Raw genomic sequence first — 57,671 nt, forward strand, 5'->3', positions numbered from 1 at the left:
ACTTGACCCGTCAGGCCTGCAAGTCGGCTTCGTGATTCGAAACCATCCGGTAGCCCAGAGTGAGCACCGGATTAAATGAATGTCCCCTATAGTACTAGTTGTTATTTCAAAAAGATCAAACATATTATTAATCAAAAACAGCGGCTTCCAATACGGCACCAGTCCAATAATCATGGCAACCCAAACAATAAATGACCGTCAAAATAGCACCGCTGCGCTGCTGATTATCGCCGTTACCCCGAATGAATACCGATTAACAGGCTTTTTCAAATCAATGATTGATCTGGCTGTTTGATTGGTCTGATCGATGCTCCTAGAATTTTAATATTTGCACGATCCTACGATTTGATAGAACTGACACGAAGGGAAGACGACGATGAGATTGATGAACTTTTTTGGATTTGGCCACGATCATCAAGATGCTATCCATGCCAGGGAAGCAGCCAAGAGAGCCAGTGTATCGCTGGATATTGATGTATCCATTGCTGCGCACGAAAACTGGCTGACCCGGCTGGAAACCTATATCTCCGGTCACAGTCACGAAACACTGGATCCAACCCATGCTGCTTGTGACGACGAGTGCGAACTGGGCAAATGGATTTATTCCGATGGCGAAAAGTACCTCGGCCAATACGCAGCGTTTAATGACCTGAAAGCAACCCATAAAATGTTTCACTACAAGGCATCATCCATCATCAGCCTGGTACAGGCCGACAATCATTCTGATGCGGAGAAAGAACTGGCCGGAGATATCCACAAGCTGACCCTGAAAATTCGTCAACGTCTGCAAGACCTGAAATACATCGACTAGCCCATTGCCGGCTCAGACCCACAGGCACTGACGACAGCAGCCAGCAGTGCCTGATTATTACCCCTCCCGATTGGCCTTCCCCTGTTCACAACACGTCCCCAAACACACCACGGCCCAAAACAGCCAGTAACCCGCTGACACTCCCGTCATCACGACCCACAAACCAGCAACGGTTGGTTCTGTACTTGGACATACAACACCGTCATGATCAGGACTGACGACCATTGCCCATCAGACACGTTATGAACTATTGGCTATTTAAAACAGAACCGACAGCGTTCAGCATCCAGGATCTGGCATCGCGACCGAAACAGACAGAGCCCTGGGACGGGGTACGTAATTATCAAGCCCGCAACTTTCTACGTGATGAGATACAGCCGGGTGATCAAGTCTTTATTTACCATTCCAGCTGCAAGGAAATTGGCATCGCCGGGCTGGCGGAAGTGGTGCGGGCTGGCTATGTCGATCCCAGCCAGTTTGATCCCGAATCCAGATACTACGACCCGAAAGCCACGCAGGAAAAGCCGCGCTGGTATCAGGTCGACATCCAGCTGGCGCAGGTTTTTCCACGGGTGTTGCCGTTGCAAGACATCAAGGCCATGCCGGAGATCACCGAGTTGGGGCTGATAAAAACCGGCAACCGTTTGTCCGTTATGCCTGTCAGCCCCCGTGAGTTTGATATTTTGCGACAGCGAGCCAGCTGACAACAGCCAGCCCTCCGAACAGATCCAAACAACACAGACAATCAGGAGTACTGATGAAAATCTACGGCGATAGCCAGTCCGGTAACTGCTACAAAATCCAGCTGGTATGTGCGCTGCTGAATATCCCGCATCAATGGGTCCGGATGGATATCCTGGCCGGTGATACCCACTCCCAGGCCTTTTTACGCAAAAACCCCAATGGCAAGATTCCGGTCCTGGAGCTGGATGATGGTCGCACCCTGAGTGAATCCAACGCGATCATCAACTACCTGGCAGCCGGTTCCAGCCTGTTACCAACGGATACCTTTACCCTGGCCAAGATGCAGCAGTGGCAATGTTTTGAGCAATACAGCCATGAGCCCTATATTGCCGTTGCCCGCTTTATTGCCAAATATCAGGGAATGCCCGCCGAACGACAGGACGAATATAGCGCCAAACAATCGGGAGGTTACCGGGCCCTGGATATCATGGAACAGCAACTGGCCGTCACCCCCTGGCTCTGTGGCGACCAAATCACTAATGCCGATATCAGCCTCTATGCCTATACTCATGTGGCACATGAAGGCGGCTTTGAGCTTGACCGCTATCCCGCCATTCAGGCCTGGTTGCAGCGTCTGGCCGCAACACCCGACTGGATTGCCATGGCATGATATGAACCAATAACCGCTGCCAATATCCCAGACAGACCATTCAGGAGATTTCCATGTCAGGCTATCCAGATACTTCGTCTTCCAAGCCCCCTCGCCCCCCCTTGTCACCACTGGACGATGATGCCAAAACCCAGGCACTGATTGCTTATTGCCTGTTAGGTGCCGGCTATTTTACCGGCGTGTTCTGGGTGATTGGTGGCGTCTGGGCCATGGCCAAAATCAGTGATTTTCAAGGCTCTCTGTTTGAAGACCACTTTGCCAATATCATCAAGGTATTCTGGTGGGGGCTGGGCATGATGGTGATAGGGATTGTGACCTCTTTTATTATTATTGGCTGGCTGATTATTATGGGGACTTTTATCTGGACGGTATTCAGGATTGTCAAAGGGTTATCCCAACTGACCTCAAACCGGTCCTACTCAGGGCGTGACTGACCGGAGTACCCCGTCTGTCAAAGCGCCAGATACACCGTAGACAGCAGCCAAACACAGCCGCTGTATCAAGCCGGTATCGTTCTGCAGTTGACAGCCCACTTGGGCACCCTATGATGACGGAATCATAATAGTCAAAGGACGCAGTCTTGAACGAAGTTCCCTTAAGTGTGCTGTTTGGCATACTCGCGGTACTGATCATTTTTTCAGGATTCTTCTCCAGTTCAGAAACCGGCATGATGTCGCTTAACCGCTACCGGTTGCGGCATATGGTGAAAAACAATCACAAGGGCGCCAAATTGGCCGCCAGATTACTCGAAAAGCCCGATCGTCTGATTGGCACCATCCTCACAGGCAACAACCTGGTCAACTTTGCCGCAGCGGCACTGGCGACTATTATCAGCCAACGACTATGGCCCGATAACCCCGATCTTGCGGTATTCGTCAATACCATCCTGTTTACTCTGGTGGTACTGATTTTTGCCGAACTGACACCCAAAACCCTTGCGGCGATTGCGCCGGAAAAAATTGCCTTTCCTGCGTCTCCCATCCTGCTGGGACTGCAGTGGCTTCTGCACCCCTTTGTCTGGTTTGTCAATGCCATTGCCAACAGTCTGCTGAAGCTGATTCGTATCGACGTCCACAATACCCATTCCGATCATTTGAGTACCGAGGAGCTGCGCACCGTGGTGCGGGAAGCCGGGTCAATGATTCCCAAGCGTCACCAGCACATGCTGTTAAGCATTCTCGATCTCGAAAAGATGACCGTGAATGACATCATGGTGCCTCGCAACGAAATTTTTGGTATCGATCTCGATGACGATATGGATATCCTTATCGAGCAACTGCGTACCACCCAGCATACCCGAGTACCCATCTACCGGGGCGATATCAATAACATCATTGGTATTCTTCATGCCCGCTCCCTAGCACGGGTAATGAGTCAGGGCGAATTCACCCGCGAAGACATCGAAACAGCAGCGCGCGAGCCGTACTTTATTCCGGAAAGCACCCCACTTCACACCCAATTGTTCAACTTTCAGAGCCACCAGCGCCGTATTGCTTTGGTCGTTGATGAATACGGTGATGTACAAGGCATTTGCACACTGGAAGACATTCTTGAAGAAATCGTCGGTGAATTCACCACCGATGTGCTGTCGACCAGCTCCCCCGATGTACATCCCCAGGAAGACGGGAGTTTTATTGTCAATGGCACGGCCTTTATTCGTGATGTGAACAAGACCATGCACTGGGACTTGCCGATCAATGGTCCAAAAACCATTAACGGTCTGATCGTCGAAATTCTGGAAAACATCCCGGAATCTCCGGTCTGCCTGCGTATTGGCCGCTATCGTTTTGAGATCCTGCAGCTCAAGGACAATATGGTCAAGGCCGTCAGAGTCACTCTGGACAGCCCGCGTAAAGAACCCGTCACGTCATAACAAACGTCTCCCGGTGGCACTCTGCCACCGGTCGGGTGCAGCAACAGCTACCAGCTATCAACTGACCTTTTGCTGCAGTTCGGAACCATCGTCCCGGATCACCCAGCCAATAAATCCAAACACCGGAATATTCATCAGCAAACCATACATCAGCGGTACAATGGCCAACTCGGGTTGATGCAATATCGTTAACGCCACCATCATCGCCGTTCCTGCATTCTGCACGCCGACTTCCATCGTAATCGCACGACTGTCTGATGCATTCAGAGATAACTGCCGGGTAATCACCCAGGCCAGCAGTAACGCAGACACACTTAACGTCATGACCGCGACGCCCGTCAATGACACCATTTTTTCAACAACGCCCCAGTTGTCCACCAGTAACAACCCAATCACCAGTAACATCAGGAAGGTCGCCACCAACTTGACCTGTCGCTCGGCCTGCATCGCCAGCCGCGTCCAGAAATGGCGCAAGGTCATCCCCAGAACAACCGGTACCAGTGTCACAACCATCAACTGAACAATCATTAGACCAACAGGCAAACCAAACTGGTTGATCTCCGCACCGGCGAATTGCATATACACAGCAAATAACACCGGCAAGGTAAACGGCACCAGCAGGCTCGTCATCGCCGTCAAAGAAATACTCAGCGCCACATTACCGCGCGCCAGGAAAGTCAGCATGTTGGACGTGGCACCACCAGGGCAAAGCGCCACCAGAAACAGGCCGGCACCGGCCATCAAGGGTAATTTGAACAACACAATAATGATCAGGGCAATGACAGGTAACAAGACTATCTGCAAGAACAAGCCTATCAGGCACACTGTTGGCTGACGCCACACCGCGACAAAATGCTGACGGGTCAACCCCAACCCCATGGTAAACATAATCAAGGCAAGGACGATGGGAAGGATGACAGGGGCGACCAGCTGCTGCATATTGATTCTCTTTGTTATTCACGATCAGATTGATATAAGTGCCACTCTAGCCTTCATTCAATTAATCCAGAAGCCACCTGACTCAAGGTTTTGTTATAAGCTCTGCATTTCTGCGGCCTGATAACTCCGCGCAACCATACTCCGATAACAGCCCCATATTCTGAGGAATCCCGCGTGTCGTACTGGTGGCTAGCCATTCGCCCGAAAACCATCCCTGCTTCCATTGGCCCGATTCTATTGGGCACTGCACTGGCATCGACCGAGACCCAGCTCAACGGTCTGCTGTTTGGCCTGGCCATACTCTGTGCCGTTGCCCTGCAAATTGCCGTCAATCTCGCCAACGATCTGTTTGATGGCCTCAGCGGTGTCGATACCGAAGCCCGCCTCGGCCCGGCCCGAATGGTGCAATCCGGCTTTATTACTCCGGCGGCCATGGCGGTTGCACTGGCCATTTTTACCCTGCTGGCCACCTTGTTCGGTCTGACACTGGCTGCCCTGACCAGCTGGAATTTACTGTTTATCGGCATCGCCTGCTTACTCGCCGTCTTTGCCTACAGTGCCGGGCCAGCGCCACTGGCCTCCATGGGCCTGGGGGAGGTTACGGTTCTGGTATTTTTTGGCTGGATTGCGGTAATGGGCAGCTACTGGCTGCAAACCGGTGAGTTGACCGTCACCGCCTGGTTGTATGGCACCAGCGCCGGACTGTTCAGTGTCGCCATATTACTGGTCAACAACCTGCGTGATATTCCCACCGACCTGGCCAGTGGCAAACTCACCCTGCCAGCCCGACTGGGAGAAACACGCACCCGGCGGCTGTTTGTTGGCGTTATGATAGCGGCCTTGCTTGTACACCTGGTCGCCGCCTGGCCCTGCCCCTGGCTGATGCTGCTTCCAGCAGGACTGTGTCTGAAACCGGTGCTGAATCTGATTCGCCGTATCGACAGCCTCCGCGGTCGGGCATTAAACAGCCTGCTGGCCCAGACCGCGCAAGCGGGGCTGATTTATTGTGGCGCCAGTGCCACCCTGCTGATACTCCTGGCATCACCATAAATCGCACCGCCAACGGATTACCCTCACCATCGAGGGTGAACCTCCTCTCTGTACCCGCTACAATGTCGCCCTTTGATTTCCACCCGTTTTTCCACCGGTAGCCCTTTCCATGACAAACAGCACTCGCAAAATTCTGGTCACCAGCGCCCTGCCCTACGCCAACGGCTCCATTCACCTCGGCCATCTGCTGGAATACATCCAGACCGACATCTGGGTTCGCTTCCAGAAGTCCCGTGGTCACCAGTGCACCTATGTTTGTGCTGACGACGCCCATGGCACCGCGATCATGCTACGCGCCGAAAAGGAAGGCCGCTCACCGGAAGACCAGATTGCTGCCGTCAAGGCGGAACACGAAGCCGACTTTGCCGCTTTCCAGATCGGTTTTGACAACTTTCACAGCACCCACAGTGAAGAAAACCGTGAGTTGTCCTGTCAGATATACACCCGTCTGCGCGACAAGGGTCACATTGCCGTACGCTCGATCAAGCAGGCATTCGACCCGGAAAAAGAAATCTTCCTTGCCGACCGCTACATCAAGGGTGACTGTCCCAAGTGTTCAACGCCAGACCAATACGGTGACAACTGCGAAGCGTGCGGCGCAACCTATACACCCGCAGAGCTCAAAAACCCGTACTCCACCATCTCGGGCGCCACACCGATTGAAAAAGAGTCCGAGCATTATTTCTTCAAGCTGCAAGATTTTGATGCCTTTCTGAAGGACTGGACACGCTCCGGCACCCTGCAACCGGAAATTGCCAACAAGCTGGCTGAATGGCTGGACTCCGGTTTGCAAGAGTGGGATATCTCCCGTGACGCTCCTTACTTCGGCTTTGAAATTCCTGATGCTCCAGGCAAGTACTTCTACGTCTGGCTGGATGCACCGATTGGCTACATGGCCTCGTTCAGAAACCTTTGCAACTCCGACGCCGGTCAGGCCCGTGGCCTGAACTTCGACGACTACTGGAAAGTTGGTTCCGACGCTGAGGTGTACCACTTTATCGGCAAGGATATCGTCAACTTCCATGCCCTGTTCTGGCCAGCCATGCTCAGTGCAGCAGACTACCGCACTCCAACGGCAGTCAACGCCCATGGTTTTGTCACCGTCAACGGTGCCAAAATGTCGAAGTCGCGAGGCACCTTTATCAAGGCCCGCACCTATCTCAACCATCTGAACCCGACTTACCTGCGTTACTACTTTGCTGCCAAACTGGGCTCCAGCGTTGATGACTTCGATCTCAATCTCGAAGACTTCGTCCAGCGCGCCAACACCGACCTGGTCAACAAACTGGTCAACATCGCCAGCCGTACCGCCAACTTTGTCTTCAAAGCCGGAGGCAAGCTCAGCGACAGCTGTGCTGAGCCAGCCATGGTGCAGGAATTTATCGACGCCGGAACCCCGATTGCCGCCCACTACGAAGCACGCGATTTCGGCAAAGCCATGAAAGACATCATGGCTCTGGCCGATCGTGCCAACGAATACATTCAGGAAAAAGCCCCCTGGGCCATGAACAAGGAAGAAGGCCGTCAGCAAGAAGTTATCGACGTCTGCTCCGTTGCCCTCAACCTGTTCCGCCAGCTGATGACCTACCTGACTCCGGTATTACCTGAGCTGGCAGAAAAAACCTGCCAGTTCATGAACCTCGACTCCCTCGACTGGGAAGCCCGCAGCAATATCCTGCTGGGCCACGAGATCAACAAGTTCAAACCCATGCTGGCCCGGGCCGAGATGGACAAGGTCACTGCGATTCTGGAAGAAACCAAGGCCGAACTGGCGATCGAAAACGGTGAACAACCAACGCCGGAAACCAGCACGGCCCCGGCCAAAACAAGTAAACAAGAGAAGAAGAAAAAATCCAAAGGGCCTGAACTCAGGGAAGATGGCAACGAAGTGATTGCCGACACCATCGAATTCCCCGACTTCGCCAAGGTCGACCTGCGCGTTGCCCGCATCGTCAAGGCTGACCACGTTGAAGGTGCCGACAAACTGCTGCAACTGACGCTGGATATTGGTAACGGCGAGACCCGCAACGTTTTCTCTGGTATTAAGGCGGCCTACCAGCCAGAAGACCTTGAAGGCAAACTCACCATTATGGTTGCCAACCTGGCACCCCGGAAAATGAAGTTTGGCCTGTCTGAAGGTATGGTGTTGGCCGCCGGGCCAGGTGGCTCCGAGATCTACCTGTTGGAACCCAATGAAGGTTCACAGCCAGGCATGCGAGTGATGTAAATCTGGCAATCGTTCAGCGCCACGCTTCATGTCCCGGCCCAAGGCTGGGGCAGAGTCGTGGCCTGTTCAGCGCAGTCCCATGGGTACCGGACAGGTATCCAGGTATTGCCTCCTGACCTCTGCGTTATAACCAGCGTAACTTGCGAAACCAGACCAACAGCCCCACGGCCAGAGTCGCCATCACTCCCAGCAAAATAAAATAGCCGTTTGCGACTTTCAGCTCGGGGATATAATCGAAGTTCATGCCGTACAAACCGGCCAGAAACCCAAGCGGAATAAATATCGCGGTAATCACGGTGAGCACCCGCATGGTGTTGTTAAGCTGGTGTGATGCAACAGCAAGATAACCATCAATCAGATCACCACAGATGTCATAAAACATCGCTACCAGGCTGGCCAGCCGCTCAAAGCGGTCATGCAAGTCGTTCAGTGTGTGGTCCAGCTCCAGATCTGGTTGTGTAAACAACGCCAGATCACTGGTTTTTAATTCATCGGTGATGCTTTGGTGATAATTAAACACCCGCCGCAATTTCACCAACCGGGAACGATACCCCATTAACTGACGCATCAAGGCGTCAGTGCCCTGCTCGTACAAGGCATCTTCCAGATCACTGAGCTGGTCTTCAAAAGCCAGCACATGCTCCAGGTACATACCGGCGGAGGTATGCATGATGCGTAACGCCAGTTGGGCCGGGCAGCGTTGTAAATGAATGCCGCCATGACCTGTCATCAGCAGATTAATACTTTCGGTCGGCAACGGATGGTAACTGATCAGCAAGCGCTCACTGATAAAAAATGCCACGGACTGGGGCTGGTAGTGCAGCTCACTGTCGAAATGGGCAATACCGCGATACAGAATAAAGACGTGATCTTCAAAGGCTTCGTATTTGGGCGGGTGGCGATCGCGCTGGGCGTCTTCGATAGCCAGGGCATGACACCCCAGGCCCAGTAACAACTGCCGTTCCTGATGATATTTTTCAGCCCCCTCCGACGTCAGGTCCAGCCAGAGTCGGCTGTTATTGTCGCCACACCAATCGTGTATCAGCTCTTCACCGCCACTGAACGACTGGCCGCTGCTGTTGATCATCAGGGTGCGAATCATGCTCTGTCCTGCGACGAGAAAACATTCAACCAAAAGTGGCGTTCAGGTCAGGCGCGTTACATCAACCGCAACACGTAATACCGGATTACTGCCGCCACCATAAATAACGCCACACAGCGGCGTCACATCATAAAAGTCGCGGCCCCAGGCTGTGACAATATGCTGTTCATGGGCCATGCAGTTATTGGTTGGATCGTATTCAAACCAGCCTTCTCCGGGAGCGTATACCGCCAGCCAGGCGTGGGTAGCATCGGCACCCACCATTTTTTCCTGCCCCGGTGGCGGCAGGGTTTCCAGATAGCCAGAAACGTAACGGGCTGCAAAACCTAACGATCGTAAGATGGCAATTTGCAGATGCGCAAAATCCTGGCAAACGCCACGACGGCTTTCAAGAACTTCCTGCAAGGGAGTGGCGATGGTGGTGGACGCCGGAGAGTATTCAAACTCCTGATAGATCTTGCTGGTCAGGTTCATAACGGCAGTCAGTAACGGCGTATTGTCGTCAAACAGACTATCGGCATATTCTTTCAGGGTCTGTGATGCCTTGAGCATCGGCGAGTCCAGCAAAAACTCCCGCGCCAACAAGACTTCCGGTGCCCGGGATGAACTCATCGCCTCCCGCGCATCACGACAGCTGATACCCAGCTCCAGCTCTGGAGCGGCTTTTTGCAGACTGGTACGCACTTCGCTGGTCGAGGTGATCACCAGTTTTTTGTGCGGTTTCTGTATTTCAAAGTGATAGGCATTATTGCCAAAATAATCACACCGGTTCGAGGTAAAAGCCGCACCGGGCAAGACGTCAACACGGGTCGACAGACACTGCTGACGCAGGGTGTCCCGTGGCGTCACGTGGGCCATGTTGTAACAGTGGGAAACCCGACTGTGGTACACATATTCTGTGGTATGACGAATGCGATATAACACTAGATGCTTTCCCAGGTACTGTTAACCAGTTGCTGTGACGCTTCCCGGTGATCAAAGTATTTGTCTGTAATCATTTCACTCAGGCCGCTTAACTGGTCGGCTATTTTGGTCATTTGCTCACCCAGATGGCTGCGTTGGAAGCCGTCAGCCTTGCTGAGCTCTGCCAGTGATGACAGCTTGAGCAAGGTTTCACATTCAAGGATACGACGTTCATCCGCAGACAACTCGTGCATCTGGGTCGGTGTTTTTGGCAACGCCCCGATATGTTGTCGTAATTGCTCAACCTGATACATCAACGAACGTGGATTGGTCGGGTCCATCATCACCAGATCGAGACTGGTCTGAATACCGACACGGGCACGATAACGGCGACGATAGCTGATCAGGGCTTCCAGCGATAACAGCAGTGCCTCACAGAGCTTGCTCTGATCCGACTCCGACAACACCGGAACAATCAGACTGTCGATGGCAATGGCGATCTGATAACCCCGTTCGAGACGCCGTCCCATATCCATAAAGCGCCAGCCAAAGCCTCGGATCATGCTTTCCTGGGTCAGGCCAGACAAGGCCATCAAGGCGGTTACCAAGGGATCGAGGGCTTCTTCCGGTGCCGATGCCAGGCTGCCCGAGAAACTGACCCCCAGCATATTCAGGGCATCACGAATGTCGTTGATGACACGATAGGTATCCGATGACAACAGCTCTTTGGTCTCTTCTGCGCAATAAAGCATGGCATTAAGGTTGCCGGAAATACTGCGTAATACTGAGCCGTTTTCGATAATGCCGCGCAAGGCTTCTTCTGCGGTTTGTTCATCAGTGGAGCGTGACGGTGTGGCAGTAATCATCGATACCGCATGCAGCAACTGATGCTGGGTTATATCACTGATTCGCTCTTCGCCGTTCAACATCATAAAGGCGGTACGCAGGATTCGCAGCGCGGCTTCGGCACGCTCGGCATAACGCCCCATCCAGAACAGGTTTTCCACCACCCGACTGGGCAAGCTGATCAGGTCGGCTTCGCGACTGACCGGCTCATCGACCTGCTCATCATGCACCATACGCTCCGGCTCAGAAGCGATCACCCAGGTGTCCTTGCTCTTGGCACCGGTCTGGTTGGAAATCATGAATGAACGTTCGTCCTGACCGATACGGGTCAGGCCACCGGGCATCACGGTATACGAGGTATCCGTTGCGACGGCAAAGCTGCGCAAAATTACCGGACGTGGTTTCAGCACACCGTCAACAAACGACGGGACGTGGGCGGCTTCCATGACCGGCTGAGCCACATACTGGGTCGGGTCCGCCTCAATCCGGGCTTTCAGCGAGCGGGCTTCTTCTGCGCTCAGCTCCGGGCCGTACAAACTGCGGTTATCAAGATTACGATACACCGGCTTGACCACCAGCTCATGCAAGTGATCCAGCACATACGCCCGATCGTCCTCACGGCCACACCAGTGGGTTTCGACCGATGGCAAACGCAGTTCACGGCCAAGAAAATGTTTGGCAATACCAGGCAGATAACGCAAAAAAACCGGATTTTCGAGAATACCGGAGCCCAGTGGATTAGCCACCACCACATTACCGGCACGCACTACTTCCAGCAGGTTGGCCACCCCGAGACGGGAATCACCCCGTAATTCGACCGGATCACAAAACCAGTCGTCTACCCGGCGCAGCAAGACATCGACCCGGCTCAGGCCATCCAGAGATTTCATCCATAAAAAGCCATTACGGACGACCAGGTCATCACTCTGAACCAGATGAAAACCCAGGTAGTTGGCCAGGTAGGCATGTTCAAAATAGGTTTCGTTATGGGCACCTGGCGTCATCACAGCCACACGCGGTGCGCTGTTGGGTGACAAGGAATTCAGCTTGGTACGTAAACGCTGAAAAAAGGCCGCCAGCCGATGTACATGGCTATCGCGAAACAGGCTAGGAAAAACCCGTGACATCACGTTGCGGTTTTCCAACGAGTACCCGGCCCCACTCGGGCTTTGGGCGCGATCACCCATGGCCATCATCTGGCCATCGGCACCACGCACCAGATCAACCGAGTGCAAAATCAGATCGTGCTCACCGGGTAATTTGATACCGTTACAGGCTCGTAAAAAACCACGGTGGCAAAACAAGGCATCCGGCGGAATCACACCAGAACGAATCAGCTCCCGATTACCGTACAGGTCGCGCAGCAGCAGATTGAACAACTCCGCCCGCTCCAGCAAGCCTGCCTCGATCCGGCCCCACTCTTCACTGCCAATCACATACGGAACCAGATCCATATTCCAGGTGTGAGATGGCGTGCTGGAGTCGCTGTAGATGTTATAGGTCGCCCCATCGTCCCGTAGAATACGCAACGCTTTTGACTGTCGTTCATCAAATAACGCTGGCCCCAGCTCTTTCAGGCTGTCGAGAAGATAGGACCAGTGCGGGCGCAGCTCTCCATTGGCATCGACAGCTTCATCCTGAAGCGCCGGATTATGACGATAGATCAGATCATCGCTGTCTGGCCCGGAGGCCTGTGACATAGTCTGCGACATGCTTGTTCTCGCTGCGGATTTCAATAAATGCTCGTTAAAAATTCAGACCAAAAAAATGGCCGCTTATTAGCGACCATTATGTCAGATTGGGGAAATTGTCTCAGCTTTGTTTGCTCCCCTCAGCAGCGAGGGGAGCCAGCCTGATTTATTTCCGCCGCAAGTCCAGCGTACAAGGATAGTCGTTCGGAGACTCTTCCGGTGGCGGAGCCATTGGACGTGGCTCGCTATGAGGGAAAAACTCCCGAATAGCATCCACATCCGGACGGGGTGAATACTCACCGTGGCTATGATCCAGTGTCGAGAAACGATTGACCCGACGTGATTCCGCTTCAAAGGAGTTCACCGGGAAGGTGTCGTAACTGCGGCCACCCGGATGCGATACGTGGTAGCTACAGCCACCCACGGAGCGACCGTTCCAGGTATCAATCAGATCAAACACCAATGGTGATTGCACGCCAATGGTTGGATGCAACGCCGACGGTGGCGCCCATGCCTTGTAACGCACCCCGGCAACCATTTCGCCATGGCGACCGGTGCTGGTCAGTGGTACACGACGACCATTACACGCCAGTACATAGCGCTTGTTGGTCATGCCATAGACCTTGACCTGCAAACGTTCCACGGAAGAATCCACATAACGGGATGTACCGAAGCTGGAGACTTCTTCACCCAATACATGCCATGGCTCGATGGCCCAGCGTAATTCGATCTTGATATCACCGAGTTCAACCCGACCGTAGTGCGGGAAGCGGAACTCTTCAAACGGCAACAGCCATTCGGCGCGGAAATCGAGACCATGTTCCTGCAGGTCCTGGGCGACTTCCTTGACGTCTTCCCAGACGTAGTGCGGCAACATGAACTTGTCGTGTAACTGGGTATTCCAGCGCACCAGATCATGCTTGTATGGATCTTTCCAGAAACGGATCAGCAAGGCCCGGATCAGCAACGCCTGCACCAGACCCATGCGGCTGTGCGGTGGCATTTCAAAGCCACGGAATTCCAGAATCCCCAAACGGCCTGACGGGCTACCCGGTGCAAACAGTTTATCGATACAGAATTCAGCCCGGTGGGTATTACCGGTCACATCGATCAGCAGGTTACGCATGATACGATCGACCAGCCATGGCAAGGCGGACTCACCTTCCGGCATTTGCTGGAAAGCGATTTCCAGCTCATACAAGCCTTCATCACGGCCTTCGTCCACACGAGGTGCCTGACTGGTCGGGCCGATAAAAGCACCCGAAAACAGGTAGGACAAGCTCGGGTGATGCTGCCAATAGGTCACGAAGCTGCGGAGCAGATCGGGACGACGGAGCATCGGGCTGTCTGCCGGTGTTTTACCACCCAAAGTGATGTGGTTACCACCGCCGGTACCGGAGTGACGGCCATCCAACATGAATTTCTCTGTTCCCAGGCGCGACTCACGAGCCGCCTGATACAGTTCGTTCATGGTATGCATCATATCGCGCCAGTTGTCGGCCGGGTGAATATTCACCTCGATAACACCAGGGTCCGGTGTAACCAGCAATTTCTGCATCCGCCAGTCACGTGGAGGCTCATAGCCTTCGATAATGATCGGCATCTCCAGCTCAGCAGCGGTTTCCTCGATCATGGTGAGCAAGGCAACGTAGCTTTCCAGATACGGCAGTGGTGGCAGGAAAATATGAATCTTGCCACCACGGGCCTCGATACACATTGCCGTCCGTACCAGATTACGCCAGTAGGTTTCGGACTGGTCGTCATCGTCAGTGCGTTGTTGCTGTGACTGTTCGTCCGAGACAACCTGTTCCGCAATCGGCTCCGCAACTGTTGCCGTAAAGTTGCTGATAATGTCTTCGCGACTTTGCAGCGCTTCTGTGGTGCGGAACGGGTCGGCTTCCTGTGGCAGCGGTACTTCTTCTGACCATGGCAGCCCTTGCAATGGCAAACGCAGACCCATGGGTGAATCACCCGGTATCAGCGTAATGCGGCCACGGCGTAATTCCCACACGCTGGAGCGCCAGCTCTGGCCATAAAAGTCCCACTCGACCGGCACAACAAAACCGGTAGGGGTATTCAGCCCCTGATCCAGCACACGAGCCAGACGGCGACGGGCCAGCTCATCCTTGGCTTCTGCAATTTCAGAATCCAGGTTGACCGGCAGGTTCTGTTCTTCAAGCAGGTAATGCAAGCCGTCTTCATACGCCGCTTGCACATATTCGTCAGACAGACCCAGTTTTTCCGACAACAGGGTAGCAAACCGGCCTGCGTCTTTTTCGGTGTGGCCGTAGTCTTTATCGACCCGGGCCAACAGCTCGGGGCGTGTCCACATCGGTTCGTTATCGGTCCGCCAGAACACACCCAGTGCCCAACGGGGAACTTCTTCGCCGGGATACCACTTGCCCTGGCCGTAATGCAGCATGCCTTGCGGAGCAAAACGGTCACGCAATTTCAACAGCAGGGTTTTGGCCAGACTCAGCTTGTGGGCACCCAGGGCTTCGGTGTTCCACTGGGCCGATTCCATATCATCAATCGATACGAAAGTTGGCTCACCCCCCATGGTCAGCCGGACATCGTTTTCTTCCAGCAAGGCGTCGACCTTGTCGCCCAGTGACAGCACATCGGCCCATTCGGCATCGGTGTACGGCTTGGTGACACGAGGGTCTTCATGGAAGCGGGTCACGTCGTTCTTGAAGTCAAACTCCACTTCGCACTTGTCGGTGAAACCATTGATCGGGGCTGCCGATACCGGGTGTGGTGTACAGGCCAGAGGAATATGGCCCTCACCGGCAAACAGCCCGGAAGTAGGATCCAGACCAACCCAGCCTGCTCCTGGCAGATAAACTTCGCACCAGGCGTGCAGGTCGGTAAAGTCTTCTTCCGGGCCGGAAGGGCCGTCGAGTGACTTTTCGTCTGAAGTCAACTGCACCAGATAACCGGAAGCAAACCGCGCCGCCATACCCAGATGACGCACGGCTTGCACCATCAGCCAGGCACTGTCACGACAGGAGCCGAGGTGTTTTTCCAGCGTCTCTTCCGGTGTCTGGACGCCTGGCTCCATACGAATGGTGTAGTCAATCAGCTGTTCCAGCTGGGAATTGACGTCGACCAGAAAGTCGATGGTGCGGCGTTTTTCTGTCGAGATACCAGCCAGAAACTTTTCGAAAGCCGGTCCTTGTGGCTCCAGCTCCAGATAAGGCTGCAGTTCTTTTTTGGTTTGCTTGTCGTATTCGAATGGAAACTCTTCCGCATCTTCTTCCAGGAAAAAGTCAAACGGATTCACAACCGTCATATCGGCAATGACTTCAACCTCTACCGAGAACTTGCGGGTCTTCTCGGGAAATACCAATCGAGCCAGGTAGTTGCCATAAGCATCCTGTTGCCAGTTGATAAAATGCTCTTCTGGCTGAACCTTGAGGCTATACGCTTCAATAGGTGTACGACAATGAGGCGCTGGACGCAGTCGAACCACATGGGGTGACAGTGAAACAGGCCGGTCGAAGTCGTAGTATGTGTTGTGCTGAATCGCAACACGGATAGTCATAACTGCTCCCGAAATAGGAAATCTCTGAATATCATTATAAATGCTGGCCGGCATCGCCAGACCAGCATTTCATTTTCATCCCTGATGCCGGTTGGGACTTCGCTATTGATCCGACAGGAACCAGGTTTTTTGTATCAGGTCATGAACATCTGCCAGTGACAATTGCAGTTCATTCAGATCTTCACGGAAAGCGACATTAAATTCTTCAGCTTCCAGGTCCGCCGCCACTTCGTCACAAATCAGTCGGGTGCGAGCAATCACACCCTCACCTTTAGGCAAACAATCCGAGCTTGCCACGATTTTTTTCAAACAAAATGCAATGGACCGGGGAAACTGCTCATCGCCCAACAGAAACGTGACCACCGGCGTTCCCTTGATGGCTGAGCGCATGGTACGGCGGAACGGCTGGTCGGCATTTAATGAGCGCAGCACATTACCCCAGATAATCTGACGACTGTTAACGGCGTATTCATCATCAGCCACCTGATGGATCGCAGCAATAGCAGCATCCAGGTTACGGGAAGTCATGTCTGCCCGTTCCAGGTTTTGCCCCATCAACAACATGTCCCAGCCTTCGTCCCGGGTCATATTGACGTACAGCAAGCCAACAATTTGCTGGCAGGACTTGATGATGCTCTCCAGGAACTCGTGACGCATACTGCGGTTAATGCCAAGAGACAGATTCTCTTGCACAAACATGCTCAGCTCGTTGACCAGTTCCCAGGCTTCCGCTGGAATCACATCCCGTGTCGTACGGATATTCTCACGAATCGCTCGCAAAGAATTCACTATCGAACAAGGGTTGGTGTCATCACCCAGCAGGAACTTCACCACATTACGCTCATCACGAACGGAATACCGACTATTGTAGTCGTCTTCCAGGCTGTTGATCACAATAAGATTGTACCAGCCCAGATTGACCCGCCGAGGCATGTCAAACAACAGCTTGTCATAAATGCTCAGCAGTCGCGCTGTGCTTTCAACCCGCTCCAGATAGCGAGCGGACCAGTAAATACGTTCTGCAACTTTCGATAGCATTATTCGATTCCTGTTCCTGTATCGACAATCCAGGTGTCCTTGCTGCCGCCACCCTGAGAAGAATTAACCACCAGAGAACCTTTTTTCATGGCAACCCGGGTCAAGCCACCGGTAGTGACATAGCTGTCGCGGGACTGCAGTACAAACGGCCGCAGATCCAGGTGACGGGGTTCAACCTTGTTTTTGCCCACCAGTGTTGGCGAGGTCGACAAGGCCAGCGTTGGCTGGGCAATGTAGTTACGCGGGTTGGCCTTGATCAGATCGGCAAAGGTTTCGCGCTCTTTCTTGGTGGAATGTGGCCCAATCAACATGCCATAACCACCGGACTCATTGGCGGGTTTAACCACCAGTTTGTCGAGGTTCTCCAACACGTGCTGACGCTGGACATCGTCATAACACAAAAAGGTTTCCACATTGGGAATCAATGGCTCTTCACCCAGATAATACTTGATGATAGCCGGAACAAAGGCATACACCACCTTGTCATCCGCCACACCTGCGCCCGGTGCATTCGCCAGGGCGACATTACCGGCACGCCAGGCACGCATCAGACCAGGAACACCCAGCGTTGAATCGGGGTGGAACACTTCCGGATCGAGGAACAAATCATCGATACGGCGATAGATCACGTCGACCCGTTCCAGACCGGCGATGGTTTTCATGTAGACGCAGTCGTCTTCAGTCACCATCAGGTCACTGCCTTCAACCAGCTCGGCACCCATGCGCTGTGCCAGAAAGGCGTGTTCAAAATACGCGGAGTTGTAAATCCCTGGCGTCAGAACCACGACGACCGGTTTTTCGACTTCACGTGGTGACAGGGCGGCCAGGGTCTCAAACAAGTGCTCAGGGTAATCGCCCACAGGAGCAATGCTGACTTTTTCAAATACTTCCGGAATAACCCGCTTCATGATGGAGCGGTTTTCCAGCATATAGGATACGCCCGATGGTACGCGCAGGTTATCTTCCAGCACATAAAACTGGCCATCCCCGTCACGCACCAGATCGGTGCCACAAATATGGGCCCACACACCAAAACGAGGGCTGATGCCTTCGCATTCCTTGCGATAATTGACCGACTGTTTAAGTATAAATTCCGGTACCACACCATCTTTGAGAATCTTCTGATCGTGGTACAAATCATCAATAAAGAGGTTTAATGCCCGCAAACGCTGTTTCAGACCGGCGGCCGTCTTATCCCATTGATTCTTTGAAATTACCCGGGGAAGAATATCAAAGGGCCAGGCCCGGTCGATATTCCCACCTTCTGTGTATACCGTAAATGAAACACCCATTTCCTTAATGGTCGATTCGGCCGCAATTTTGCGCGAATTCACATCTTCATCCGAGAATGATTCCAGATAGGAAATAAGTGCTTCAGCAGGTTCACGCGCGCATCCGGGTGCGCTGAAAAGTTCATCGTAGAACTCGCCCGGTGCGTAATCCTTCCACTCGATAGACATACAGCTCCTGAAATTTGCCATCAGGTTAATGAGGAATTGACGCCAGGCTGGCAAGCACTGGGTCACTCTGAAAAGACTACAAAGTGCTCAAAGTAAACCATTACCCATGCATGACTGCAAGCCGCCACAGAGGCCATTCTGGCGCATCATACGCCATATCAGGCAACCGCAATTAACCCTTGCTACAAAGGCACCAATTCCAGACTTTTAGCGCCCTCGCGCACCATTAATGTGCAGCATATCAATTAATCCGCCAAAACCCGCCTCATAGAGAAACACCCATGCTGCAAGATAGGGCCAGATTTATTAACCAGCCAAATCTGAAGGTAATCTTTTGAACCCGTGAGCATCCGTCAACACCGCCCAGAAACACAGCGAGCTGTTGGCCCTATGGCTCAGGGCAGAGCAGTCTTCACACCATCATTTCATACAGCAGGCCTGGCCTTTGTCAGCTCAGACTATCGTCACAGACTTATTTTTTGACAGACGTTTATTATTTGATCAGTCTCAATATCCTTGATATGGGCAGTCTTCTCCTACAAGAGAGATTAGTGAATTATCAGCACGAATAATCAATAACAGCACGGTCTGATAAAAACACAGTACCAATAAACAATGGCAAGAAATGGCCAATCCATATCAATAACTTTTCCTGATAATCTTTCCGCAATCTCATTCTGTTTAATTCTGAACAGATCATGGCAGGCCATTAAAATAACAAGCCGCCAATAGCAAAAACATAATAACAACCAGAGCGCTATACATCTTTATGCGCATTAGCCCAGCAAAACAGACCGGTTATTCTCCGCTCTGGGGCGTATTTCAAACAGAGGGTGCCGGGGGCTACCGAATGCACCCCGACTTTTGACTTGACCCGTCAGGCCTGCAAGTCGGCTTCGTGATTCGAAACCATCCAGTAGCCCGGAGTAAGGATTAAACAGGTGCCCCCAACAGGTCAGTTATCGTCTCCAGCAAACGATTGTATTCGCCAGAGCCGTCCACGGCGTAGTTGAGGTTCTTGAACAGGCCGGTCAGGCGTGTGTAGAAAGTGCGTACCGCAGCTTTCCTTTGTGAGTCGGAATCCGCATCCATCTGCGGCTGATGAGTCGCTACGGCTTCCATCAATTCAAACAACCGTTGCTGACGATCCATCGGCACCGACACATCCACATCATCGAAGGCATCCTGCTGCAAATACACCATATCCAGCAGCAGCGCTTTCTGTTGCACGATAAAGTCGTCCAGCGTTACCCCCTCTTCACCAGTCACCTGCATCATGCGGCTGACTTCATCACCTCGTACCAGCAGTTCCGACAACACTTCGACCCGCCGCGTCCAACCCGGGGATAAATGGGTATCAAACCAGGGCTGTAACTGTTTAAGGTAACGCGACCAGGAAATCAACGGGTCAACCGCGGGATAAAAGCGCCGATAAGCCCGATCCGCAGACAGCCCCAGAAAGGTTTTGACCGTCCCCAGCGTGGATTGGGTCACTGGCTCTTCAAAGTTACCACCAGCCGGTGAGACGGTCCCTACCATGGTAAAGGTACCTTCAACGCCATCGGTACGACGAATCACCCCAGCGCGCTCATAAATATTGCGAATCGAAGAGTCCAGATAAGCCGGAAAGGCTTCCTCACCTGGAATCTCTTCCAGCCGACCGGAAGTTTCCCGCATTGCCTGGGCCCAGCGCGACGTCGAATCGGCGATCAGCAAGACGTCATAACCCATACTCTGGTAATACTCCGCCAGAGTGATACCCATATAAATAGAGGCTTCCCGGGCAGCCACCGGCATCGATGAGGTATTGCAGAGAATAATGGTTCTATCCATCAGGCTGCCGCCGGTTTTGGGGTCCGTCATACCGGGAAATTCCTGAATGGTTTCAACCACCTCACCGGCCCGCTCACCACAAGCCACCACGATCACAATATCCACATCGGAGTAGCGGGAAATCAGCCCTTGCAGCACGGTCTTCCCTGCGCCAAATGGCCCCGGAATACAACCAGTACCACCTTTGGCCAAGGGGAAAAAGGTATCCACCAGACGAATGGTGGTCGACAACGGCTGGCTCGGATAGAGACGTTCCGCCTCTCCCAGCGCCATCAATCGACGAGAAATCGGCAGTCGAATCGGCCAGCGCTGACTCAGGGTCAGGTTACGACTGCGATGCGGGTCAGCCACTCCTTCAGCCGACAGTGGCGTCAGGCGGGCAACCGGATCGGCAACACTGAAGCTGCCCTCCAGAATCCAATCCAGCTGCCATTCTCCTGGCCAGTCAAACGGCACCATGATCTTGTGCTCAAACCGTCCTTCTGCCACCACGCCGGCAATATCACTCGCCCGGACTTTCTCGCCTTCCTTGATCAGCGGCTTGAAGGACCAGCGTCGAGCCTGATCCAGACCGCGAATATCCACACCCCGCGGCAAAAAAGTGCCGTAGTTGGCCGCCAGTTGCTCCAGCGGGTTTTGCAAGCCGTCGTAGACCATACCCAGCAGACCTGGACCCAGTTCAGCCGACAACAGTTCTCCGGTTTGTAGTACCGGATCACCAATACCAACACCCCGGGTGCTTTCGTAAACTTGCGCGTCGGCCCGGCGGCCATGAATCCTCAGGACTTCGGCTTTCAGCCATTCCTGTCTGCCATCTGCGGTCAGGCGGCCGGGCAAAACAAACACCACTTCATTTTTGGACAATGGCCGGTAGTCTCCAGACCCGGCGACGGTTTCGATGCTTTCTATTGTCACCAGATCATCCTGTACTGCGACAATACGTGCTGTTGCTTGCTGACCTGAGTCCGCCTTTTCTGCGGCTGTCTCCATCGTCATAACGGTGCTCCACTGGCCATGGTCGATGATTGGGTAAAGTTGCTACTGGCTTTGGGGTCAAGAGGGCCTGGCTCAACGGCTGTTACCGCAGCAATGTCCACCGCCACCCAGTCACTGAAACGGGCCTGGGCCTGGGTAGCGTCATAACCGATACGACGATCCAGCATGTCCCATTTGAGGACATACGCCACGACAGCCACCAGGCTGTTGTCTCCAGGCAACAGGTAGCGCCCGGTCAGGATCCAGTTATGCTGCAATAACATCTGTTCCAGCTCCCAGGGTTGATGAGAGCGGATACAGGTCAGCGCTTGTGGCAACCAGGGCTGGGCGACCTCCAGTCGGAACGTTGGCTCATGCCAGTACTGCTCTATGGTCTGACGATAACGACTCACACTCCAAAGGCCGGATGGCGGTGGATCGTTGTCCTGCTGATACTCCCGTCGCCACAGTGCGGCAACCAGCGTCCGGACATCCAGCCGCTGCTGAATCAACGCCAGCAGAGCCGTTGCTTCGGCCCTAGGGCGGGTATCGTCATGCCGCAACGTCTCAAGCAGTTTTCGTTGCCGCAATACCAGTTGCTGGTTATCGCTGGTAATGGGAAGTTCACGCCATTGCAGCAAGGATTCAATACGTGCCAGCAGGTCAGCATCCGGCTGACTTAACAGTCGCAATCGGCGCTCCAGTTTCAAGCGGGAAAGCGGTGTCTGATGACGGCTTCCCCAGCGCTCATGGGCCGGTAAACTCGACATCAACAGGGTGTAGCGATCACGCCAGTCCATTCAGACCCCTAGTGCAAACAACCAACAACTAACGAATAATGCCATCAAGAATGGCGCGAAATCTGGGTTGTAAATAACCCAATAACAACCCGGCAATGGCCCGGTCACTGAGATCCACTTCAATTTTCTCGTCACGCAGTACCAGCGTAATACCATGGTGATCAGCCGAACCGGCGGCCAGGGTCACACCATCGCGCAGCATGTCGATCTGTAACGCAAAAGCCAGATCGGCCAGCGGCCCTTGCATGGCGGACTCCGGTGATCGCCGAATATCATCCAGCGCCAGTATCTGCGGTGGTAACAGCAAATCCAGCTCACTCTCGGCGGGTAATTCGGCCTGCTCCAGTAGCCGTCCTGCGGCGGCCCGTATCAGCTTGGCCAGCAGTTGCGGCTGATCCAGTTGCTGGCGCACCAAGCGCGAAACATCCGCTGAAAAACGCTGCTCCAGCATGGATTTCATATCCAGAACCAGATCCCGAAAGGCGATTTGCATGGCTTCACTGGCGGCCTGCTGCTCACGACGGGCGTCTTCTTTCGCCTCGGCAATCAGCTTGTCGGCTTGTTGGCGAGCATCAGCCAACAAGGCCGCGGCCTGTTGGCGGGCATCGGCCAGAATTGCCTCGGCTTCTGTTTCCCCCGCCTCAACGCCATCCTGACGCAAACGGCTAACCAGTTCGTCAATCCCGGCGGAAACGACGTCACTGCCTGATTGTTTCATCCAATTCCTCCTGCGTTTACCCGTTTATCAAACAACAGATAAACATCCATCAGCCTGTTACTGAGCCGCCAGAGCAGGAATACCGCCCGACAGCACCAGCGCAAAAATAAAGACAAACACACCGAAACCTTCAACCACGGCCGCCGGAGCAATCGACATACCAAAAATCTCCGGCTTCTCTTTTGAAGCACTGATCGCAGCGGCACACGCTCGTCCTTGCCAGATCCCGGCGACCATCAAAGACAGCCCGGATAATAGTCCGATACCAAACAACCCGGCAGCGTTTTCAATACCGACCTCTCGTTGCAAGGTAAACAGCAAGACAATGCCATAAATCACAAACGACGACGGCAACACCGACAAACCGATAAAACGCCCATGGCCACTGTCTGTATCCAGCATGGCACCAATGGCAGCCTGACCAGCCAGACCACAGCCAATCACACTGCCCATACAGCCCAGTGCAATGGGAGAAAACATTCCAATCCAGCCCAGGCTTATGACCAGCTCATTCATCTTCCAACTCCTTTAATTGAAACGGCTGGAAAGCGTAACCTTCACCCGGCTCGCCCCAGTTGTAAAATTCAATAAAATTCAGCCTCAGGCCGTGTACAACACCACTCATCACTCCCAAAGCAATATTCACTACGTGCCCCAACAGCAAGATCAGCACCCCACCAAGCAAGGCCAGCCCACCTTCGGTAGCCATCACCTGTACTGCCAGCTGATTAAATGTCAGCGCCAGTGATACCGACGCCAGCCCCAACGCAAACAGGCGCATATAACTGAGCACATCGCCAAACAGCTGACTCAGGCCCGGCAACACCATCAACCCGCGCAATAGCCGCTGTACGCCTCGTTGCAGCGGACTGGCAGAGGCTGATACCGGCCTGGCCCAGCCAGAACCCACCATAATGGCCAGCACCGCGACAACCGCCAACACCACTACTGTGGCCGAAATACCAATAAAACCGGCCCAGCAGCCCAGTAGTACGACCCCGGCCCAGCCCGCCCGGCTAACCACAAACCAGTGTTCATGGCGGCGATGCCAGGCCAGGCTGGCATTCGCCAGCAGCAGATGCACAACCCCGGTCAGGATCGATACCTTCATCATGGTGTTGTAATCCTCGATATCCATGACCACCAGACTGGTCAGCCAGTTATCGTCCGCCAACTCCACCCCGAAGTACTCGCCCGCCATAACACCCCATACCAGCGCGGCCCCGACCAGAGACAAAAACAGCTGGCGGAGACCGCGACCGGTTTCACTCTTACCCATCGCTTTCCAGCGCAACGCCAATAACCCGCCCAATGCCAGGGCATAACCGGCATCCGACAGAATCATGGCAAAAAAGACCATAAACGACAGATACAGGTGCACGGAAGGATCCCAGGAACGGTAGGCCGGTAACTGATAAAAACGGGTCAGCAACCCGCCAGCAGCAAAACCCGCCAGCGGCTTCAACAAGGTAGGGGGGGATTCATCAGCGGCAGGGTCACTGGCAACAAAGGCAAAACCGGTTTCCCGAGCCAGGGTTGATAACGCCGGCAAGGAAGATACCGGCACCCAGGCCAGCAGCGTAAACACCTGGCCATCCGAGGACAATCGATCCACCACCTGACGCCAGAGTGTGTGATTGTGCGTCCTTGCCTGATGACGTTTGAGCAACAACAGATAACGGGTTAATTCTTCCCGTCGCGATTGCAGAGAATCGAGCGATTGCTCAATGGTTTCCAACGCTTCGGTCAGCTGCTCCAGGGTACGTGAACCCAAATGTTCCCGGGGCACAGGCATGCAGGCCGATGGTGGTTCCGTTGCAGATAACAGGACAACATAAAGATGGCGGCTGTCACGGCCGACCAGCTGCCAGGGGATACCCCAATGAATATCATCCGGATTCTGGCTCTGGTCAGGAAGCCGGATTGCCGCTCCGGCCTTGTAGAGCCGATCCAGCCAGCTGCGCTTGTTCACAGGCAAGCAATAAAACCACAGCCGTACATGGTTAACCCACGCGTCGTCGGGGAAATGAAACTCGCCCCAGGGCAGCATCCGCTGTATCCGGGCCTGGACTTCGTCACGCTGGTCTTCCAGTTGCCGCAGCTGGTGCTGTACGTCAATGGCTTCATTAACGACCGGTTGCAAATGAAAACCGGTAAATTTTTTTAACGGCCGCCGGCGACTTTCCCCTTGCTCCAGAAAACGGATCGCCTGATTCAAATGACGAACCCCTTCCGGCACTTCCTCGCCGCTCTCATGGCCATCAATCAGATGCAGCTGACCAAATGCCTGCAAACGGGCAATGACCGCTTCCTTGTCTTTTTCACGCCCGGCGATGGCCACTTTTTTTAACGCGACGATTGTCATGATCCACCCGCAGCCTGACGTTTGTTTTTAGCTATTTTCGATGTCACTACCGACTCCCTGTCCTTGTCGTCCAGATAGATACCAATACGGCGGATATTGGATCGGGTCTCGGGTATCAGTACCTTGTCGAACAGATTTACCCGCTGGGTCACCTTGCGCAGAGCCGCCGCCATCACGCGGTGTTGCTGCTGCAACAACTGGTGTTTGACGTCCAGAGTCATGCCCTCCTGTAACCATTGTTGCAGAGGTGCAACCCAGTGCGGTTTTGCCATCAGGGGAATGGTGGCCAGATCAAAGTCAATCGCCTCCAGCTCGTTGATCCAGACACCGACGATGTTACGTCGCCGCAGCTGTAAACTCCGCACGGTGCATAATCCCTTTAAATCGATTGAGGTAACCGCCAGCATCGGCATCTGTTCACCAATACGTTGTGCCAGTTGCTGCCGTTGCTGTACCAGCTCCTGCTGCTGCACTTCCACCTGCTTGATGGCTCCTTGCAGCTGCTGGCGTTTCATATCCAGTGCCGGTAAAAAGCGCTGGTAAGCCGCCAGCTTTTGCCGCTGGGCCGACAAGGTGGCCTTCGACAACAGCAAACGTGCCATATCAGACCGTCTCCAGGCTGCCCGCCATCTCGGTCGGGTAATACTTGTCGATCAGTTCGGGCTTCATCAGCAATTGCTCGGCACGGAAACATTGCGCCATCAGCTGCCACCCCTTGTCCAGCGCCTGTTCCAGCGGCATCGACACATCCAGAGACATAAAATGCTGACGAAACAGTTGCCCGTATTGCAGTAGCTGCTGATCGTAATCACTGAGATCAAAGGCCATGGCCTGTTTCTGTTCGGCTTCAACGGCGCCGGAGTAAAGCCGGATCATGGTATTCATCACCTGGCTGTGGTCTTCCCTGGTTTGTTTGCCGATCACCAGCTGTTTCAGGCGCGACAAGGAACCAAACGGATCCAGCTGGCCATCGTGCAAATAGAATTGTCCTTCGGTGATATAACCTGTGTTGTCCGGTACCGGGTGGCTGACGTCGTTGCCAGGCATGGTTGTAACCGCAAGAATCGTGACCGATCCACCCTTGGCATAATCACAGGCTTTTTCGTAGCGACGGGCCAGCTGTGAGTACAGATCCCCCATATAGCCACGGTTCGAGGGGACCCGCTCATTGGCGATACCGATTTCTTTCAGGGCATCGGCGTAGGCGGTCATATCGGTCAGCAGCACCAATACCCGTTTGCCTTCTTCCACCGCAAAACGTTCCGCTACAGCCAGCGCCATATCCGGCACCAACAAGCGTTCGACGATCGAATCCGAGGCCTGGTTAACAAACATAACGGTACGGGCAAAAGAACCCTGATCTTCAAAGGTCTGGCGGAATGAATAAAAGTCGTCAAACCCCAACCCCATACCACCAAACACGATAATGTCGGCGTCGGCCTGCGTACCAATACGGCCAAGAAAGGCGTTGTATGGTTCTCCAGAAACGGAAAAAACAGGAATTTTTTGACTCTCGACCAGGCAATTAAACAGGTCGATCATGGGAACACCCGTACGGATCATGCGGGATGCCAGCACCCGTCGCATCGGGTTGACGGTTGGTCCGCCGATCTCGACCTGGCTGTCAAAATCGAGCGCCGGGCCATGATCCATCGGCTTGCCGCGACCATCAAAGATACGCCCGAGAATATTGGCGGAGTAAGTCACCTGCATCGGATGACCCAGGAATTGCACACTGGCATCGGTCGCCAGCCCTTTGGTGCCATCAAACACCTGCATCGAGACTTGCTCATCGCGGATGTCGATCACTTGCGCCAGACGGCGGGTGGTGCCATCCCCACTGACCAGTACGGCCAGGTCATCCAGCCGCACCCGGGTTGATTTACCTGATTCAGGGGTTGCAACGCGCAACCGCACCAGATCCCCCACAATCGCAACAATCGAACGATAGGACGTACTGTCTGAACCCATTTCCAACCTCCTGAACCCTGCCCACCAAGGGGCGGGTATGTATTACCAACAGATATAGTTGTCACCAGGACAATATCTCTGGGGACATCATCATGACGGGCCTGAAACACATCACCTTGACCCCGCTCAGGATTAAACTGCTTTCACGGAAGTGTCACGGTATTTCATGCGGTAATACGGTACGTCACCCGCACCAGAGAGCCGCCCGACCCTGGCTGGCTATATCACAAGGCAGCCGTCACTTCGTCGCGGTACCACTACGACGAGGTTCAACATATTGCGCCATATGACTGTGATTTTTGACGATCATTACAATCTCAAGGTGATATAAATCAACAAAATGTCACTTTCCTTGCCAATGGCATTTTCCCTATCCCAACACCGGCAAAGAGCACCGGTAAAGAGCACTTCACTCAACTCGCCCTTCGATCACCAGACCATAGGGAGCTGGTTATCGAACCGGCCAGTAACAGCGAGCAGACAGATCGGGGGCTCAGTCTTCCGGCATCAGGTCATTACCCGGATGAAAAGAGACGGGCTGATAAATATCCGTCATACAGCGAGCCTCACCATCCGGTTGCACAATACGGGCGTGTCGACGACTCAGGCCACGCGGTTCATCAACACCGCAGGAATGGGCGATAACCCCGACTTCCTGTACCAGACTCTCGACAAAGTGCTGTACCCGGACGGCCTTGTCCGAAGGTACCAAACCACTCTGCAAATGCTTGTTGTGAGTAGTGATGCCAGTGGGACAAGTGTTTTTATTGCATTGCAACGCCTGGATACAGCCCAGAGCAAACATAAAGCCTCGGGCTGATACCACAAAATCAGCGCCCACACATAACGCCCAGGCGACCCGGTCCGGGGTAATCAGTTTGCCCGAAGCAATCACCCGGATACGTGGTCGCAAGTGAAATTCATCCAGCGTGTCCACCAGCATGGGCAAGGACTGATTCAAAGGCAGCCCCATATAATCCATCAGCGACTGGGGCGCCGCTCCCGTGCCACCTTCGGCACCATCCAGAGTGATAAAATCCGGCGCAGATTGTTTGCCGCGCAACTGGATGGCACGACACAAGTCCCGGATCCAGCCAATATCTCCCAGTACGACCTTGAAGCCCACCGGCTTGCCAGTCACCGCCCGCACATGACCTATCATATCGAGCAAGTCATCAACCGAGCGGATTTCCGGGTGGCCATTGGGGCTTATTGAGGCTTCGTGCAGGGGAATATGACGAATACGGGCAATCTCTTCATTCACCTTGGTAGCCGGCAAGATACCCCCCTTGCCTGGCTTGGCCCCCTGACTGAGCTTGATTTCAAACATGCGTACCTGTGAGTGCTCGGCGATGGCCTTCAACTTGGTATCGTCCAGCATGCCACGTTCATCCCGCACACCGTACTTGGCCGTGCCGATCTGGAACACCAGATCACAGCCGCCTTCCAGATGATACGGAGACAAACCGCCTTCACCGGTATTCATCCAGCTACCTGCCATGGCAGCGCCACGGGACAAGGCGGTAACTGCCACACTCGACAGCGCACCAAAACTCATGCCCGAGATATTCACCAGTGAGCTGGTGGTATAGGGGCTGCGGCAATGCTCACCAATGGTCAAGGGGCCTGAGCTGGCAAAATCCTGCTTCAATGCCGGAAACGGGCTGTTGACAAAGATAACGGTGCCCGGCACATCCAGACGACGGGTAGAACCAAAGGCGATGGTGGTACTTTCCTGTTTGGCGGCGCGATATACCCAGGTACGATCCGCCCGGTTAAACGGCATCTCCTCGCGATCCATGGCAAAAAAGTATTGCCGAAAGAACTCACCCAGGTGTTCAAACAAGTAGCGGAAACGTCCAATCACGGGGAAATTACGCCGGACTGTGTGCTGCGTCTGTCGCACATCCACCACCCAGGCGTAGATCACCCAGGCGCCCAGCAGCAACGCTAATAACGCCAACAGGCCCATCAGGGTTAATACACTATATGCAGCAAGCTCAAACAGGGTCTCGGTCACATCCAGCCTCGGTACATGGTTCGAAAGGAGGCTAGACTAACCTGATGGCACGGCTGAAAAAAGCCATGATCGTTCCATCAGACTGTTCTGGAGATAAAACAGGCAAGGCAATTCAGGTCAGGCGGTGGGCGTGATGTCTCTAACGGCATGGGCCGTGAAATAAACGAATTTACCTTCAGCATCTCCCACTTCTACTTGAGACGGGGACAAGGGAGAATGTTTGATGGCGGCAATATACAGGCTGCGACAGGCCACCAGGCTCTTCTCTATGTCATTAAACAAGGGCAACGAGAAAACAAAGGAGTGGCGCTCACAACCGCGCTCCAGCGCCAATAACAGCCGCGCATCGGTCAACTCACCGGCACGCAAGAAATTGATGTAGCTGATACGGTATTCCTGACCAAATTCATACAGGTAAGGTTCCATGGTTTGGCGGCTTGTACTCATGATATATCCTGCGTCAATGCTGACCAGCGGCCAATAAACGTGTCGGTGCCAACCTGGCCAAAACAACGAAGCGGATACCAATGGATCACACTCACTGACGTCATTCCGGGCATCCGGGCATGGCACAAACACGGTCAACCTCTAGACTTGACGATAGTGGGTCCAATTACGGCCAATACTGGCCAATGCTTCAGATAGTGTAGTGTACCGATACGAAAACGCCTGCTCCTGCAGCTGAAGAGGCAATACTCGCTGCCCCTTGAGCAGCAGGTCCGCCATCTCACCAAACACGATACGCGCCACGGCTGCGGGCATGGGCAACAGTGCCGGACGCTTCAGGCAAGTCGCCAGCACACGGGTAAAATCACGGTTTGTCACCGCCTCTGGCGCCGTCATATTAACAATCCCCTCTGCCTCCGAGGCCAGCAGATGGTTCAGCGCTGCCAGATAATCCTCAATATGAATCCAGGACAAATACTGTTCGCCGGAGCCAATACGTCCTCCCAGCCCCAGAGAAAATGGCGTCCACAAACGCTTTAGCATGCCCCCCTGCTCTCCCAGCACCACACCGGTCCGCAAGATCAGCGACCGCCGCGACAAGGCAAACAAAGGGTGCGCAGCCTGTTCCCAATCGGCACACAGCTGAGCGGCAAAATCTTCGCCTGCCGGGCTGGTTTCAGCCACGGTCTGCTGGGCGGCAGTTCCGCTCAGGGCACCATAGACCCCGATCGCTGAGCCACTGGCCACAACATCAAAGCGCCGACCGGTTTGTATTGCCCACTCGGCCAGACGATTGGTCACACCGATGCGACTCTCGCGCAACGCCTGCTTGCGCGAGTGGCTCCAGCGCTGGTCGGCAATCCCCTCTCCCGCCAGATTGACAAGCCAGTCAAAGGGCCCAACCAACTGATACAAATCATTCACCGCCATCACGCGACCAGCCCATCGTTTAACCACCCAGTCAGGGCGTCGGGTCAATACGGCAATCTCATAGCCTTCCGCGAGCCATCCGTTCACCAGGCGAGAGCCTATAAATCCGCTACCACCCGTTATCAGTATACGTTTGCTCATACTTCACTCCGGAGAAATTGCCTTGTGATCAGCAAGTACATTTATATATACAATACTTATACAATAGTATATCCAAGGCCAAAATCAAAAGCGGATGCAAAAAACAGCCAAACAACACCAATCCCAGCATGATTATTGTTGCTGGCATAAACAGAGATGATGCTGACATGGGCGGACTCCATCCAGAATGACAGCAACCACACCGCATTGCTGAAAGATTCGCCCTCTCTGGGGAATTGCTCACAGACAGCCATGCGTATTTGACGACCGCCTCACAAATGACATCGCCGTTCCCCATGACCGATATGGCATAAGATAAACCAGCACCGCCACCTTAGCCCGGACCAGTCGGTACAATGTACGGCGGTGCTTGTTCACAAGGAGTTAATCGTTCACTACCAGTGATATGCCATTCCTGAAAAGAAACTGAAACAGTATTTTCACATTCACCGGCAACTAATTCTGGCAATCTGCAGAAACTGGTTACATTCTGCGGATATAGAAGATGCTTGGCCAAGCGACAGAGCCGTCGACAAGGCCTTGCTCTATGGACATGGTCTGTATTGAATTTCGCTATCAATCAGGAGGTTGCATTATGCAAACCCGATCTAATAACCACGCCACTATTTTATTGGCGCACGGAAGTAGCGATCCAAACTGGCTCAAGCCTTTTGAACAGCTGACAGGGAATATTTGCGCAGGCATGGCCAAACCCAATCAGATACAGCTGGCCTATATGGAGCTGGCTGAACCTTCCCTCGAGAATATGATTGCTACCCTGTCCAATGACGGCGTCACTCACATTGATATATTGCCGTTGTTTTTTGCTGCTGGCCGCCACTTGCGTCAGGATGTGCCAGAGCAAATAGAAGCCTTGCAACGACAACACCTGGTCAAGCTGACCCTTCATCCCCCAGTCGGCCTCGAGCCAGAAGTCGCCACCGCCATCAGCAATGTAGTAGTGCGAAAACTAATGGGAGAATAAAGAGCCCGGCTTGATGTAGAACACCTTCCATTCAGGGCCATGGTATTTCGATACCTGCCCCTGAGTTTGTCCCTGAACTCCTTATCGACTCCCTGCCTTTTGCCTTTGCTTCCGCCCCGCCAGAATCCGCCTGACAGTCAGGCTGTGCGTTATGTCATTTTGTCTCTTGCACACCAATACTTATACAAAAACCTATGCAAATAACCATAATTGCATAACTTCTATTGACAACAGTGCGGCAATCACCTCAAAATCAAATCTATACAAAAAACCTTAACAAAGGTTATACAAATGACTAATACCCAGCAAACCGCCACTCTCAAAATTGGCATCAGCGCTTGTCTTCTTGGTCAGCCAGTACGGTTTAACGGCGGCCACAAACAGTCACGTTTCTGCACCGATGTATTAAGCCAATACGCAGAGTTTGTGCCGGTCTGCCCGGAGGTCGCAATTGGTCTGGGTACCCCGAGAAAGCCTATTCGCCTGGTCAGTGACAACAGCCATGATACAACCGTACGTGCCTTGGCCAGTGCCGACGCAGAACAGGATGTCACTGAACCACTTAAACAGTATGCGCAGCAGCAAGCTCTGGAGATGAACGATCTGAGTGGCTTTATTCTGATGCAAAAAAGTCCAAGTTGTGGCCTGTTTGGCGTCAAGCGCTATCTCGCCAACGGCCACCCCGAAGGTACCACCACCGGCGTATTTGCACGGGAATTCCGGCGACGTCACCCGCTACTGCCTATGGAAGAAGCTGGAAGACTGAACGATGATGCCTTGCGAGAAAATTTTATGGTGCGGGTATTTGCCTATCAGGAATGGCAAACCTGCCGTGCAGCCGGTATGACGGCCACCAAACTGATCGATTTTCACAGTCGCTACAAATATCTGGTGATGGCCCACAGCCTGGTGCATTACAAGTCCATGGGAAAGCTGCTGGCCGACCTGCACCATGCATCATTGGACGATATTGCCAACGAGTATTTCACCCAGTTAATGACGGCTCTGGCCACCCCCGCCAGCCGTAAAATGCACACCAATACCCTGATGCATTTGCAGGGCTACCTGAAACGTCTGATCACACCAGCAGACAAGGCGGAGCTGACGGAAGTTATTCAACAATATCGCCAGGGCATTGTCCCTCTGGTGGTGCCCTTGATGTTGCTGAAGCATCACCTTAATCACGACAAAACAGTCAACGCTTACGCTCGCCAGCAGGTCTACCTCAATCCACATCCGTATGAAATGGGATTGAGGAACACCCTGTGAGCTCGTCGATTCCTCAGGGCAGCTACCCGATCCGGGAGTTTGCCCGTTGCACAGGGGTTAACCCGGCAACCTTGCGGGCCTGGGAGCGACGTTATGGCCTGATTCATCCCTTTCGTAGCGAACAAGGCCATCGCTTTTTCAGTGAAGAACACGTCCGTCATGTCCGGCGTATCCTCTATTGGCTGGAGCAGGGCTACCCGATACGCCAGATCAGCTTGTTGCTGCTTGGCCATCATGAACATATCGAAGGACATGGCTCAGCTGGCAACCCGGATCACTGGCAGCAACAGCAACAAGACGTGATCGACAGCCTGATGGCACTTGACCTCAAACGTCTCGATGCGCTCTGGTGCAAGGCATTCTCGACCTATCCGATTGCACTGTATTACCAGCATTGCCTGGCACCCCTGCGGCAGCAGTTACGTGCCGGTAGCAAGCTGGACGATCCTATGCTGCTACATACCATGGAACATCTGCTACAGCGCAAGCTGAACTGCCTGTTTTATCAGCAACAGCGCCGGGCCAGCAGCCCCACTCTGTTAATGGCGACCAATCACCCCAGCGGTGAACTGGACGTATTGGTACGAGCCTGCGCCATTGGGGCTGTCGGCCTCCGGGTCGAATACCTTGGTCCGAACCTCACCCCCAATGATCTGTGCCTGGCCGCCTCCGTTCTGGAAGCCAGACAGATCTGGATTCATTTTATCGCGACCACGACCGACCAACAGACACGCTGGCAGCGCTACCTCTCTCGCACCGAACGCAGCAACATTATTACCGGCACACCACCCAAGCATGAGGGTGGCCGACCCAATATGCAGCGTTTACGAACGCCATTACCACGACAGATACAGCACTATGTACTGAACACCGGCAGGGCAACCAATGCGTAACGACCACCCAATCCGCCATCTGGTCTGGTTTCGAACCGATCTGCGCGTACATGACAACCCGGCGCTGCACCATGCCATGCGAGCGGCCAGTAACGCCGATGAATCAGCATCCGTACTGGCGCTGTACTTCGTCACACCACGGCAATGGCAACAACACGGCCTCGGGCAACGTAAAATCCGCCTGATACAGAACGCGGTACATAACCTCAAACAATCACTGGCCAGGCTGGGTGTCGAACTGCTGGTATTACAGGCGGATACCTTCAGTCATAGCCTGCAGCAACTGCAACAGCTGGTAACTGAGCTGGATATTCGCCACGTCAGTTTCAACAACGAATACGAAGTTAACGAAAGCAACCGTGATCGCCACTGGGAGCGCTGGGCCAGGCAACACCAGATTTCGGTTCATCGTTTTCATGACCAGTGCCTGATTCCTCCCGGCGACCTGGCCACCCAAAGCGGCTCACCTTTCAAGGTCTACAGCCCGTTCCGCAAAGCCTGGCTAGCCCGGGCCGAAGGCGCGCAGCTTACCCCGCTGCCTTGCCCAGACGCCTTGCCAACACATACCCGCCCAAGTCTCTCACTGCGCCATGGGCTGGTTGACACTGATTGCTCCCCGGACGCTCTCTGGTTTGACGACGAAGCCAGTGCACATGATGCACTGGAGGACTTCCTGCAGCAGCAAGGCCGGCTTTACCACCAGCAACGAGACCTGCCAGCACTGGATGCCACCAGCCAATTATCCGTTGCCCTTGCACTCGGTTTGCTGTCGCCCCGTCAATGCCTGTTTGCTGCCAGTCAGATGAACAATGGCTTGCTGGCAGGAGGACAGGCCGGTCTGGACAGCTGGATCAACGAACTGACCTGGCGTGAGTTTTACCGCCACTTGCTGGTCGCCTTCCCCCGGCTGTGTCAACACAAGGCGTTCAAGGCAGACACAGAACAGCTGCCATGGCGCGATGCGGAGGCCGACTTCCAGGCCTGGTGCGATGGCCGTACTGGCTATCCATTGGTGGATGCTGCCCAAAAACAATTACTCGCCAGCGGCTGGATGCATAACCGCTTGCGTATGGTCAGCGCCATGTTTCTGACCAAACACCTGCTGATCGACTGGCGTCGCGGCGAGGCTTTTTTTAATCGTCATCTGGTGGATGCGGATTTTGCCTCCAACAACGGTGGCTGGCAGTGGAGTGCTTCCACCGGTGCTGACGGGGTGCCTTATTTTCGTATTTTTAACCCCACCACCCAATCGCAACGGTTTGATGCCAGCGGCCAGTTCTTGGTGCGTTATTTACCGGAGCTGGCCGCACTGCCCGCCGCCCGCCGCCATCAGCCCAATACCCTCGAACGCCAGCAGTGTGGCTACCCGGCAGCGATCGTCGACCACGCCTTTGCCCGTCAGCGTGCCCTGCAAGCTTTCAAGTCACTCAAGATCATGCAGACAGAAATGGAATGACGGAAGTGGTCAAAAGAGAACCACTCATGTCACAGATACTTCACTCACTGGCAGTAAGTTGATATTGATTAACGCTATTATTAGCTCCACCATCAATGTCATTGACCTCCCTATCAATGCACCTTCCATGGACACAGGACGCCGTCATGAAAGCGCTTTCTTCATCCCGACTTCTGCCATTCGTCGCGACAATGTTTGCCTCTCCTCTTGTGGTCGCGGCAACACAAGACGAATTCTCAGAGCCCTCTCTGGCTGATGATCCTGATATTGAGGTGGTCGAGGTACTGGGGGTCACCGAACCGATAACATCGGTCAGTCCGCGCAAATTGTTGCGCGTCCCGGGTGCGGGTAATGATCCACTGCAAGCCATCGAAAGCCTGCCCGGTGTTGTCTTCAGCGGTGGCCGGGAATCCGCCCCCGCAGTGCGTGGCTCGTCACCGGATGACAACGCTTATTACATCGATTTTTTCCCGGTTGGTTATATCTTTCATAGCGACTCGTCGAGCATTCTCAACGACAACGTCATTGATGGTTTTATTCTCGAAGCCGCCGCCTTCGGGCCAGAATACAATGGTTCAACCGCCGCGGTGATTGATGCCAGCTCACGTTCTCCGGATTTTGCCACTCCCCAGGCGGTCATCGATGTCAGCCTGCTCAAGGCCGGGCTTTTTATCGAACAGCCTATCAACAGTGAACAGGGCTTTTATTTATCGGGCCGGCAGAGCCTGTTCCAGTACTATATCGACGCCTTGCTGGACGATGAAGATTTCCAGTTTACGACCTTGCCCGAATATTACGACTATCAGGGCAAGTATGAATATCAGCCCAGTCTTACAGAAAGCCTGGTGGTTCAGGTCATTGGCTCACGGGACAAGGCTGGTCTCAAATTCGACGAAGATTCTGACGAGCTGGCGCAAGACCCGGGTCTGGAGGGTGGCATCAGCTCTGAACGCTACTTCAACAGCCAGGCGATTGTCTGGGACAAGTTTTATGGCAATGGCCTGCAACACCAGAGCGGCCTTTCCCAATTGGAGGAGAAATTCCAACTCACTATCGGCCAGGGAAATTTTGTTGACGTCAAAACCAATGACTACATACTGCGCAGCCAGTTTTCCCAACCGCTGGGCATAAATCACTATTTACACTGGGGAGCTGAGCTGTCCGAATCCCATGCCTCTATCAAAGGCAGCTATTCCGGCCCACCCTGCGACGAGTACAACCCGGACTGCCGCCTTGTTGATGGCGAAGAAACGGTCACCCTCCATGAAAATATCGTTATCACCAGCGTCAACCTCAACGTTGCCGACAGCTGGCAAGCCACAGACAGCTGGACCATAACCCCCGGCGTGCTGGTGGCTCAGGAAGACTATACTGACGAGCTGTTTATTGAACCCAAACTGAGCACTGAATGGCAGGTTGCTCCCGGCTGGAATCTGACAGCCGCCTATGGCCGCTACCACAACTTCCCCGACAACTTCGGCCAATACGCCAAAAACTTTGGTAATCCCGATCTCAAGCTGGAAACGGCAACCCACTACGAAACCGGCATTGAACATGAGCTACGGGATGATCTGCTGATCCGCCTCGAAGGCTACTACAAAACCATGCAGCGGCTGGTCATTGCCCGGGCCGACCAGCAAACGGTTTACCCTGATCTGTCGGATGAAGAATATCTCGACCTGCCCCGTTACACCAACGATGCCAGTGGCGAGGCCTGGGGCATGGAACTGTTTATCAACAAGGACCTGAGTGAACAGTGGTACGGCTGGGCTTCCGTTGCCTGGTCCCGTACCCGCCGCACCAATGAGCTGACCAATGAAGATTTCCGCTACAGCTATGATCAGCCCTTAATCGTCAATCTGGTCGCCAGCTATGATTACAGCGATGTATTGTCCCTGGGCTTCAAATGGCGCTACCAATCCGGTCAACTGGTGACACCGATTATTGGGGCAGAACAAGACGCCAATGACCCGGAGCTATACAATCCGATTTATGGCGCACTGAACTCCGAACGTTTACCGGCTTATCACGCCCTGGATGTCCGGGCCGATCGCAACTTCTTTTACAGCCACTGGGAAATGACCCTGTACGGTGAAATTCTCAACCTGTATGGCCGTAATAATGTCACTGACTATCGCTACAAAAATGCTGATTACAGCGAGCGGGAAGACGTGACTGACTTGCCAACCATTGTTTCTCTGGGCGTCAAAATACGCCTATAGATAAGAACAATGTCTTAACATAACCAATAACGCATGGATATATACACCAAAATAAAGAACAATCGATATTTTTAATCTACCATTGTTCCAGGCTTTGTGGCACGGTAAGGCCCGAAATGCTACTTCAAACGTTATGTGTTCGAAGACCAACCGCCAATACCAGGAGAGCCTAATGCAGATTGGCAAGCGCGAAGAATTTGACCTCAATGAAATGGCGATTTTTGTCCATGTTGTGGACGCTGGCAGCTTCACCGGTGCCGCTAAAAATCTCGGACTGCCCAAGTCCACTGTCAGCCGCAAAATAACCCAACTCGAAGAGCGTCTTGGTGTGCGACTGATCCAGCGTACCACCCGCAGCTTGCGTCTGACGGATACCGGCAATGCCTATTATGGCCATTGCTCCCGTATCCTCAGTGAAATCGAAGAGGCCAATATCGCAGTTACCCAGATGCAGACCACACCAACCGGTACCCTGCGTATTACGGCACCGGTGCTGTTTGGCTCAACGGTATTATCCAGTCTGGTGGCCGAGTTTATGGATCAACATCCCCAGCTCACCATCGACCTGGTGCTGTCTGATCAACTGCTGGATCTGGTACAGGAAGGCATCGACGTGGCTTTCCGCATCGGGCAGCTGGAAGACTCTTCCCTGATTGGCCGTTATCTCGGCGATGTGCGCATGCTGTTATGCGCCAGCCCGGACTATCTGCAACGCTTCGGTACACCGAAACATCCGGATGACCTCGCCAATCACCGACTGATTTCAGCATCACGCTGGCTGCAATGGAATATGACCAGCCCGGAAGGCAAAGAGCTGACGGTACAGGTCAAACCCAAGTTACAGGCCAACGATTTTGCCTCACTGTATGCCCTGACCTTGTCCGGTAGCGGTATTACGCCGCTACCTGTGCTGATTGCAGCACCGGCCATTCAGTCTGGCGACCTGGTACCCATTTGCTGTAACTATCCGTTTGAAGCCAACCCGATCCATACCTTGTACCCGAGTAACCGCCATCTGTCTGCCAAGGTACGCAGCTTTGTTGACTTCGTGATTGATCACATTCGTCCGAACCCGCCCTGGGAAGTGGACATGCCACACGCCTCCAGGGAATGTGAAGTGCCCAAAGTGACCGAACACTAGATTCCGCTCTGAACTATTCCGCACCGCTCAACAAATCATCACCCACCAGAGCAATCATGCCCGGTGGGTGAATCTCCATCTGCCTGTTATAGCAGCAGCAGTTCCTTCGCCTTATTCAACGCCTGAGTGCGGTTTTTCACCCCCAGTTTGATATTGATCTTGCGGGCGTGGGTCTTGACGGTATGCAAGGAAATAAACAGCTGCGAAGCAATGTCCTGATTCGATAATCCCTCCGCAATCTTGCGTAACACATCGTGCTCCCGATCACTGAGCTGGACCCGTACCGGCTCGGTAATCGACGCTTCTGTTTCTCTGGCCGGAGCATACAACTCTGGCAGCCAGGCCTTGAAGCTCATACTGATACCTTCTTGCCGCAACTGGTGCCCGACCTGATTAAAAATATGCTGACTTTCAGCAATCTGATTACGGCCACGTAACGCCGCGGCACGAATCAGCTGAATCAACATCATGATCATTGGGCTGGAGTTACAACGCAGCCATTCATCCACTTCCGCCAGACACTCATTAAAACGGCCACAGACCAGATACAACCTGGCCTGGGTCGCGGCAGCAAAATCCGGTAATAACGGAAACACATCCGGTCGTGACAGCTGCGCTACCGGCTGCCCATCCAGCAGTTCAACCAGACAGCCCTGGGCCCGATGGTGCTTGCCCTGGGAGATCCAGACATTCGCCTTTACCAGAATCAGCCAAAGATAAGTATCAGACTCAACCCCCCAGCCATGCATCAACCGTTCAACCTCATCCAGCATACCCAGAGCCCGGTGATACTCACCGTCAGCGGCGGCCATCATCGCCTGCAAACCATAGCCATAACACACAATGACATCCGCACCTTCGCGACAATAACGACTGCCCTGCTGCAACAACTCGGGCAGGGTCTCGGTTTCGCGACGAGTCACCCACAATAAAAAAGCCCGGTAGACCATCAGTCGCCCCATCGGCACAACCGGGATACGTCCGGGCTTGTCCCGTAGCAGCTGAATGCTGGCATCGACGATATCGAGGCTGAACTCCAGATGTCCCCGGTGCAGCTCGATACGCGCCTGATCAAACATGGCCAGGGCTTCCAGTGCCCAGACGCCATGCTGTCGCGCCAGTTGCATCGCCTGCCGGTTCCAGGCACGGGCATTGTCGAGGTCGGTCTCACCCAGACTCAAATACGTCAACGTACTGCACATCAGAAAACGGCTGCTGTAACGATCGCCCGGCAACCCGGCCAGCGCTTTTTTACACAAATTCATCGCACTTTTGTGCTGTCCTTTCAGTCGCGCCTGATACCCTTGCAACGCCGCCAGGTCGGCCTCATTCAGCAACTGCCGGTGGATCAGCTGGCGCAGCATCGCGTCGGCCCGGCGCTGGCGGTGACTGACCAGCCAGGCCCAACAGGCCAACTGCATCAGCCGTGGCGACCGATTCAGCACCTGCTCCCCTGCCAGCTCACACCAATCAATCAGACCGGCAATATCCAGACTGGCCATCAATGCCTCGGCTTGGGATTCCATCCACGGCGCCAACTCTGCCACCATCGCCGTTTTCTGCGCGTGTTCCAGCGCCCGTACCGGCTGCTGATGCTCGCCGTACCAATAAAAGGCCTGTCGATGCCATTGTTCACGCTGCACTTCCGTGACCGTGGCAGCCACCAGCCGCTGGAACGGTGCCGCAATCGATACCCAGCCACTTTGCTCCAGAGGCTGCAAAAAACCATTCCGTACCAGCTCTTTAATCCCGGCACTGGCATCCTGATGATTCAATCGCCGCAACAAATCCTCACAGCCCTGTTCCAGCACCGACAGCTGCTGTAACAGCAAACGGCACTCTGCCGACTGCTCGGCGACCACGTCACTGAGCCAATAGTCCTGCAACTCAAAAACCCCCAGGCCTGGGGCCATTACATCCAGCGTGGCATAGGCACGGACACAGGCCAGCCAGATACTCATCGCTGCCGGCCAACCGGCCAGGCGGCGATCCAGCAGTGCCCGTTCCTCCGGAGCCAGCTGCAGCCCATGCTGTTCCAGCCAGCGCTGTTGCTGTTGCCTGGTAAAGCTGAGCTGATGCATACCAACGGCCAACATGGATGGGTGCTGGAACACGGCGCAGGCACCTCGGGGAGCGCGACGGGTCGCCAATGCAAGGAAACAAGACTCAGGAGCCCGCCGGATCAGAAGCTGAACCAGTTGCCAGCCAGTGTCATCAAGGTTCTGCAGGTTATCGATACACAGGCACAGCGGCCGGTCGATCAGCGCCAACCAGTTGAGCAGAATGGATTCCAACTGCTCGACAGCGAAGGTCGGAGGTTCCTCCAGAGGCCAGCAACGCCGCACCAGCGCCATGGCTTCTGCCGACCCATCTCCGGCCAATAGTGCCTGCAGCAACAAGGCGGCATCATCCGTCACTTCACAATTGAACCAGAGGACATTCAGCCCTTGCCCCTGCCAGCGCTGATACCACTCCAGCAGATATTGCGTCTTGCCAAAACCCGCCGGGGCATGAATCCACACCAATCCTGGTGCCGCCATATCCAGCGCATAATCGAGACGTTTGATAGATGGAGACAAGGACAAGGGAGGACGTCGCCGGGCCAGTAACAGCGGAGACGCAAGAATATCCACTAACGGTGCAAGTGATGTGTTATCGGAATAGTGTTCAGAAGCTGACATAACGGACTGCTGTGACCATTTGCAGCATTATGGCGAGTTTTGTCGACGTACAGCAACCGCCGTCAACTGCAATGCAAACCATCGCGCCACGTTTGATAACGTGGGCCAACGCTCTCCAGCGACAGCAGCAGCCATGCAGACGAGCAACAACGCAAGCACGTCATGGCGAATGGCGGCAAGCACAACCGGTGCGAAGCCGGGCGGCTTCGCACTCGTAACGATCAGGACTCTGCCGCTGCTTCGTCAAGCAGAGCTTTTAATTCGCCCTTTTCAAACATCTCGGTGATGATATCGCAACCACCGACCAACTCACCCTTAACCCACAACTGGGGAAAGGTTGGCCAATTGGCATACTTGGGCAAATTGGTGCGAATTTCCGGGTTGGACAGAATATCGACATACGCGAACTTCTGGCCACACTCCATCACGGCCTGCACTGTGCGGGCCGAGAAGCCACACATGGGCTGATTGGGTGAACCCTTCATGTACAGCAGAATATCGTTGCTTGCGATCTGGTCTTTGATGACTTCCATAATATCCATGGTGACAAATCTCTCATCAGGTGAATAAGGTGAATAAACAGCGGCCAGATTACCACAATCCTGACTAATCCCGACAGCCGCACTTGGGTTTTAGCGTCCAGCCACTGGCACAGTGGCGGTACCGTAACCACCACCACCCGGTGTATGAATCGCCAAGGTATCGTTCTCTTGCAACTCCAGTCGGGCACAACCGGCGACAGGCAATACCGATAGCGGTTCTCCGGCGGCGGTACGACCGCGCATCACCAGATTGACTCCGCAACGACCGGCATCCCCCCCCTGAATCCCGAAAGGGGCTACCTGGCGGCGGCCACTGATAATATTGGCGGTCATCGGTTCGAGAAAACGGATATGCCGCTCAACGCCCATGCCGCCCGGGTATTGGCCAGCGCCACCCGAGCCACGGCGTAAATGAAAGTGATCCAGCACCACCGGGTAACGTTGCTCCAGCACTTCCGGGTCGGTCAGCCGTGAGTTGGTCATATGACTGTGCACAGCGCTGGCACCGTCTCCCGAAGCACTGCCACCGGCGCCACCACACAAGGTTTCGTAATATTGGTAACGTTTGTTACCAAAGGTCAGATTGTTATTGGTGCCCTGACAGGCCGCCATCAGCTGCAGTGAGCCCATCAAGGTATCAACCAGATACTGGGCGGTTTCGACATTGCCGGAGACCACTGCCGCCGGATAGCAAGGGGCAATAATCGATGCCTCCGGTACTCGAATGGTTAACGCCCGGAACAGGCCAGCATTCAGCGGAATCGGCCGAGCCACCAGCACCCGGAATACATACAACACGGCAGCTCGGACCACGGATGTGGGCGCGTTAAAGTTGCCCGGATGCATGGCCTGGTCCGGCCGATAACCGGTGCCGGTAAAGTCAATCAGGGCACTGCGCGCCTGCTGATCAACCTTGATCGTTACAGCAAAGCGGGTGCCATCATCCATCTGCTGCTCGAACTGCCCCGATGGCAGCTGGGCCAAACACGCTCTCAGAGTATCTTCGGCGTTGTCAAGCACATGGCCCATGTATTGATGTACCCGTTCCCGACCATAACGCTGACAAAGACGCGCCAGCTCTCGGGCACCGGTTTCACAAGCCGCCAGCTGGGCCTTCAGGTCGGCCATATTCTGCGCTGGGTTACGCGCCGGGTAACGGCCGTTCGTCAGCACATCCAGCATTGAATCCGTCTGCAATACTCCGTGTCGCATCAGCAACAGGTTATCGATCAGTACACCTTCTTCCTCAATATGCTGGCTATTGGCGGGCATCGATCCTGGGGTTATGCCACCGATATCAGCATGATGACCACGGGCCGCCACAAAAAAATCCGCCATTCCGGAACGGTTACCGTCAATAAAAACCGGTTTGACGACGGTGATATCTGGTAGATGTGTGCCTCCTTCATAGGGCGAATTCAGCACGAAGGCATCCCCCGCTTCCATTTCCGGGTGGCGACGGACGACGGCCAGCACGCTGTCACTCATGGAGCCAAGGTGCACCGGAATATGAGGCGCATTGGCGATCAGTTCAGCATGACGGTCAAAGATGGCGCAGGAGAAATCCAGCCGTTCCTTGATATTGACGCTGCTGGCGGTTTTTTCCAGCACCAGCCCCATCTGCTCTGCGGCGGCCATAAACAGGTTATTAAAGACTTCCAGTTGTACCGGCTCAGCCCTGGATGGTTCCGGGTCAGTCAGTGCCATATCCGATAGCGGCACGGATAGGAGCGCCTGTTTCTGCACGGTATCTGGCATCTTTTCCAGTACCAGTGCACCGCTGGCAATCACCTTGCACACCCAGCCCGGCTCAACGATCAACGTGCTGTTACTGTCGGTCAAGAGCAGTGGCCCGGCAGCACAAAAGCCATCGGGCAAACGGGCGCGGGGATAGACAGTGACCGACTGCCGACCATCAGCAAAGACCATGTCGATGGTGGCCAATGGCTCGGGAGTGGCCCTGGCTGTCGGCAGCAACCGGGGTAATGGCTCACCGGGCTGAATACGTTCCAGCTGAATGGCGTCACAGATCAAGGCCTGATCCGCAGCCGCAAACCCGAACAGTTGCCGGTGTCGGGCAGTAAATTCGGCGGTCATCTTGTCTGGCGTAGCCAGCGTTACCAACAAGGGCGTATCGGCACCCTGGTAACGCAGATAAGCACGCCACTGATCCGTCACCCCGGCAGAATCCGGCAACGCTTGTCGGGCTTGATCGCTCAATTGCTGACAAACCCGTTCACGAACGGTGTCCATCTCGGTCAGTACCACTTCGACCGGCTGTTCTCCCAGCCAACGCTGATCCGCAACACCAATACCATAAGCGGACAATACCCCAGCCATCGGGTGCAGGTAGACCTGTGTCACGCCCATTGCCTCTGCCACCTGACAGGCGTGTTGGGCGCCGGCACCACCAAAGGCAACCAAGGCGTAGTCCCGTACATCATAGCCGCGCTGTACCGAGATTTTTTTGGCGGCACTGGCCATATTATCAACGGCGATGGCCAGAAAACCCTGCGCCAGTGATTCTGCGGTCTGCACTTGCCCGGTCTGCTGACTCACTTCAAGTGCCAACTGTTGAAACTGTTGCCGGACGCTGTCCACATCCAGGGGTAAACCCTGATTCGGCCCAAACAAACTGGGAAAATACTGTGGCTGGATACGCCCCAACAAAACATTGCAATCGGTGACGGTTAACGGCCCACCATTACGATAACAAGCCGGCCCTGGATTGGCACCGGCAGACTCCGGTCCGACCTGTAACCGACCGTCAGCAAACTTGACGATGGAACCACCACCAGCCGCCACAGTATGAATATTCATCATCGGCACCCGCAAACCGACACCGGCAATACGGGTGCTGGTCTCGCGCTCCAGCTCACCGGCAAAATGGCTGACATCCGTTGAGGTGCCACCCATATCAAAACCGAGCAGGCGCTCAAATCCATCGGCACTGGCGGTACGTACCATGCCCACCACACCACCGGCCGGACCAGACAAAACGGCATCCTTGCCGGATAACAAGGCCGCCGCTGCCAGGCCACCATTCGACTGCATCAATGACAATGTCGCATCCGGGCAAATCGCCTGCAGCTGCTGTTCAACATGTATCAGATAACGCTGTAATACCGGCGTCAGATAGGCATCTGCCAGAGTGGTTTCGCCTCGGGCGACCAGTTTGATCAGTGGGCTGACCTGATGGGATAGGGAGATTTGTTCAAAGCCCAGCGCCAGCGCCAGTTCCGCCAGTGCCAGTTCATGCTGCGGGTATTTGTAAGCGTGCATCAGCACCACGGCGACCGCACGAATACCGTTGTCCCTGGCTTCCTGCAGTTGCACACGGGCAGCGTCCAGGTCCAGCGGCCAGTCAACCTGACCACTGGCCAAGATCCGCTCTGGCACTTCGTACACCGCCTGATACAACAGCTCGGGTTGTTCGATGGCAACGGCAAACAGATCCGGGCGGGTTTGATAGCCAATCTGCAACTGGTCGCGCAGGCCACGACTGATGAACAGCGCCACCGCCGCCCCCTTGCGCTCCAGCAGTGCATTGGTGGCGACCGTAGTACCCATTTTTACTTGACCAATAAGACGCCCCTGGTCTGGATAAAGCGCCAATAACTGACGAATGCCTTCAATCGCGGCATCGTCATAATGATCCGGATTTTCAGACAGCAATTTGTGCGTCACCAGTTGACCGTCCGGGCGTAACGCCACCAGATCGGTAAAGGTGCCACCACGATCAACCCAGAATTGCCAACGACGGGCAGAGGAACATAAGGTAGAAGAATCAATGGGAGAATGTGTCATGGCGAGGTCACTGGTCTGTCGGGCAGACCAGTCTAGCAGAGCAGCCAGCGGGCGAGAAAATCTTCGCATAACCCGGTATCCGGTTATGCGAAGTCGGACTGCTGTTAATAATCAGGGCATATGGGTCACATACGCTGCCAGGTCTTTTAATTGCTGCTCGGTCAGATTCTGGACCACACCAATCATTGGCGATGTTTTCCGATCCACATTCTTGTTCTTGAAGTTCAGCAGGGTTGTTTCCAGAAACTCATAAGGCTGGCCTGCAATCCGGGGATAGTCGCGGGAACCATGACCCGATTTTCCATGACAGACATAGCACACCGCCTCAAACAGCGCCTTGCCCTCAGGAGAAGACGCAACCGGTGCCTCTCTTTCCATAACCGGGCGATTGGCAAAGTACAGCGCGATCGCGACCCGATCCGAATCGCTGATCTGCCCGGCCAGCTTGCTCATCACATAGTCCTTGCGCTCGCCGCTGGCGAAGTGCTCAAACTGGGTAAACAGGTAGGACGGATTCTGGCTGGCCAGATTGGGAATATATGTCCGGGTACTATTGCCATCCTTGCCGTGACAGGAAAAGCACAAGGTACCGCGATATTCTCCCTGCTGAATAGCAGCTTTCAGTGCTACCGGGTCTTGTTGGATACGAGCCATATCGGCCAACAATTCGTCAACAGTCTCCGCCTGCACAGAGACGGACAACAGCCCCAACGACAGGAGCAAACACAGTACAGGTTGGATGATATTTTTCATTGCCATAACAGTCCCAGTGATGATCCGATAAAATACCGATCCGGCTGCGTTGCTCCAACCCCTGAATGGGCTGTTTTGCCAGTTTGTCGGACAGCTACTGACCTGAGTCAACAGGTCTATTGGAGCACGGTCGTTCAGAATACGTCGAACGCGACATTGTCACGCATTGTCCTCTGGCCCAATCAACAGACTCCGCGGTTCAGTCGGTGTTCGCGCCGGGCGCATTCGGTTAAACTCCCTTTCCTACTTTCCCAATCACGTACCCGACGTCAAAACCAACATGATGCAAGAGACTTACGCTCCCCACGACATTGAACCCGCTGTCCAGCAACAGTGGCAAGAAAATCAGGTATTCCGCGCAGTGGCCGATGCCAGCAAAGAAAAATTCTACTGCCTGTCAATGTTCCCCTATCCCAGCGGCCGACTGCACATGGGCCATGTCCGTAACTACACCATCGGTGACGTCATCTCCCGCTACCAGCGCATGCTAGGCAAGAATGTGATGCAACCAATGGGTTGGGACGCCTTTGGTCTGCCTGCAGAAAATGCCGCCATCAAACACCAGGTCGCGCCAGGCAAGTGGACCAAAGAAAATATCGCCTACATGAAAACCCAGCTGAAATCGCTGGGTTTTGGTTACGACTGGGAACGTGAAATTGCCACTTGTGACCCGGATTACTACCACTGGGAACAATGGTTTTTCACCCAGTTAATTGAAAAAGACCTGGCGTACAAAAAAGTATCCGCGGTCAACTGGTGCCCTCACGACCAGACCGTACTGGCAAACGAACAGGTGATCAGCGGTTGCTGCTGGCGTTGTGACACCCCGGTTGAGCGCAAGGAAATTCCACAGTGGTTTATCCGCATCACCGCCTACGCAGAAGAACTGTTGGCCGATCTCGACCAGCTGGATGGCTGGCCGGATCAGGTCAAAGCCATGCAACGCAACTGGATTGGCAAATCCCGTGGCGTACAGCTGACGTTTGGTCTGCAAGGCCGGGACGATGAGCTGGAAGTGTATACCACCCGTCCGGACACCCTGATGGGTGTCAGTTATCTTGCCGTAGCTGCAGGCCATCCGTTGGCACGTGAAGCCGCGGCCCACAATCCGGAACTGGCAGCCTTTATTGAAGCCTGCAATAAAGCCGGTACCGCCGAAGCCGACGTCGCCACCAAGGACAAACAGGGTCTGAAAACCGGTTTCAGTGCCATCCATCCCCTGACCGGCCAAACGGTCGACATCTGGGTCGCCAACTTTGTCCTGATGGAATTTGGCACCGGCGCGGTTATGGCCGTTCCTGCCCATGATCAGCGCGACTTTGAATTTGCCACCCAATACGGCATTGATATCAAACAGGTGATTGCCGCCAACGAGGGCGATGCAATCGACCTCAGTCAGGCCGCCTATACCGAAAAAGGCACCCTGATCAATTCCGGTGAATTTGATGGCCTCAACTTCGAACAGGCGTTCGATGCCATCGCCGCCAAACTGGCCGAGCTTGGCAAAGGCACAGTCACCACCAATTATCGCCTGCGTGACTGGGGTGTCAGCCGCCAGCGTTATTGGGGTTCGCCCATTCCGATCATCCGTACCGAAAACGGCGAATCAGTGCCGGCACCGGCTTCCATGTTGCCCGTGATCCTGCCTACCGATGTGGTGATGGATGGTGTGAACTCTCCTATCAAGAATAATCCGGCATTCGAAAACATCGAGTTCAACGGTGCTCCTGCTTTCCGTGAAACCGATACCTTCGACACCTTTATGGAGTCGTCCTGGTACTACGCCCGCTACTGCTCGCCCAAGGCCGACCAGATGCTTGACCCGACCGAAGCCAACTACTGGTTACCGGTAGACCAATACGTCGGTGGTATCGAACACGCCATTTTGCATTTGTTGTACGCCCGCTTCTTCCACAAGCTGCTGCGTGATGCCGGCCTGGTTGATAGTGATGAGCCTTTCAAAAGCCTGCTCTGCCAGGGCATGGTTCTGGCGGACGCCTATTACTACACCAACCCCAATGGCGGCAAGGAATGGGTCAATCCGCTGGAAGTCACCGTTGAGCGTGATGAAAAGGGCCGCATGATCGCCGCCAAACGCACCTCCGACGGGCTGGAATTACAACATTCCGGCATGAGCAAGATGTCCAAGTCCAAAAACAACGGCGTCGACCCACAAGAAGCCATCAACCAATACGGTGCCGATACCGTCCGCCTCTACACCATGTTTGCAGCGCCCCCGGAGCAAACACTGGAATGGTCAGACTCCGGCGTCCAGGGTTCCCAGAAATTCCTTCAGCGGGTATGGCGTCTGGCCTACGAGCTGCAACAGCTCGACCCGGTCGAAGTGGCAGCCGTTACCTTGAACAAGTCCGACAAGGACGCCCGTCGCAAGCTGCACGAAACCATTGCCAAGGTGTCCGATGACATTGGTCGCCGTTACAACTTCAATACTGGCATTGCGGCCATCATGGAGTTGATGAAGACCCTGACCAAACTCGACCTTGCGGTTGAGTCCAGCCGTGCTGTGGCTGCCGAAGCCATGGACGCAGTGATTCGTATGCTCAGCCCGATGGCGCCGCATATTACCCAGGCACTCTGGGTTGCCTTCGGCAACGAAGGACTGGTGATTGATGCCAGCTGGCCAGTGGTTGATGAATCCGCACTGGTTGCCGATACCATTCAGGTCGTTGTGCAGGTAAACGGTAAGTTACGCGCCAAACTGGATGTCAGTGCCACAATCGGCAAGGATGAATTGCAGGCTCAGGCCATGGCTGACGAAGCAGTCCAGAAGCAGCTGGAAGGCAAAACGGTACGTAAGGTGATTGTTGTACCCGGCAAGCTGGTCAATATCGTCGCGAACTGAACAGGCACACTATCTTGAGCTATTTTCGTCGGCCATACAGCCTCCTGCCGTTGCTACTGACCTTGCTGGTCAGTGGTTGCGGCTGGCAACTGCGCGGGGCTTACCAGCCTCCCGCAGACACCACCGTCCTGATGTTGCAGAGCCAGGCCAGCAACCTGTTTAACCAGCGCCTGCAACAGGCATTGGAAAATCAGGGCTGGCTATTGGTCAGTCATGGTGACAGCGCCCAGGCCGTGCTGGACATCCAATCCTTCACGATCAGTCGCCGCACCCTGACGATTAACAGTGAAGGCCAGGTGGCGGAATACCAACTGGAAGCCGAACTTCAGGGACGGCTGGTCACCTCGACCGATGCTGCCGACCCCATCACGCTGTCAACCCAATCCTGGTTTGACAATGACGTCACCCGGGTGATTGCCACCGATCTGGAAGAAGACGCCACTCGTGAACGCCTCACCGAGCGTATGGTGGAGTTATTGCTGATCCGTCTTCAGCACATTCGGAGCGACTCTTGAAGCTACATAGCAACCAGCTACTCGCACATCTGGGCAAGCCCTTGCTACCGGTGTATCTGGTATCTGGTGACGAACCCTTGCTGGTGATGGAAGCCTGCGACCAGATTCGGGCCGCCGCCCGGCAGCAAGGTTTTGAGGAGCGTCAGCTTTTTCATGCAGAAGCCGGGTTCGACTGGAGCCAGCTCCGGGATGAAGCCGATGCCATGTCATTGTTTGCCAGTCGCCGAATATTGGAAATCCGGATTCCCAATGGCAAACCCAGCGATAAGGGCGATACCCTCAAAGCCCTGTTACAACGACCCAATCCCGACAACCTGCTGCTGATTATCTGCCCACGTCTCGACAGCAAGTCACAAAATACCGCCTGGCACAAAGCCGTCGACAAGCACGGCGCGCTGGTGCAAATCTGGCCGATTGAACGCAACCAGTACGCTGGCTGGCTACGCCATCGCCTGCAGCAAGCCGGCTTGCAGGCCGACCCGACCGCGATCGCATTGCTGGCCCACCAGACCGAAGGCAACCTGCTGGCTGCGGTACAAGAGATAGAAAAGCTGCGCATGAGTGGTGCGAGCCGTATCACAGAAGACTTGTTGCTGGACGCACTGGGAGACAATGCCCGCTTCACGGCGTTTGGCTTTGCTGATGCCTGCCTTGATGGCAGTGTCCAGGATGCCAGCCGGATTCTGTCGCATTTGCGCGCCGAGGGGGTTGAAGTGCTCTCCATTCTCGGAGCCTTGACCCATAAAATTCGCCAGTTGCTCACCCTCTCTGGCAAGACCGGCCAAGCCCTGGCAGAAGCGTTCAAGCAAGCACGGGTCTGGCCACGGCAACAGGGCAGCTACAAGACAGCACTCTCCCGACTGACCCGGCAAGAGCTACAGCAAGCACTGATCATCGCCGCCAAAGTGGATGCTGCTGCCAAAGGCCAGGGGGGCAATGCCTGGTTGCTGATGAGTGAACTGACACTTTTGGTCACTTCGACCCAACTGTTTTGTCCTCCCCGTTTGGGACAGAGTTAACAGCACACCCTCCGACCAACGCACAGTTTCCCGCTATTCAAGCTGCCATACTGATGCTCGTTGGGAGTTGACAAGACGTTGTCAGAAATAAAGGCCGTCGACAAATGCTCACTCTGGCTTGATCACTGACAATTTTTGTCCACAAAATACAAAATGCGGCATATTAGTCTGCCCCGTTACCGAAAAATCTAGTAACGTTGGGCCCATACGTTAAACTGCATATTACTCGTAAGGTATACAGGATGAATTCTGTGAAACAACAACGTAACGCGGACCTGGTGTGGGATCTTCAAAAAATCCACCAGCACAAGCGGGCCGTCAATTTTGTCAAACAGTTCGAGAACCACTTCTGTGTGTTCTCTTCTTCCGTGCGTCAGCTTTATACCAACTACAATGTCTTCTTCCCTGAAGAAGCACATCGCCAGCTGGTGATCCTGCCGGACCCTTATGCATTCCACGATACGTTTAACCACCTGAATCCAACCGCGGTACAATCCACCGGCTTGCACGTGATTCCCGGCAACCTGATTGGCAAAAGTGGTTTGTATCTGATTATTTCTCACCGGGATAAAAACGTACGCTCAGTCCCTATTCCTTTCCAGGAAGGCATTCGACAGATTCTGCGGCGCTCCAATAGCGAAGATCCGTTCTTGCCAGTACTGATGAAAGGCGATCTGCGCGAGTTTAACGATCAGCTGCCTTGTCTCCATCTGCACCGCCTGCGGCTGAATGAATTACAATCCCTGTCATCTCTCGATCGCGAAAGTATCCGCACGGTTATCACCGACAAGCTGATGACGCTGTATCAGGAATCCAGTGCCCTGAATCTGTCATAAGTCTGATGTGATTGAGTCAGGAGACATAAAAAAACAGGCCCACTGGCCTGTTTTTTTATGTCTGACGGCCACCGCATTCCTGCGATATATCATGCTGCCCGATAATAACGCCGTACCAGACGCCCCAACCCGGTTCGCCATGGCTTGCGCTTGATCCCGAAGGTGTGGAACAGTCGTGCAACATCGCCGTTTGGAGTCCAGATAGCGGGCGATATTCCATCGCTGTGTTCTATCAAGCGAGCACAAGACAAGTCTTCAAACTGCCCGGCTTCAGCCAGCAGGGCTTCGGCAAAGGCGTAGGATGTCACCGGCTCGACACCACAAAAATGGTACGTCCCCCACAACTCATCGCTACAGTCCGCTTGCTTCAGCATCGCCAGTAATACACTGGCAATATCGTCATCCGGTGTCGGGCTGAAGGTACGCTGATCATCAACTTCAATCTGACCACTGTCGCGGATACGGGTCAGCAAGGCATGAGCAAAGTCCCCGGCCTGTACCGAAAACGTCTGGCCCACCCGTAAGATCAGGTGTCGGCGACATTGGCGGATTCGTTGCTCCACTTCTTGCAGGAGCATACCCAACTCAGACGAACTGTACTGCTCGTCTGACTCTGAAAACCGATGCGAATCGTCGGCGGCAAACAATGCCAGTGACGATACCAGCACCACCGGCGCATCATGCTTGTCTGCCAGATCGACCCAGGCCAGCACCTCACTCAGATCACCGGGATGATACAGCGACGGCACCAGCACAAAAAACGGCTGGCCAGTCGACTGCACCGACAGGCGCTCCTGCCGTTCAATCGCCAGGCCCTTGTAAACATAGTTTTCTGCTGCCAGCGCCCTGGTCAGACACTGACCAATCGAGCGGTCTGCACCAATCACATAGCTGTAAAAAGGATTTACCGACAAACCTGTGACTCCCCGCCCATTGCGTTATTACTGGTATTGCAACGACAGTCGCTGCAATTCATTTGTATTACTCAAAGCATCCTGTTTGCAAGCAAACAGGCGCACATCATTCAACCCGATCAGCAGCACAAACCCGCCCTCCAGACCGACATAACCCGCCCGGTATTCCAGAATCAGGGGCGAGCAATCAGGCAGACACGCCTCTGCTGTCAGGGCCACGCTACGGATCAGGCCATTCCCCAAAGGATCTTGCAGGGCATCCAGATGGCGATACAAAGCCAACCCATCACAACTGATGGTCAGAACACAACCATTTAGCAGGGTCGCGGCATCCACACAGGTACCATTCGCCAGCTGAGTAACATGACTCGAGACAATCAGATCCGAACTGGTTTCTATCAACATACGGTTCACCATAACATGACGGCCAAGCCGCTATCATACGTCAAAGTGGTACGCGAAAAGCGATGAAAGCAGATAGCGCATCTGGATCATGAAAAAACAAACCAATGAACTTTTATAACCAAAAAGAACATACCATACTGACCAGACAGTGCTAAACATGATCCAGACAGACATTATCCGCTTGTGAACATCCAGCTCAAGGAGCAACCATGACTACATTGATCAACAAAGAAGGCCAGCCAGTACCATCCGTCAGCTGGCCCGCCCGTGTCGGCGATGACTGGGTACAAATCTCCAGTGATGATATTTTCAAAGATCGTACCGTTGTTGTTTTTTCACTACCCGGTGCTTTCACGCCAACCTGCTCCAGCACACACTTGCCTCGCTATAATGAACTGGCCAGCGTGTTTCAGGCCAACGGTGTTGATGAAATCATCTGTATCAGTGTCAACGATACCTTTGTTATGAATGCCTGGGCTGCCAATCAGGAAGCAGGCAACATTCGCATGATTGCCGACGGTAACGGTGAGTTCACCTCAGGTATGGGGATGCTGGTCGACAAGAATGATATCGGCTTTGGCAAACGCAGCTGGCGTTACAGCATGCTGGTGAAAAACGGCATCATCGAAAAAATGTTTATTGAACCACAAAAGCCAGGCGACCCGTTTGAAGTGTCCGATGCGGATACCATGCTTGACTATATCAATGCCGATGCGGCAAAACCCAAATCGGTAGCACTCTTCACCAAACCGGGCTGTTCTTTCTGTGCCCGTGCCAAGGGTGCACTGGAAGCGGCCGGTATGGATTACGAAGAAATCGTTATGGGCACCGATGCCAGCATTGTGTCGTTGCGGGCGATTACTGGCAACGAAACCGTGCCACAGGTGTACATTGGTGGTGAGCACATCGGTGGTTCGGATGAGCTGATCAAATACCTGTCTGGCAAATAGGCCGACAGCGATCAACAACCCGCAAGGCTGCCACCAGCCAGTCTTGTGGGTTGTGTATCTTGTTGATTGTCTTGATTAGTTGTTAGTTGTAGCTTGATGGTTCTGTTGACTGCTTCTGTTTGATGGTTGCGACCAGTCAAAAGGCCGATAACAATCGGCCTATCACACTATTCCCGCTTATTCCCCAGCTTTATCAGCCTCTGGCTGCCCGTGTCCCAGCGTCTCCCGACACGCAACCGGCCGGTTTTTACTATCAACCAGGATACCGGCCACTTCGTGACCATTGGTGGGTCGCAGCAATAAATAGCCATCCACACAGAAGGCTTCTTTTCCGGATGCCTTGTGCGATACCTTGACGTCATAACCCGGCTCCAGAGACATCAGCACAAACTCATCGATACGGGCCCTGTCAGTCGTTGAGGGATGTTTGACAAAACCGTAATACTCCATCGCCAGTACAGCCAGGATGACACCGGCAACAAAGCCGATTAATGCCCAGCGGGTCATGTCCGGCGGCTCGACCGCCTGTTGATTTGATTCGTTATTGGCTTCAGTCACCGGGTACTTCTCCTGGCTGGTAAGTTGCTCCCCACAGTGGCATCAGCGACTGGGGTATATTAAGTTGATTAAGAATACGGGCGACCACAAAATCAATCAGATCCTGCACTGATTGTGGCTGATGGTAAAACCCCGGACTGGCCGGCAAAATCGTCGCCCCCATACGTTTCAGGGTCAGCATATTATTAAGATGAATCTCTGAGTACGGGCTTTCCCGTGGCACCAGAATCAGTTGGCGGCCCTCTTTTAATGCCACATCAGCCGCCCGCTCAATCAGGTTATCACTGGCACCCACCGCAATCGCAGACAATGTACCGGTACTGCACGGACAAATCACCAGCGTGCCCGGCTGGCCAGAGCCAGAGGCCCAGGGGGACATCCAGTCATCACGGCCAAAGACGCGCAAACGTTGCTCGTCCACCTGAAAATATTGCTGTAACACCCGGGCCTGTCCTTGAGGCCGGCCCGGTAATTGTAATTCGGTCTCGGTTGCCATCACCAGCAAGGCCGCCTTCGAAAAGATCAGATCTACCGGCTGATCAGCGGCCAGCAGCACTTCGATCAACCGCAAGGTGTAGGGCGAACCGGAAGCACCGGTCACCGCGATACAGATACGACGTTCTGTCACGAGGGAGTACTCTCGGCTTGTTGTGTTAGCCAACGGGCAAAGCGGGCAGGCAAGCCGGAAAAGCCCCCGTTGGACATAAATACCACGCGGTCACCTGACTGCACGTGCTGCTGCAAATGCGCCAACAACGCCTCGGTACCATGGAAGCACTGCCCTTGTGACTCAGGCAAACGCTCGGCCAAACTCCATCCCTGTCCTTCCGCTTCCAGCCAGAAAGAGAGATCAGCGTCAGCCACCGCAGGCAGCAGGGTATCCTTGTGCAACCCCATTTTCATGGTATTGGAGCGCGGTTCAAGCACCGCAATCAAACGACCAGCAGCAGGCATGGCGGCTCTGGCTCCAGCCAGTGTGGTCTTGATGGCTGTCGGATGGTGAGCAAAATCGTCATACACACTCACCTGACCGGTATCAGCCAGGCATTCCATCCGTCGCCGCGGCAAGCGGAACGACGCCAGCGCCTCTAATGCCTGCTCTGGCCGCACCCCCATATGCCGGGCTGCCAACACCGCCGCACAGGCGTTATTCACATTGTGATCACCGTTCAAGGTCCATTGAACCTGACCCAGACACTGCTCACCCTGCCACAGCGAGAACTCACCGCCATCCTCCCGCTGTTTGCGGACATGCCAGCCAGTCGGCTCACCAAAGCGTTCAACGTCACTCCAGCAGCCTTGCGCCAACACCCGCTCCAGTGCAGGTTCGGAGCGCGGTAATATAATCCGTCCAGAGGCCGGAACCAGTCGTACCAGATGATGAAACTGGCGTTCGATGGCGGCCAGGTTGTCAAAGATATCCGCATGGTCAAATTCCAGATTGTTCATGATCACAGTGCGTGGCAGGTAGTGAACAAATTTGGAGCGCTTGTCAAAAAAGGCGGTATCGTATTCATCCGCTTCAATCACAAAAAACGGACTGTCACCCAAGCGCGCAGATACCGGAAAATTCCCGGGTACGCCACCGATCAGAAATCCCGGAGCCATGCCGGCACATTCAAGAATCCAGGCCAGCATACTGGCCGTTGAGGTTTTGCCATGTGTGCCCGCAACTGCGGCGACCCAGCGCCCTTGCAACAAGTGCTGGTTCATCCATTGCGGACCGGAGCAATAGGGAAGCCCCCGTTCCAGCACATATTCGACCGATGGATTGCCTCGCGACATGGCGTTACCAATAATCACCAGATCGGTATCCACAGGAATCGCCGCAGGATCAAAGCCTTCAATCAGCTCGATACCCGCTGCCGCCAGTTGTTCACTCATCGGCGGATACACTCCATGATCGCTGCCCGACACCTGATGCCCGAGCGCTTTGGCCAACTGCGCCAGCGACCCCATAAAGGTGCCACAAATTCCCAAAATATGAACACGCATGGCCAACTACCCCTGCAAACTAACAAAAGGCCGCTAGTGTAGCCGTTGCCTCTCGCTGACCCAAGCACAGATAAATCGACCTGTCTGTCGCTACAAGAAGGCGAAATCAGGTCGTCACCAGCCGCCAACACTGCAATTGGCACCTGATTCCGGTAGTATCGCCGCAACGGAAAGAATGTGACCAACGAGGCCTAGCGACCCATGCTTAGATTGAGGACTTTTTTACAGCAGCACTGCGATCAGGCAGAACTGATCGATGTCATCGACCAGTTAGCGGTGACCTGCAAAGATATCGCCCACCAGCTCACCCTCGGTGAACTGGCCGGTATCCTTGGCAGCGCCGAGCAAGAAAACGTACAAGGTGAATGCCAGAAAAAACTGGATGTGATTGCCAACGATCTGCTGAAGGACTCACTGGCCGAGGTGCCCGCTGTTCGAGGTATCGCCAGCGAAGAAGAACCAGACCCCGTTGCCTGCAACGACGACGGCTCCTATCTGGTGCTGTTTGATCCACTGGATGGCTCCTCCAACATCGACATCAATGTCACCGTTGGAACCATTTTCTCTATCCTGAAAGCGCCAGAAGGCACGCTCGGCGGAGATGAGGCAGCCTATCTGCAACCCGGCAATCAGCAAGTAGCGGCTGGCTACGTACTGTATGGGCCATCCACCATCATGATGCTGACGATTGGTCATGGCGTGTATTCATTCACACTGGATACCCGTATGGGAGAGTTCCTGCTGATGAAAGAAAACATCCAGGTACCGGAAGAAACCGCCGAATTCGCCATCAATATGTCGAACCAGCGTTTTTGGGATCCGGCCATGC

At 54.2% G+C, this 57,671-nt stretch carries 46 protein-coding genes (1 of these 46 running past the window's edge); 20 read left to right on the forward strand and 26 right to left on the reverse strand.

From position 1 onward, the window contains the following. Window positions 1-79: 79 nt before the first annotated feature. From Q8W24_RS06055 to Q8W24_RS06080, 6 genes are all read left to right on the forward strand, one after another. Window positions 80-295, forward strand: coding sequence for a hypothetical protein (locus tag Q8W24_RS06055; RefSeq protein WP_305474745.1), 216 nt, complete (start codon window positions 80-82; stop codon window positions 293-295). A gap of 81 nt (window positions 296-376) precedes the next feature. Further along, complete coding sequence (locus Q8W24_RS06060) at window positions 377-811, forward strand: CZB domain-containing protein (protein WP_305474747.1); 435 nt, start codon at window positions 377-379, stop codon at window positions 809-811. Window positions 812-1,053: 242 nt separating this feature from the next. After that, window positions 1,054-1,515, forward strand: coding sequence for an EVE domain-containing protein (locus Q8W24_RS06065; RefSeq protein ID WP_303432062.1), 462 nt, complete (start codon window positions 1,054-1,056; stop codon window positions 1,513-1,515). A 53-nt stretch (window positions 1,516-1,568) separates the two neighbouring features. Next, window positions 1,569-2,165, forward strand: a complete 597-nt coding sequence (locus tag Q8W24_RS06070) for a glutathione S-transferase family protein (protein ID WP_305451677.1) — start codon at window positions 1,569-1,571, stop codon at window positions 2,163-2,165. Window positions 2,166-2,218: 53 nt separating this feature from the next. Continuing rightward, window positions 2,219-2,599, forward strand: a complete 381-nt coding sequence (locus Q8W24_RS06075; RefSeq protein ID WP_303432065.1) for a hypothetical protein — start codon at window positions 2,219-2,221, stop codon at window positions 2,597-2,599. Between the two features lie 146 nt (window positions 2,600-2,745). Beyond that, the gene (locus Q8W24_RS06080) at window positions 2,746-4,038 is read left to right on the forward strand and encodes an HlyC/CorC family transporter (RefSeq protein ID WP_303432067.1); all 1,293 of its coding nucleotides are present in this window, start codon (window positions 2,746-2,748) and stop codon (window positions 4,036-4,038) included. A 57-nt stretch (window positions 4,039-4,095) separates the two neighbouring features. Here the strand turns inward: Q8W24_RS06080 and Q8W24_RS06085 are convergent, their stop codons facing one another. Further along, window positions 4,096-4,977, reverse strand: coding sequence for a bile acid:sodium symporter family protein (locus Q8W24_RS06085; RefSeq protein ID WP_305451679.1), 882 nt, complete (start codon window positions 4,975-4,977; stop codon window positions 4,096-4,098). A 174-nt stretch (window positions 4,978-5,151) separates the two neighbouring features. Between Q8W24_RS06085 and menA the strand changes: the two genes are divergently transcribed. Both menA and metG read left to right on the forward strand, forming a co-directional pair. After that, a complete protein-coding gene (gene menA / locus Q8W24_RS06090; protein WP_303432069.1) occupies window positions 5,152-6,027 on the forward strand; it encodes a 1,4-dihydroxy-2-naphthoate octaprenyltransferase in 876 nt (291 codons plus the stop codon). Between the two features lie 109 nt (window positions 6,028-6,136). Continuing rightward, on the forward strand, window positions 6,137-8,254 hold the full coding sequence (metG, locus tag Q8W24_RS06095; RefSeq protein ID WP_305414548.1) for a methionine--tRNA ligase: 2,118 nt from the start codon (window positions 6,137-6,139) through the stop codon (window positions 8,252-8,254). Window positions 8,255-8,378: 124 nt separating this feature from the next. Here the strand turns inward: metG and Q8W24_RS06100 are convergent, their stop codons facing one another. From Q8W24_RS06100 to Q8W24_RS06175, 16 genes are all read right to left on the reverse strand, one after another. Then, complete coding sequence (locus Q8W24_RS06100) at window positions 8,379-9,356, reverse strand: magnesium transporter CorA family protein (RefSeq protein WP_305414547.1); 978 nt, start codon at window positions 9,354-9,356, stop codon at window positions 8,379-8,381. Between the two features lie 42 nt (window positions 9,357-9,398). Next, window positions 9,399-10,280 (reverse strand): transglutaminase family protein, encoded by an 882-nt coding sequence (locus Q8W24_RS06105; protein ID WP_303432072.1) that lies wholly within the window; start codon window positions 10,278-10,280, stop codon window positions 9,399-9,401. Continuing rightward, a complete protein-coding gene (locus tag Q8W24_RS06110; protein WP_303432073.1) occupies window positions 10,280-12,817 on the reverse strand; it encodes a circularly permuted type 2 ATP-grasp protein in 2,538 nt (845 codons plus the stop codon). The genes Q8W24_RS06105 and Q8W24_RS06110 overlap by 1 nt, the downstream gene beginning before the upstream one ends. A 145-nt stretch (window positions 12,818-12,962) precedes the next feature. Further along, on the reverse strand, window positions 12,963-16,340 hold the full coding sequence (locus tag Q8W24_RS06115; protein WP_303432074.1) for a DUF2126 domain-containing protein: 3,378 nt from the start codon (window positions 16,338-16,340) through the stop codon (window positions 12,963-12,965). A gap of 102 nt (window positions 16,341-16,442) precedes the next feature. Continuing rightward, a complete protein-coding gene (locus Q8W24_RS06120; RefSeq protein WP_303432075.1) occupies window positions 16,443-17,378 on the reverse strand; it encodes an alpha-E domain-containing protein in 936 nt (311 codons plus the stop codon). After that, complete coding sequence (locus Q8W24_RS06125; protein ID WP_303432076.1) at window positions 17,378-18,838, reverse strand: circularly permuted type 2 ATP-grasp protein; 1,461 nt, start codon at window positions 18,836-18,838, stop codon at window positions 17,378-17,380. Before Q8W24_RS06125 ends, Q8W24_RS06120 begins: the two co-directional genes overlap by 1 nt. Before the next feature lie 933 nt (window positions 18,839-19,771). Further along, entirely contained in the window at window positions 19,772-21,667 is a 1,896-nt protein-coding gene (locus Q8W24_RS06130) for a V-type ATP synthase subunit A (RefSeq protein ID WP_305474749.1), read from the reverse strand. Further along, window positions 21,664-22,446, reverse strand: coding sequence for a hypothetical protein (locus Q8W24_RS06135; RefSeq protein ID WP_303432079.1), 783 nt, complete (start codon window positions 22,444-22,446; stop codon window positions 21,664-21,666). The genes Q8W24_RS06130 and Q8W24_RS06135 overlap by 4 nt, the downstream gene beginning before the upstream one ends. A gap of 28 nt (window positions 22,447-22,474) precedes the next feature. Continuing rightward, on the reverse strand, window positions 22,475-23,164 hold the full coding sequence (locus Q8W24_RS06140) for an HrpE/YscL family type III secretion apparatus protein (protein WP_303432080.1): 690 nt from the start codon (window positions 23,162-23,164) through the stop codon (window positions 22,475-22,477). A 57-nt stretch (window positions 23,165-23,221) separates the two neighbouring features. After that, entirely contained in the window at window positions 23,222-23,680 is a 459-nt protein-coding gene (locus tag Q8W24_RS06145; protein ID WP_303432081.1) for an ATP synthase subunit C, read from the reverse strand. Further along, on the reverse strand, window positions 23,673-25,529 hold the full coding sequence (locus Q8W24_RS06150; RefSeq protein WP_305474750.1) for a V-type ATP synthase subunit I: 1,857 nt from the start codon (window positions 25,527-25,529) through the stop codon (window positions 23,673-23,675). The genes Q8W24_RS06145 and Q8W24_RS06150 overlap by 8 nt, the downstream gene beginning before the upstream one ends. Next, window positions 25,526-26,131 carry a V-type ATP synthase subunit D gene (locus tag Q8W24_RS06155; RefSeq protein ID WP_303432084.1) on the reverse strand — a complete coding sequence of 202 codons (606 nt, stop codon included), beginning with the start codon at window positions 26,129-26,131 and terminating at the stop codon, window positions 25,526-25,528. The genes Q8W24_RS06150 and Q8W24_RS06155 overlap by 4 nt, the downstream gene beginning before the upstream one ends. Window position 26,132: 1 nt before the next feature. After that, window positions 26,133-27,500: a V-type ATP synthase subunit B gene (locus tag Q8W24_RS06160; protein WP_305414541.1), complete on the reverse strand. Its 1,368-nt coding sequence runs from the start codon at window positions 27,498-27,500 to the stop codon at window positions 26,133-26,135. A gap of 493 nt (window positions 27,501-27,993) precedes the next feature. Next, the gene (locus Q8W24_RS06165; protein WP_303432292.1) at window positions 27,994-29,472 is read right to left on the reverse strand and encodes an FMN-binding glutamate synthase family protein; all 1,479 of its coding nucleotides are present in this window, start codon (window positions 29,470-29,472) and stop codon (window positions 27,994-27,996) included. A gap of 165 nt (window positions 29,473-29,637) precedes the next feature. Beyond that, complete coding sequence (locus Q8W24_RS06170; RefSeq protein ID WP_303432088.1) at window positions 29,638-29,967, reverse strand: hypothetical protein; 330 nt, start codon at window positions 29,965-29,967, stop codon at window positions 29,638-29,640. Window positions 29,968-30,108: 141 nt separating this feature from the next. After that, on the reverse strand, window positions 30,109-31,038 hold the full coding sequence (locus Q8W24_RS06175) for a TIGR01777 family oxidoreductase (protein ID WP_305451685.1): 930 nt from the start codon (window positions 31,036-31,038) through the stop codon (window positions 30,109-30,111). A gap of 595 nt (window positions 31,039-31,633) precedes the next feature. On the opposite strand from Q8W24_RS06175, the gene Q8W24_RS06180 reads away from it, so the two are divergent. The 6 genes from Q8W24_RS06180 (at window position 31,634) to Q8W24_RS06205 (ending at window position 39,004) form a co-directional block, all read left to right on the forward strand. Beyond that, entirely contained in the window at window positions 31,634-32,023 is a 390-nt protein-coding gene (locus tag Q8W24_RS06180; protein WP_305414539.1) for a sirohydrochlorin chelatase, read from the forward strand. A gap of 291 nt (window positions 32,024-32,314) precedes the next feature. Beyond that, window positions 32,315-33,292, forward strand: a complete 978-nt coding sequence (locus tag Q8W24_RS06185) for a DUF523 and DUF1722 domain-containing protein (protein ID WP_305414538.1) — start codon at window positions 32,315-32,317, stop codon at window positions 33,290-33,292. After that, window positions 33,289-34,185, forward strand: coding sequence for a MerR family transcriptional regulator (locus Q8W24_RS06190; RefSeq protein ID WP_305474751.1), 897 nt, complete (start codon window positions 33,289-33,291; stop codon window positions 34,183-34,185). The genes Q8W24_RS06185 and Q8W24_RS06190 overlap by 4 nt, the downstream gene beginning before the upstream one ends. Continuing rightward, window positions 34,178-35,641, forward strand: coding sequence for a deoxyribodipyrimidine photo-lyase (phrB, locus tag Q8W24_RS06195; RefSeq protein WP_305474752.1), 1,464 nt, complete (start codon window positions 34,178-34,180; stop codon window positions 35,639-35,641). The genes Q8W24_RS06190 and phrB overlap by 8 nt, the downstream gene beginning before the upstream one ends. Window positions 35,642-35,787: 146 nt before the next feature. Next, on the forward strand, window positions 35,788-37,863 hold the full coding sequence (locus tag Q8W24_RS06200; protein ID WP_305474754.1) for a TonB-dependent siderophore receptor: 2,076 nt from the start codon (window positions 35,788-35,790) through the stop codon (window positions 37,861-37,863). Between the two features lie 172 nt (window positions 37,864-38,035). Continuing rightward, window positions 38,036-39,004, forward strand: coding sequence for a LysR family transcriptional regulator (locus tag Q8W24_RS06205; RefSeq protein WP_303432103.1), 969 nt, complete (start codon window positions 38,036-38,038; stop codon window positions 39,002-39,004). 86 nt (window positions 39,005-39,090) lie between these two features. On the opposite strand, the gene Q8W24_RS06210 is transcribed toward Q8W24_RS06205, so the two are convergent. The 4 genes from Q8W24_RS06210 to Q8W24_RS06225 all read right to left on the reverse strand — a co-directional run bounded on the left by Q8W24_RS06210 (window position 39,091) and on the right by Q8W24_RS06225 (window position 46,787). After that, the gene (locus Q8W24_RS06210) at window positions 39,091-41,685 is read right to left on the reverse strand and encodes a LuxR C-terminal-related transcriptional regulator (protein WP_305474756.1); all 2,595 of its coding nucleotides are present in this window, start codon (window positions 41,683-41,685) and stop codon (window positions 39,091-39,093) included. Between the two features lie 221 nt (window positions 41,686-41,906). Next, window positions 41,907-42,227, reverse strand: a complete 321-nt coding sequence (gene grxD, locus Q8W24_RS06215; RefSeq protein ID WP_303432107.1) for a Grx4 family monothiol glutaredoxin — start codon at window positions 42,225-42,227, stop codon at window positions 41,907-41,909. A gap of 90 nt (window positions 42,228-42,317) precedes the next feature. Further along, entirely contained in the window at window positions 42,318-46,103 is a 3,786-nt protein-coding gene (locus Q8W24_RS06220) for a hydantoinase B/oxoprolinase family protein (protein ID WP_305474759.1), read from the reverse strand. A gap of 42 nt (window positions 46,104-46,145) precedes the next feature. Further along, window positions 46,146-46,787, reverse strand: a complete 642-nt coding sequence (locus Q8W24_RS06225) for a c-type cytochrome (RefSeq protein ID WP_303432113.1) — start codon at window positions 46,785-46,787, stop codon at window positions 46,146-46,148. A 283-nt stretch (window positions 46,788-47,070) separates the two neighbouring features. On the opposite strand from Q8W24_RS06225, the gene leuS reads away from it, so the two are divergent. The 4 genes from leuS (at window position 47,071) to Q8W24_RS06245 (ending at window position 52,020) form a co-directional block, all read left to right on the forward strand. Then, window positions 47,071-49,650 carry a leucine--tRNA ligase gene (leuS, locus tag Q8W24_RS06230; RefSeq protein ID WP_305474817.1) on the forward strand — a complete coding sequence of 860 codons (2,580 nt, stop codon included), beginning with the start codon at window positions 47,071-47,073 and terminating at the stop codon, window positions 49,648-49,650. Window positions 49,651-49,664: 14 nt separating this feature from the next. Next, complete coding sequence (lptE, locus tag Q8W24_RS06235) at window positions 49,665-50,165, forward strand: LPS assembly lipoprotein LptE (RefSeq protein WP_303432114.1); 501 nt, start codon at window positions 49,665-49,667, stop codon at window positions 50,163-50,165. Beyond that, the gene (gene holA, locus Q8W24_RS06240; protein WP_303432116.1) at window positions 50,162-51,184 is read left to right on the forward strand and encodes a DNA polymerase III subunit delta; all 1,023 of its coding nucleotides are present in this window, start codon (window positions 50,162-50,164) and stop codon (window positions 51,182-51,184) included. Before lptE ends, holA begins: the two co-directional genes overlap by 4 nt. 242 nt (window positions 51,185-51,426) lie before the next feature. Beyond that, window positions 51,427-52,020 (forward strand): hypothetical protein, encoded by a 594-nt coding sequence (locus Q8W24_RS06245; protein WP_303432118.1) that lies wholly within the window; start codon window positions 51,427-51,429, stop codon window positions 52,018-52,020. Window positions 52,021-52,109: 89 nt separating this feature from the next. Here Q8W24_RS06245 and Q8W24_RS06250 read toward each other — a convergent pair whose 3' ends face one another. After that, window positions 52,110-52,934 (reverse strand): sugar nucleotide-binding protein, encoded by an 825-nt coding sequence (locus tag Q8W24_RS06250; RefSeq protein WP_303432120.1) that lies wholly within the window; start codon window positions 52,932-52,934, stop codon window positions 52,110-52,112. A 27-nt stretch (window positions 52,935-52,961) separates the two neighbouring features. Next, window positions 52,962-53,339, reverse strand: coding sequence for a hypothetical protein (locus Q8W24_RS06255; protein WP_303432121.1), 378 nt, complete (start codon window positions 53,337-53,339; stop codon window positions 52,962-52,964). Between the two features lie 209 nt (window positions 53,340-53,548). Between Q8W24_RS06255 and Q8W24_RS06260 the strand changes: the two genes are divergently transcribed. Then, on the forward strand, window positions 53,549-54,289 hold the full coding sequence (locus tag Q8W24_RS06260; RefSeq protein ID WP_303432123.1) for a glutathione peroxidase: 741 nt from the start codon (window positions 53,549-53,551) through the stop codon (window positions 54,287-54,289). Between the two features lie 177 nt (window positions 54,290-54,466). Here Q8W24_RS06260 and Q8W24_RS06265 read toward each other — a convergent pair whose 3' ends face one another. The 3 genes from Q8W24_RS06265 to mpl are packed head-to-tail and all read right to left on the reverse strand — an operon-like array spanning window position 54,467 to window position 56,842. Further along, window positions 54,467-54,847, reverse strand: coding sequence for a hypothetical protein (locus tag Q8W24_RS06265; protein WP_303432125.1), 381 nt, complete (start codon window positions 54,845-54,847; stop codon window positions 54,467-54,469). After that, window positions 54,840-55,475, reverse strand: a complete 636-nt coding sequence (locus Q8W24_RS06270; protein WP_303432126.1) for a flavin prenyltransferase UbiX — start codon at window positions 55,473-55,475, stop codon at window positions 54,840-54,842. The genes Q8W24_RS06265 and Q8W24_RS06270 overlap by 8 nt, the downstream gene beginning before the upstream one ends. Continuing rightward, the gene (gene mpl, locus Q8W24_RS06275; RefSeq protein WP_305414524.1) at window positions 55,472-56,842 is read right to left on the reverse strand and encodes a UDP-N-acetylmuramate:L-alanyl-gamma-D-glutamyl-meso-diaminopimelate ligase; all 1,371 of its coding nucleotides are present in this window, start codon (window positions 56,840-56,842) and stop codon (window positions 55,472-55,474) included. The genes Q8W24_RS06270 and mpl overlap by 4 nt, the downstream gene beginning before the upstream one ends. Before the next feature lie 201 nt (window positions 56,843-57,043). On the opposite strand from mpl, the gene Q8W24_RS06280 reads away from it, so the two are divergent. Next, a protein-coding gene (locus tag Q8W24_RS06280) for a class 1 fructose-bisphosphatase (protein ID WP_303432129.1) crosses the window boundary here: on the forward strand, window positions 57,044-57,671 show its 5' portion. Its footprint extends 341 nt past the window's final position; 628 of the gene's 969 nt are visible here — the first part of the coding sequence; it begins with the start codon at window positions 57,044-57,046; its stop codon lies off the right edge, out of view.

Origin of the sequence: Oceanobacter sp. 4_MG-2023 (genome assembly GCF_030689165.1) — a bacterium.
Lineage (GTDB): Bacteria > Pseudomonadota > Gammaproteobacteria > Pseudomonadales > Oceanobacteraceae > Oceanobacter.

Coding starts and splice junctions, on each gene's coding strand:
- Q8W24_RS06145 (WP_303432081.1), bottom strand. CDS start 23,680: ATGAATGAGCTGGTCATAAGCCTGGGCTGGATTGGAATGTTTTCTCCC.
- Q8W24_RS06210 (WP_305474756.1), bottom strand. CDS start 41,685: ATGTCAGCTTCTGAACACTATTCCGATAACACATCACTTGCACCGTTA.
- Q8W24_RS06200 (WP_305474754.1), top strand. CDS start 35,788: ATGAAAGCGCTTTCTTCATCCCGACTTCTGCCATTCGTCGCGACAATG.
- Q8W24_RS06055 (WP_305474745.1), top strand. CDS start 80: ATGTCCCCTATAGTACTAGTTGTTATTTCAAAAAGATCAAACATATTA.
- Q8W24_RS06205 (WP_303432103.1), top strand. CDS start 38,036: ATGCAGATTGGCAAGCGCGAAGAATTTGACCTCAATGAAATGGCGATT.
- Q8W24_RS06170 (WP_303432088.1), bottom strand. CDS start 29,967: ATGAGTACAAGCCGCCAAACCATGGAACCTTACCTGTATGAATTTGGT.
- leuS (WP_305474817.1), top strand. CDS start 47,071: ATGCAAGAGACTTACGCTCCCCACGACATTGAACCCGCTGTCCAGCAA.
- Q8W24_RS06140 (WP_303432080.1), bottom strand. CDS start 23,164: ATGAAACAATCAGGCAGTGACGTCGTTTCCGCCGGGATTGACGAACTG.
- Q8W24_RS06160 (WP_305414541.1), bottom strand. CDS start 27,500: ATGGGTTCAGACAGTACGTCCTATCGTTCGATTGTTGCGATTGTGGGG.
- Q8W24_RS06110 (WP_303432073.1), bottom strand. CDS start 12,817: ATGTCGCAGACTATGTCACAGGCCTCCGGGCCAGACAGCGATGATCTG.
- Q8W24_RS06175 (WP_305451685.1), bottom strand. CDS start 31,038: ATGAGCAAACGTATACTGATAACGGGTGGTAGCGGATTTATAGGCTCT.
- Q8W24_RS06225 (WP_303432113.1), bottom strand. CDS start 46,787: ATGAAAAATATCATCCAACCTGTACTGTGTTTGCTCCTGTCGTTGGGG.
- Q8W24_RS06130 (WP_305474749.1), bottom strand. CDS start 21,667: ATGACGATGGAGACAGCCGCAGAAAAGGCGGACTCAGGTCAGCAAGCA.
- Q8W24_RS06155 (WP_303432084.1), bottom strand. CDS start 26,131: ATGGCACGTTTGCTGTTGTCGAAGGCCACCTTGTCGGCCCAGCGGCAA.
- Q8W24_RS06260 (WP_303432123.1), top strand. CDS start 53,549: ATGACTACATTGATCAACAAAGAAGGCCAGCCAGTACCATCCGTCAGC.
- Q8W24_RS06060 (WP_305474747.1), top strand. CDS start 377: ATGAGATTGATGAACTTTTTTGGATTTGGCCACGATCATCAAGATGCT.
- Q8W24_RS06150 (WP_305474750.1), bottom strand. CDS start 25,529: ATGACAATCGTCGCGTTAAAAAAAGTGGCCATCGCCGGGCGTGAAAAA.
- Q8W24_RS06120 (WP_303432075.1), bottom strand. CDS start 17,378: ATGCTATCGAAAGTTGCAGAACGTATTTACTGGTCCGCTCGCTATCTG.
- Q8W24_RS06255 (WP_303432121.1), bottom strand. CDS start 53,339: ATGTTGATAGAAACCAGTTCGGATCTGATTGTCTCGAGTCATGTTACT.
- Q8W24_RS06220 (WP_305474759.1), bottom strand. CDS start 46,103: ATGCGAAGATTTTCTCGCCCGCTGGCTGCTCTGCTAGACTGGTCTGCC.
- Q8W24_RS06125 (WP_303432076.1), bottom strand. CDS start 18,838: ATGTCTATCGAGTGGAAGGATTACGCACCGGGCGAGTTCTACGATGAA.
- Q8W24_RS06180 (WP_305414539.1), top strand. CDS start 31,634: ATGCAAACCCGATCTAATAACCACGCCACTATTTTATTGGCGCACGGA.
- Q8W24_RS06065 (WP_303432062.1), top strand. CDS start 1,054: ATGAACTATTGGCTATTTAAAACAGAACCGACAGCGTTCAGCATCCAG.
- metG (WP_305414548.1), top strand. CDS start 6,137: ATGACAAACAGCACTCGCAAAATTCTGGTCACCAGCGCCCTGCCCTAC.
- Q8W24_RS06245 (WP_303432118.1), top strand. CDS start 51,427: ATGAATTCTGTGAAACAACAACGTAACGCGGACCTGGTGTGGGATCTT.
- Q8W24_RS06185 (WP_305414538.1), top strand. CDS start 32,315: ATGACTAATACCCAGCAAACCGCCACTCTCAAAATTGGCATCAGCGCT.
- Q8W24_RS06135 (WP_303432079.1), bottom strand. CDS start 22,446: ATGGACTGGCGTGATCGCTACACCCTGTTGATGTCGAGTTTACCGGCC.
- Q8W24_RS06070 (WP_305451677.1), top strand. CDS start 1,569: ATGAAAATCTACGGCGATAGCCAGTCCGGTAACTGCTACAAAATCCAG.
- Q8W24_RS06085 (WP_305451679.1), bottom strand. CDS start 4,977: ATGCAGCAGCTGGTCGCCCCTGTCATCCTTCCCATCGTCCTTGCCTTG.
- mpl (WP_305414524.1), bottom strand. CDS start 56,842: ATGCGTGTTCATATTTTGGGAATTTGTGGCACCTTTATGGGGTCGCTG.
- grxD (WP_303432107.1), bottom strand. CDS start 42,227: ATGGATATTATGGAAGTCATCAAAGACCAGATCGCAAGCAACGATATT.
- Q8W24_RS06165 (WP_303432292.1), bottom strand. CDS start 29,472: ATGGGCCTGTTGGCGTTATTAGCGTTGCTGCTGGGCGCCTGGGTGATC.
- Q8W24_RS06115 (WP_303432074.1), bottom strand. CDS start 16,340: ATGACTATCCGTGTTGCGATTCAGCACAACACATACTACGACTTCGAC.
- phrB (WP_305474752.1), top strand. CDS start 34,178: ATGCGTAACGACCACCCAATCCGCCATCTGGTCTGGTTTCGAACCGAT.
- Q8W24_RS06075 (WP_303432065.1), top strand. CDS start 2,219: ATGTCAGGCTATCCAGATACTTCGTCTTCCAAGCCCCCTCGCCCCCCC.
- Q8W24_RS06100 (WP_305414547.1), bottom strand. CDS start 9,356: ATGATTCGCACCCTGATGATCAACAGCAGCGGCCAGTCGTTCAGTGGC.